Annotated in this window: 46 protein-coding genes, 2 tRNA genes and 1 pseudogene (2 of these 49 running past the window's edge); 25 read left to right on the forward strand and 24 right to left on the reverse strand. The window is 70.9% G+C overall.

From position 1 onward, the window contains the following. Nucleotides 1–248, forward strand: the 3' portion of a protein-coding gene (locus tag K2F47_RS19395) for a DMT family transporter (RefSeq protein WP_242905714.1). 130 nt of this gene lie to the left of the window's left edge; only the last 248 of its 378 coding nucleotides appear in the window; its start codon lies off the left edge, out of view; it ends in the stop codon at nucleotides 246–248. Between the two features lie 32 nt (nucleotides 249–280). Beyond that, on the forward strand, nucleotides 281–1,228 hold the full coding sequence (locus K2F47_RS19400) for an NAD(P)-dependent alcohol dehydrogenase (protein ID WP_242905716.1): 948 nt from the start codon (nucleotides 281–283) through the stop codon (nucleotides 1,226–1,228). A gap of 101 nt (nucleotides 1,229–1,329) precedes the next feature. Here K2F47_RS19400 and K2F47_RS19405 read toward each other — a convergent pair whose 3' ends face one another. Beyond that, a complete protein-coding gene (locus tag K2F47_RS19405) occupies nucleotides 1,330–3,558 on the reverse strand; it encodes an MMPL family transporter (protein WP_242905717.1) in 2,229 nt (742 codons plus the stop codon). A 538-nt stretch (nucleotides 3,559–4,096) separates the two neighbouring features. Here K2F47_RS19405 and K2F47_RS19410 point away from each other — a divergent pair. Genes K2F47_RS19410 through K2F47_RS19440 form a run of 7 tightly spaced genes read left to right on the forward strand, consistent with a single transcriptional unit; the run spans nucleotide 4,097 to nucleotide 15,847 of the window. Then, nucleotides 4,097–4,315, forward strand: a complete 219-nt coding sequence (locus K2F47_RS19410) for a DUF5988 family protein (RefSeq protein ID WP_242905719.1) — start codon at nucleotides 4,097–4,099, stop codon at nucleotides 4,313–4,315. Nucleotides 4,316–4,337: 22 nt separating this feature from the next. After that, nucleotides 4,338–10,715 (forward strand): type I polyketide synthase, encoded by a 6,378-nt coding sequence (locus K2F47_RS19415; protein WP_242905721.1) that lies wholly within the window; start codon nucleotides 4,338–4,340, stop codon nucleotides 10,713–10,715. Nucleotides 10,716–10,718: 3 nt separating this feature from the next. Next, a complete protein-coding gene (locus K2F47_RS19420; RefSeq protein ID WP_242905722.1) occupies nucleotides 10,719–12,209 on the forward strand; it encodes an FAD-dependent oxidoreductase in 1,491 nt (496 codons plus the stop codon). Nucleotides 12,210–12,241: 32 nt separating this feature from the next. Continuing rightward, the gene (locus K2F47_RS19425) at nucleotides 12,242–12,685 is read left to right on the forward strand and encodes a nuclear transport factor 2 family protein (RefSeq protein ID WP_242905723.1); all 444 of its coding nucleotides are present in this window, start codon (nucleotides 12,242–12,244) and stop codon (nucleotides 12,683–12,685) included. Next, nucleotides 12,675–13,601: an NAD(P)-dependent oxidoreductase gene (locus K2F47_RS19430; protein WP_242905724.1), complete on the forward strand. Its 927-nt coding sequence runs from the start codon at nucleotides 12,675–12,677 to the stop codon at nucleotides 13,599–13,601. Before K2F47_RS19425 ends, K2F47_RS19430 begins: the two co-directional genes overlap by 11 nt. Beyond that, complete coding sequence (locus K2F47_RS19435) at nucleotides 13,598–14,575, forward strand: spirocyclase AveC family protein (RefSeq protein ID WP_242905725.1); 978 nt, start codon at nucleotides 13,598–13,600, stop codon at nucleotides 14,573–14,575. The genes K2F47_RS19430 and K2F47_RS19435 overlap by 4 nt, the downstream gene beginning before the upstream one ends. Before the next feature lie 15 nt (nucleotides 14,576–14,590). Next, nucleotides 14,591–15,847, forward strand: coding sequence for a cytochrome P450 (locus K2F47_RS19440; protein ID WP_242906014.1), 1,257 nt, complete (start codon nucleotides 14,591–14,593; stop codon nucleotides 15,845–15,847). Nucleotides 15,848–15,943: 96 nt separating this feature from the next. Here the strand turns inward: K2F47_RS19440 and K2F47_RS19445 are convergent, their stop codons facing one another. The 4 genes from K2F47_RS19445 to K2F47_RS19460 form a co-directional block, all read right to left on the reverse strand. After that, nucleotides 15,944–17,341, reverse strand: a complete 1,398-nt coding sequence (locus K2F47_RS19445) for an NAD(P)/FAD-dependent oxidoreductase (RefSeq protein WP_242905727.1) — start codon at nucleotides 17,339–17,341, stop codon at nucleotides 15,944–15,946. Nucleotides 17,342–17,574: 233 nt separating this feature from the next. Then, nucleotides 17,575–17,913 carry a nuclear transport factor 2 family protein gene (locus K2F47_RS19450; RefSeq protein WP_242905728.1) on the reverse strand — a complete coding sequence of 113 codons (339 nt, stop codon included), beginning with the start codon at nucleotides 17,911–17,913 and terminating at the stop codon, nucleotides 17,575–17,577. Between the two features lie 139 nt (nucleotides 17,914–18,052). Continuing rightward, nucleotides 18,053–19,477 (reverse strand): NsdA family TPR-like regulatory protein, encoded by a 1,425-nt coding sequence (locus K2F47_RS19455; protein WP_242905729.1) that lies wholly within the window; start codon nucleotides 19,475–19,477, stop codon nucleotides 18,053–18,055. 188 nt (nucleotides 19,478–19,665) lie between these two features. Further along, on the reverse strand, nucleotides 19,666–20,526 hold the full coding sequence (locus K2F47_RS19460; protein WP_242905730.1) for an SDR family oxidoreductase: 861 nt from the start codon (nucleotides 20,524–20,526) through the stop codon (nucleotides 19,666–19,668). Between the two features lie 312 nt (nucleotides 20,527–20,838). Here K2F47_RS19460 and K2F47_RS19465 point away from each other — a divergent pair, with 312 nt between their 5' ends. Both K2F47_RS19465 and K2F47_RS19470 read left to right on the forward strand, forming a co-directional pair. Beyond that, entirely contained in the window at nucleotides 20,839–22,023 is a 1,185-nt protein-coding gene (locus K2F47_RS19465; RefSeq protein ID WP_242905732.1) for an MFS transporter, read from the forward strand. Beyond that, entirely contained in the window at nucleotides 21,945–22,400 is a 456-nt protein-coding gene (locus tag K2F47_RS19470) for an acyl-CoA dehydrogenase family protein (protein WP_242905734.1), read from the forward strand. The genes K2F47_RS19465 and K2F47_RS19470 overlap by 79 nt, the downstream gene beginning before the upstream one ends. Before the next feature lie 8 nt (nucleotides 22,401–22,408). Here the strand turns inward: K2F47_RS19470 and K2F47_RS19475 are convergent, their stop codons facing one another. Then, the gene (locus tag K2F47_RS19475) at nucleotides 22,409–23,695 is read right to left on the reverse strand and encodes an alkaline phosphatase (protein WP_242905736.1); all 1,287 of its coding nucleotides are present in this window, start codon (nucleotides 23,693–23,695) and stop codon (nucleotides 22,409–22,411) included. Between the two features lie 207 nt (nucleotides 23,696–23,902). Between K2F47_RS19475 and K2F47_RS19480 the strand changes: the two genes are divergently transcribed. The 4 genes from K2F47_RS19480 to K2F47_RS19495 all read left to right on the forward strand — a co-directional run bounded on the left by K2F47_RS19480 (nucleotide 23,903) and on the right by K2F47_RS19495 (nucleotide 26,587). Continuing rightward, complete coding sequence (locus tag K2F47_RS19480; RefSeq protein ID WP_242905738.1) at nucleotides 23,903–24,937, forward strand: LuxR C-terminal-related transcriptional regulator; 1,035 nt, start codon at nucleotides 23,903–23,905, stop codon at nucleotides 24,935–24,937. Nucleotides 24,938–25,092: 155 nt separating this feature from the next. Then, a complete protein-coding gene (locus K2F47_RS19485; RefSeq protein ID WP_242905742.1) occupies nucleotides 25,093–25,437 on the forward strand; it encodes an ArsR/SmtB family transcription factor in 345 nt (114 codons plus the stop codon). Next, the gene (locus tag K2F47_RS19490; protein ID WP_242905743.1) at nucleotides 25,434–25,898 is read left to right on the forward strand and encodes an SRPBCC family protein; all 465 of its coding nucleotides are present in this window, start codon (nucleotides 25,434–25,436) and stop codon (nucleotides 25,896–25,898) included. The genes K2F47_RS19485 and K2F47_RS19490 overlap by 4 nt, the downstream gene beginning before the upstream one ends. A gap of 95 nt (nucleotides 25,899–25,993) precedes the next feature. Then, nucleotides 25,994–26,587, forward strand: coding sequence for a dihydrofolate reductase family protein (locus K2F47_RS19495; RefSeq protein WP_242905744.1), 594 nt, complete (start codon nucleotides 25,994–25,996; stop codon nucleotides 26,585–26,587). Between the two features lie 74 nt (nucleotides 26,588–26,661). On the opposite strand, the gene K2F47_RS19500 is transcribed toward K2F47_RS19495, so the two are convergent. The 8 genes from K2F47_RS19500 to K2F47_RS19535 all read right to left on the reverse strand — a co-directional run bounded on the left by K2F47_RS19500 (nucleotide 26,662) and on the right by K2F47_RS19535 (nucleotide 36,461). Further along, nucleotides 26,662–27,876, reverse strand: a complete 1,215-nt coding sequence (locus K2F47_RS19500; RefSeq protein WP_242905746.1) for a helix-turn-helix domain-containing protein — start codon at nucleotides 27,874–27,876, stop codon at nucleotides 26,662–26,664. Nucleotides 27,877–28,739: 863 nt separating this feature from the next. After that, complete coding sequence (locus K2F47_RS19505; RefSeq protein WP_242905748.1) at nucleotides 28,740–29,771, reverse strand: MerR family transcriptional regulator; 1,032 nt, start codon at nucleotides 29,769–29,771, stop codon at nucleotides 28,740–28,742. Further along, complete coding sequence (locus K2F47_RS19510) at nucleotides 29,765–30,517, reverse strand: HEAT repeat domain-containing protein (RefSeq protein ID WP_242905751.1); 753 nt, start codon at nucleotides 30,515–30,517, stop codon at nucleotides 29,765–29,767. The genes K2F47_RS19505 and K2F47_RS19510 overlap by 7 nt, the downstream gene beginning before the upstream one ends. 244 nt (nucleotides 30,518–30,761) lie before the next feature. Further along, complete coding sequence (locus K2F47_RS19515; protein WP_242905753.1) at nucleotides 30,762–31,829, reverse strand: serine hydrolase domain-containing protein; 1,068 nt, start codon at nucleotides 31,827–31,829, stop codon at nucleotides 30,762–30,764. Nucleotides 31,830–32,143: 314 nt separating this feature from the next. Beyond that, a complete protein-coding gene (locus tag K2F47_RS19520; RefSeq protein WP_242905755.1) occupies nucleotides 32,144–33,127 on the reverse strand; it encodes a nuclear transport factor 2-like protein in 984 nt (327 codons plus the stop codon). A gap of 323 nt (nucleotides 33,128–33,450) precedes the next feature. Next, the gene (locus K2F47_RS19525) at nucleotides 33,451–34,668 is read right to left on the reverse strand and encodes an RNA polymerase sigma factor (protein ID WP_242905757.1); all 1,218 of its coding nucleotides are present in this window, start codon (nucleotides 34,666–34,668) and stop codon (nucleotides 33,451–33,453) included. Continuing rightward, nucleotides 34,661–35,005 carry a YciI family protein gene (locus tag K2F47_RS19530; RefSeq protein ID WP_242905759.1) on the reverse strand — a complete coding sequence of 115 codons (345 nt, stop codon included), beginning with the start codon at nucleotides 35,003–35,005 and terminating at the stop codon, nucleotides 34,661–34,663. Before K2F47_RS19530 ends, K2F47_RS19525 begins: the two co-directional genes overlap by 8 nt. A gap of 163 nt (nucleotides 35,006–35,168) precedes the next feature. Further along, nucleotides 35,169–36,461, reverse strand: a complete 1,293-nt coding sequence (locus K2F47_RS19535; RefSeq protein ID WP_242905760.1) for an alpha/beta hydrolase family protein — start codon at nucleotides 36,459–36,461, stop codon at nucleotides 35,169–35,171. 381 nt (nucleotides 36,462–36,842) lie between these two features. Here K2F47_RS19535 and K2F47_RS19540 point away from each other — a divergent pair, with 381 nt between their 5' ends. Further along, the gene (locus tag K2F47_RS19540) at nucleotides 36,843–37,757 is read left to right on the forward strand and encodes a zinc-binding dehydrogenase (protein WP_242905761.1); all 915 of its coding nucleotides are present in this window, start codon (nucleotides 36,843–36,845) and stop codon (nucleotides 37,755–37,757) included. Nucleotides 37,758–37,957: 200 nt separating this feature from the next. Continuing rightward, nucleotides 37,958–38,938, forward strand: a complete 981-nt coding sequence (locus K2F47_RS19545; RefSeq protein WP_242905763.1) for a superantigen-like protein SSL4 — start codon at nucleotides 37,958–37,960, stop codon at nucleotides 38,936–38,938. Here K2F47_RS19545 and K2F47_RS19550 read toward each other — a convergent pair whose 3' ends face one another. Together K2F47_RS19550 and K2F47_RS19555 are read right to left on the reverse strand one after the other, a co-directional pair. Continuing rightward, entirely contained in the window at nucleotides 38,939–39,826 is an 888-nt protein-coding gene (locus K2F47_RS19550; RefSeq protein ID WP_242905767.1) for a GNAT family N-acetyltransferase, read from the reverse strand. A gap of 197 nt (nucleotides 39,827–40,023) precedes the next feature. Next, entirely contained in the window at nucleotides 40,024–40,884 is an 861-nt protein-coding gene (locus K2F47_RS19555) for a phosphotransferase (protein WP_242905769.1), read from the reverse strand. Between the two features lie 869 nt (nucleotides 40,885–41,753). Here K2F47_RS19555 and K2F47_RS40770 point away from each other — a divergent pair. Together K2F47_RS40770 and K2F47_RS19560 are read left to right on the forward strand one after the other, a co-directional pair. Further along, on the forward strand, nucleotides 41,754–41,879 hold the full coding sequence (locus tag K2F47_RS40770; protein WP_272496944.1) for a hypothetical protein: 126 nt from the start codon (nucleotides 41,754–41,756) through the stop codon (nucleotides 41,877–41,879). A gap of 317 nt (nucleotides 41,880–42,196) precedes the next feature. Next, on the forward strand, nucleotides 42,197–43,072 hold the full coding sequence (locus tag K2F47_RS19560) for a maleylpyruvate isomerase family mycothiol-dependent enzyme (RefSeq protein ID WP_242905771.1): 876 nt from the start codon (nucleotides 42,197–42,199) through the stop codon (nucleotides 43,070–43,072). A gap of 352 nt (nucleotides 43,073–43,424) precedes the next feature. On the opposite strand, the gene K2F47_RS19565 is transcribed toward K2F47_RS19560, so the two are convergent. Continuing rightward, nucleotides 43,425–43,664: a hypothetical protein gene (locus K2F47_RS19565; protein ID WP_242905773.1), complete on the reverse strand. Its 240-nt coding sequence runs from the start codon at nucleotides 43,662–43,664 to the stop codon at nucleotides 43,425–43,427. 258 nt (nucleotides 43,665–43,922) lie between these two features. On the opposite strand from K2F47_RS19565, the gene K2F47_RS41420 reads away from it, so the two are divergent. Further along, nucleotides 43,923–44,276 (forward strand): NUDIX domain-containing protein, encoded by a 354-nt coding sequence (locus K2F47_RS41420; protein ID WP_242905775.1) that lies wholly within the window; start codon nucleotides 43,923–43,925, stop codon nucleotides 44,274–44,276. A 222-nt stretch (nucleotides 44,277–44,498) separates the two neighbouring features. Here the strand turns inward: K2F47_RS41420 and K2F47_RS19575 are convergent, their stop codons facing one another. Beyond that, nucleotides 44,499–45,182: a LysR family transcriptional regulator substrate-binding protein gene (locus tag K2F47_RS19575; protein WP_242905777.1), complete on the reverse strand. Its 684-nt coding sequence runs from the start codon at nucleotides 45,180–45,182 to the stop codon at nucleotides 44,499–44,501. A gap of 54 nt (nucleotides 45,183–45,236) precedes the next feature. Here K2F47_RS19575 and K2F47_RS19580 point away from each other — a divergent pair, with 54 nt between their 5' ends. Together K2F47_RS19580 and K2F47_RS41425 are read left to right on the forward strand one after the other, a co-directional pair. Then, a complete protein-coding gene (locus K2F47_RS19580; protein WP_242905779.1) occupies nucleotides 45,237–45,620 on the forward strand; it encodes a DUF5997 family protein in 384 nt (127 codons plus the stop codon). Between the two features lie 363 nt (nucleotides 45,621–45,983). Continuing rightward, nucleotides 45,984–46,503 (forward strand): annotated as a pseudogene (locus K2F47_RS41425) (transposase); the annotation flags it as partial. A gap of 72 nt (nucleotides 46,504–46,575) precedes the next feature. Here the strand turns inward: K2F47_RS41425 and K2F47_RS19590 are convergent. Further along, complete coding sequence (locus K2F47_RS19590; protein ID WP_242905782.1) at nucleotides 46,576–46,953, reverse strand: nuclear transport factor 2 family protein; 378 nt, start codon at nucleotides 46,951–46,953, stop codon at nucleotides 46,576–46,578. A 304-nt stretch (nucleotides 46,954–47,257) separates the two neighbouring features. Further along, nucleotides 47,258–47,331, reverse strand: a tRNA-Gly gene (locus K2F47_RS19595). Nucleotides 47,332–47,455: 124 nt separating this feature from the next. Between K2F47_RS19595 and K2F47_RS19600 the strand changes: the two genes are divergently transcribed. Beyond that, nucleotides 47,456–47,529: transfer RNA gene (locus K2F47_RS19600), tRNA-Pro, on the forward strand. Between the two features lie 39 nt (nucleotides 47,530–47,568). Here the strand turns inward: K2F47_RS19600 and alaS are convergent. Beyond that, on the reverse strand, nucleotides 47,569–50,157 hold the full coding sequence (alaS, locus tag K2F47_RS19605) for an alanine--tRNA ligase (protein WP_242905783.1): 2,589 nt from the start codon (nucleotides 50,155–50,157) through the stop codon (nucleotides 47,569–47,571). A 155-nt stretch (nucleotides 50,158–50,312) separates the two neighbouring features. Further along, nucleotides 50,313–50,747, reverse strand: coding sequence for a winged helix-turn-helix transcriptional regulator (locus K2F47_RS19610; RefSeq protein WP_242905784.1), 435 nt, complete (start codon nucleotides 50,745–50,747; stop codon nucleotides 50,313–50,315). 121 nt (nucleotides 50,748–50,868) lie between these two features. On the opposite strand from K2F47_RS19610, the gene K2F47_RS19615 reads away from it, so the two are divergent. Both K2F47_RS19615 and K2F47_RS19620 read left to right on the forward strand, forming a co-directional pair. Continuing rightward, the gene (locus K2F47_RS19615) at nucleotides 50,869–51,444 is read left to right on the forward strand and encodes a YceI family protein (protein WP_242905785.1); all 576 of its coding nucleotides are present in this window, start codon (nucleotides 50,869–50,871) and stop codon (nucleotides 51,442–51,444) included. 176 nt (nucleotides 51,445–51,620) lie between these two features. Next, nucleotides 51,621–54,194 (forward strand): ATP-binding protein, encoded by a 2,574-nt coding sequence (locus K2F47_RS19620; RefSeq protein ID WP_242905786.1) that lies wholly within the window; start codon nucleotides 51,621–51,623, stop codon nucleotides 54,192–54,194. A gap of 94 nt (nucleotides 54,195–54,288) precedes the next feature. Here K2F47_RS19620 and K2F47_RS19625 read toward each other — a convergent pair whose 3' ends face one another. Both K2F47_RS19625 and K2F47_RS19630 read right to left on the reverse strand, forming a co-directional pair. Then, nucleotides 54,289–56,064, reverse strand: coding sequence for a glycosyl hydrolase family 18 protein (locus K2F47_RS19625; RefSeq protein WP_242905787.1), 1,776 nt, complete (start codon nucleotides 56,062–56,064; stop codon nucleotides 54,289–54,291). 255 nt (nucleotides 56,065–56,319) lie between these two features. After that, on the reverse strand, nucleotides 56,320–56,734 hold the 3' portion of the coding sequence (locus K2F47_RS19630) for a MarR family winged helix-turn-helix transcriptional regulator (protein ID WP_242905789.1). It continues 71 nt past the right edge of the window; the window shows 415 of its 486 coding nt (coding positions 72–486); its start codon lies off the right edge, out of view; its stop codon occupies nucleotides 56,320–56,322.

Below are 56,734 nucleotides of genomic sequence, written 5' to 3' on the forward strand. Positions count from 1 at the left end.
CCATCGTCTTCTTCCTTCTGACGCTGTGGGCGTTGAGCGTCGCGCTGCGCACCATCGACGTCGGGATCGGCTATGCCGTCTGGGCGGGAATCGGGGCGGTCGGGGCGGCGGTGCTGGGGCCCGTCTTCTTCGACGAGAGCCTCACCCTCGCCCGGTCCCTGTGGCTCGGCGTCATCATCGCCGGTGTCGTCTGGCTCAAGCTCGCCGACAGGACCGACGGCGCCGCCGCGGTTGACGCAAGGGAGTGATGAACGCGCACCGCCGAGCGTATGGTCGGCGCATGAGGGCTGCGGTGCATGCCAGGTACGGGCCGCCGGACGTGGTCCGGGTCGCCGAGGTGGACGAGCCGGTGTTAGGGGACGGCGACGTCCTGGTCAGGGTGCACGCGACGACCGTCAACCGGACGGACTGCGCCTACCGGGCCGCCCGGCCGTTCGTCATGAGGGCGGCGACGGGGCTTCGGCGACCACGGCGGACGGTGCTCGGCACCGAGTTCGCGGGCGTTGTGGAGGCGGTCGGCGAGCGCGCCGAGCGGTTCGCGGTGGGGGACCGGGTCTTCGGGTACAACGAGGGGCCCTTCGGGACGCACGCCGAGTACGTCGCGGTGCCGGAGCAGCGGATGATGGCGACCATTCCGGACGGCCTCTCGTTCGAGGAGGTCGCTCCGGGGACCGAGGGGTCGCACTACGCGCTGGCGTTCATCCGCTCGGCGAAGGTGGCCGCCGGGCAGCACGTCCTGGTCTACGGGGCCACCGGAGGGATCGGCTCGGCGGCCGTCCAACTGCTCAAGGCGATGGACGTCCAGGTGACGGCGGTGTGCGGGACCGAGCACGTGGAGCTGGTACGGGGGCTCGGGGCGGATCGGGTCGTCGACTATCTGGAGGACGACTTCACCGCCGAGGGGCCGATCCACGACGCGGTGTTCGACGCGGTGGGCCGGAGCACGTTCGGCCGCTGCAAGGGGCTGCTCAAACCGGGCGGGGTCTACCTGTCGTCCGAGCCCGGGCGCGGTTGCCAGAACCTGCTGCTCGCGCTGGTGAGCCGGCGGGTGCGGTTTCCGTTCTCGATCGAACGCGCGGAGGCGATGCGGGAGATCCGCGAGCTGATCGCCTCCGGGAAGTACAAGCCGCTCATCGACCGGCGGTACCCGTTCGACGAGATCGTCGAGGCCTACCGGTACGTCGAGACGGGCCAGAAGGTCGGCAACGTGGTCATCACCCTCCGCTGAGCCCCACCGCCCGGGACGAGCACGGTCGTCGGCGGGTGGGGTAGGGGCCGGTCCACGTCGCGTGGTGCTCGGGTCCCTTGAGGATCTTGTAGGTGGTCGGACTATCTCGGTGTTCGCGTGTGCGGCGGTGCGGACCGGGTGCCGTGCCGCGGGTGTCCGGGGGCGTGGGGCCGGATCGGGCGTAGGAGCCGTGGTGACCACCAGGTGGCCGGACCTCCCAGCCGCATCGCGGCCGGCACCAGCGCTCCGCGCACGAGGGTGGAGTCCACGAGGACCGCCAGTGCGAGCCCGGTCCCGAAGGCCTTCATATAGCTGACCTCGGAGACGTTGAACGCGAGGAACACGACCGTGATCAGGACGGCGGCGGCGGTGATGATCCGCCCGGCCCGGGCCAGCCCGAGCGTCACCGCCTTCGTGGCGTCCCCGGTCGTCTCGTACTCTTCGCGGATCTGCGACAGCAGGAACATCTGGTAGTCCATGGCCAGCCCGAAGCCGATCGCGAACAACGCCACGGGGAGGTTGGCCGCGGTGGTGCCGGTGTCGGTGAAGCCGCCCAGCAGGCCGGCCAGGTGGCCGTCCTGGAAGATCCACACCAGCGCGCCGAGGGTGGCGGTGAGGCTGAGCGCACTGAGCACCAGCGAGATGATCGGCAGCAGGACGCTGCGGGTCAGCAGGAACAGCAGGAACAGCATCGCCGCCACGAGGGTGAGGGCCGCATACGGCAGCCCGTCGACCAGGGCGGTGGTGGCGTCCCGGCTCACGGCGGCCGTCCCGCCGACCAGCGTGGGGAACGGCGCGGGGGTCGCGCGGACGTCCTCGACCAGGCGCGCGGTGGCATCGGTGCCGCCATCGCGGGGGACCACCGACAGGTAGGCCGCCTGCCCGGTCGCGTGCCGCCGGTGCCGCGGCCCCGGCGGCACCAGACGCGCACCGCCGACGTAGGTGCCTCCGGCGGCCTCCACGCGTGCCACGTTGGGCAACCGGGACAGCCGGGCGGTGTAGGTCTCCGCCGCGCGCGGTCCGCCGCCCGCGCGGGGGACGACGACCTGGACCGCGGACTGCTCCCCGGATTCGAACTCGTGGGCCACCACCTCCGAGACCTGCCGGGACGACGCGGACCGCGGCATCACCCGCTCGTCCGGCATCGCCACCTTGATCCCCAGGAACGGAGCGCCGAGCAGGAGCAGCAGCGAGGTCACCAGGGCGGCCACCGCGACCGGTCGGCGCATGACGAACCCGGTGAGCGCGTGCCAGAAACGGTCTTGGGCGCTGCTTCCGTCGGCGTTCGCCGTGCCGGCGCCGCGGCGCCAGAGCCGGCCTCGCTCGATCCGGCGGCCGAGTGCCAGCAGGAGGGCGGGCAGGGCGGTGACCGAGGTGAAGGCGGCCAGCAGGGCGGTGACGGCGCCCGCGGACGCTATCGACCTGGCCGTCATCAGCGGGAACCAGGCCAGCGACCCGAGCGCCACGGCCACGGTCACCGCGGAGAACACCACGGTACGCCCGGCGGTGGCCAACGTCGCGCGCATCGCCGCCGAAGGGGGCCGGCCGCCGCGCAGCTCGTCGCGGTATCGGCTGACGACGAGCAGGCTGTAGTCGATCGCCAGCCCGAGCCCGAGCAGGGTGCCCACGCTCGCCGCCAGGACGGACACGTCGGTGAGGCCGGCCAGGCCCCACAGCACGCCCATCGTCACCAGTATGGTGACCACGGCGACGATCAGCGGCAGCGTTGCCGCCACGACGCTGCCGAAGACGAGGACGAGCAGCACCAGCGTCAGCGGGAAGGCGACCAGCTCACCTCTGACCATGTCCTTCTCGCTCTGCCGCACCATCTCGTGCTGGAGCATCGCGGTCCCGCCGGCCTTGACCTCCAGACCATCGCGGGTGCCGGTGTACCTGGGCGCCAGTTCGGCCAGGCGGTTGTCCACGGCCGTGTCGTCGCCGCGGATGGTCGCCAGGACCAGCGCCTTCCGGCCGTCCTTGCTGCGCAGCTGCGGCGGCTTGCCGCCGGTCCAGTACGAGGCCGAATCGGAGATCCCCGGCTCGGCCGCCAGCCGCCTGCTCAGAGCGGCGCCGGCGGCGGCCGCCGACCGCTCATCCACCCCGTGAGGGGCCGTCACCAGCAGTGTCAGATTGGGCGGGGGCTGCCCGAGATCCTTCTCCAGAACCCGCGCCGCCCGGCCGGACTCGGCTCCCCTGTCGTCGAGCCCGCCGCCCTTCAACCTGTCGAAGAGCGTGGCGCCGGCCGCCGCTCCCGCCACCGCCAGCAGCAGGGCGAGAACCAGGACGGTGGTGCGCCGCCGCAGGACCAGCTCCGCGAGCTTCCCGAACACGTCTCGCCCTCCTCGCGCCTCCGCGCTCTTTCGATGCTCTCGCGTCATCACCACCGTCCGCTTTTCCACACACAAGACGTCAGTTGGCTATGTCGCGCTTCGCGGTATGTCGCGCTTTCCTGCCGACTTCGCGGAGGCCATCCGGATCGATCGGCGCAGGAATGCCTCGAATTTTCGGGGCGCGCTGGATAAACGGCATCGCCCAGGTCACGGCGAGATGCGCGACAGAGACGATAAGCGCGACAAATTACAATTCGCCGGGGCTGGCGGCCGAGGGTGATGTGAGCGTCACTGGAGGCAGCGCTTCCCGGCCGGGGAGGTGCCCGCGGCGCCGCCCGGCCGGAGCCGCGGCGGAGTCTCACCGGGGGAGACCGGCCGGCCGTCGACGCCGCCGGCTAGGGCTTCGCGTTTCACGGCGTGCCGCACGACGCGGCGCGTAATGCCCGTTCGGTGTGGGAGACGGCGGCGCGAGCCGGTCGATATGGCCCGCCGCGCGGCTCCGCCTGCCCGAATCGATCGTAGCGCCAGGAAAGGTGTGATGAGCGAGATTTCAGGACTTGTCATCCTGCGGGATGGCCCCCCGACCCTCGAACAGGTCCGCCACGTGACCGAATGCGTCATCGCCGACTCCGAAAGAGTCGTCGTCACCCATGGCGGACGCAACGAGCATTTCGCGCGAACCGACAACACCGGGGTCATCGAAGGCCGATCGGCATCGGTCTACACGTGGGTTTACAGCACCGCCATCGCCGAATAACCGCACTTCAAGGAGCACCGAGTTGAATCAGCCGAATGAGCAGTACGTGGCGGTGATCGGGGCAGGATGCCGGCTTCCGGGGGGCGTCGACTCTCCGGACGCCCTCTGGCGATTGCTCACCACCAAGCACGACCCCGTCCGCGAGATCCCCGAGGACCGGTGGACGCAGGAGGAGGTCTCCGGGCTTCCCGCCGACGTGGCCGAACGGATGAGGTGGGGCGCGTTCCTCGATGGGGACGTCTACGCCTACGAGCCTGAGTTCTTCGGCATCAGCGCCCGCGAAGGCGCCTGGATCGATCCCCACCACCGGCTTCTCGCCGAGACGTTCTGGCAGGCCGCCGAGCACGCGGGAATTCCACCCCACTCCCTGTCGGGACAGCCGGTCGGCACCTACTTCGGCGTCTACAACAAGGAGTACCTCCTGCGCGCCCAGCGGCCGATCGAGGAGATCGACGCCTACGCGGTGAACGCCAGCCTCCACTCCATGGCCGCCGGCCGCATCGCGTTCCTGCTCAATCTGCAAGGTCCCCAGATGACCCTGGAGGCCGGCTGCTCGTCCGGGCTCGCCGCCGTGCACGCCGCGTGCCAGGGGCTGCGGGACGGAGAGGCCGAGCTCTCCTTCGCCGGCGCCTCCAGCCTCATCCTCGGCCCCGAGGAGTCCGTGCCTCCCGCCCGCTGGTCGTTCTTCTCGCCGACGGGCAGATCCAGGGCCTTCGACGCCGGGGCGGACGGCTACGTGCGCGGCGAGGGCTGCGTCGTCCTCGTCCTCAAACTCCTTGAGGACGCCATGCGCGACCATGACCGCGTCCTCGGTGTGATCCGCGGCTCCGCGGTCAACCAGAACGGCCGCCGCTCCACCCGCCTGACCGCCCCCTCCAGTGACGCGCAGATCGAGGTGTGCCGCAGGGCCCTGCGCGCCGCGGCCGTCACCGCCGACGACGTCGGCCTGGTGGAAGCCCACGGCACCGGGACCGCGGTCGGCGACCCGCTGGAGTTCTACGCCGTCGCCCAGATCTACGGCGGTGGCGGCGGCAGGTGCGCGCTCGGATCGATCAAGACGAACATCGGGCACACCGAGCCCGTGGCCGGCCTCGCCGGGCTCCTCAAGGCGCTGCTCGCGGTCAACCGAGGACAGATCCCCCCGAATCTGCACTTCAGCGAGTGGAACCCCCAGATCGCCCCCGAAGGGACACGGCTGTTCGTCCCCACCGAGACCGCTCCGTGGCCGGAGGGGAAGAGCTCCCGCCTCGCCGTGGTCTCCTCCCTCAGCGTCACCGGCGCCAACATCCATGTGGTCGTCGAGCAGCCCCCGGCCGTCCCTGTCCGGCACCGTCTCGACGCGGGCCCCGACCGGGAGCGGCAGGAGGCCACCGGCGCCGATGGCGCCGAGCCGATGGCGTTCCTGCTCTCGGCCGCGAGCCGTCCGGCGGTCGCCATCGCGGCGCGCCGCCTCGCGGACTGGCTCACCGGGTACGGTGCGGACGTCCCTCTGCTGGACGTCGCTCACACCCTCGCCCTGCGACGGTCCCACCTGCGCGAGCGCCTCGCCGTTGTCGCCTCGACGCGAGAGGAGCTCATCGGCCGGCTCACCGAGGCCGCCGAGGAGCGCGCCGACGGCACCGGAATCGCGATCGGCACCGTCAAGCAGGCCGACGACGCGGTGTTCCTGTTCTCCGGACACGGCTCCCAATGGGCCGGCATGTGCCGGAACCTGCTGGACCAGAACCAGACGTTCACCCGTCTCATCGACCAGCTCGAACCACTCGTCGCCGAGGAGTCCGGGTTCTCCCTCCGGGAGACCCTGGCCGGCACCGAGCTCGTCCAGGGGATGGACCGGGTGCAGCCCACCATCTTCGCCGTCCAGGTCGCGCTGTGCGCCATGTGGGCCGACTACGGCGTGCGGCCGGTCGCGGTGATCGGCCACTCCATGGGGGAGGTGGCCGCGGCGGTCACCTCCGGCGCCCTCACCCTGGAGGAGGGGGCCCGCGTCATCTGCCGCCGCTCGCGGCTGAACATGCGCGCCGCGGGCATCGGCCGCATGGCCTTCGTCGCGCTCTCCCGCGCCGACGCCGAGGCGAAGATCGAACAGAGCGGCGTCGAGGGCGTGAGCGTCGCCGTCGTCGCCTCCCCGCAGGAGACCGTGGTCGGAGGGGACGCGGCCGCCGTCGAACGGCTGGTCCAGTGCTGCGAGGAGGAGGACATCGCGGCGACGTTCATCAACGTCGACATCGCCGCCCACACCGCGCACATGGACCCCATCCTGGAGGAGTTGCGCGACGCCCTCGCCGACCTGGACCCCCGGCCGCCGGCCGTGAGCTTCTACACCAGCGTGTTCGAGGACGCTCGCCGCGACGTGCCGCTCGACGCGGAGTACTGGGCCGCCAACCAGCGCCGGCCCGTCCTCCTCGCCTCCGCGATCGAGGCCGCCGCCGAGGACGGCCACCGCCGCTTCCTGGAGATCAGCCCGCATCCCGTCCTCGCCCATGCCGTGCACGCCACCGTCGGCGCCCTCGGCGGGGAGCCCGCCGACGTCACCGGCTCGCTGTACCGCGACGTCGACGAGCGCGTCGGCTTCCTCACCCAGGTGGCGGCGCTGCACTGCATCGGCTACCGGGTCGACTGGCACGCCCACTACGGGACGGGCGAGCTCGCCGACGCGCCCGGCATGAGCTGGGAGCGCACCCGGCACGCCATCGACCCGCCGCCGCTGCGCGAGGGGACGCCGCTCGCCGCCGGTCGCGACGCCCACCCCCTGACCGGCGCGCACGTGACGGATCCGGACGGCGCCCGCCGCCATCTGTGGCAGACGACGATCACCCGCACCACCCTGCCGTGGCTGGACGAGCACCGCGTCAACGACGTCCCCGTGCTCCCCGGCGCGGCCTACACGGAGATGGCCATCGCCTGCGCCACGGAGGTGTTCGGCGCCGATCCGGTCGAGGTCGAGGTCCGCGACCTCCACCTCGACCGCATGATGCCCCTCGGCGAAGGGCGCGAGGTGACCATCACCGCGACCGCCCTCGACCCCGGGGACGCCACCTGGGCGGTGATCGCGCTCGACCCGGACGGCGCCGCCGAGCCTTACGCGAGCGCGAAGCTGCACCACATCACCCCCGACCCGCCCCAGGTCGTGGACATCGCCTCGCTCCTCGACGCGCCCGCCACCGACGTCGAACCGGACGAGCTCTACCGGCGGATGAGGGAGGACCGCGGCGTCACCCACGGACCGGCGTTCGCGGGCATCCGGCGCCTGCGCCTGCTTCAGGACCAGCACACCCCGTCCGCTCTGGCCGATGTCGAGCTGCCGTCGGACGGACGCGGCGGAGCGCCCGCCCTCCACTTCCATCCGATCCTCCTCGACATCTGCCTCCAGGCCGTCGCGAGCACCTGGTTGGCCTCGCATGACGTTCCACCGGGCGGGATGCTCCCGCGCCGCCTCGGGAGGGTCAGGGTCCAGGGCGACACCGCCGCCGCGGCCCACTGCCACGTGCGGCTCTCCGACGTCGGCGACCGGTCCTGCACCGCCCGCTGCGTCCTGACGGACGGCGCCGGGACCGTCCTCGCCGAGGCCGACGCCATCGAGTGCGTCAACGTGCCCCTCCAGGCCGCCGAGGACCTCTTCGACGAGCGCACCCTCACGGTGACCTGGCAGGAGAGCCCCGCCCCGGGCGAGGTGACCGCCACGGGCCGCTGGAACCTGTGCCACGAGGCCGACCGCACCGACGAGGCGCGGGACCTGAAGGCGGCCCTCGAAGCGCACGGCGCCGAAGCCGTCCTGCATCCCATGGCCACCGTCACCACCCCGGACCTGGGCGAGCCCGTACGCGCCGTCGTCTACCTGCCCTCCCGCAACGACGCACCCGGTGCCGCGGTCCGCGCCCGCACCAACGTCCTGCAACTGACCCGTCTCGCGCAGACCGTCGCCGACCGTGCCGACCGTGCCGACCGTGCCGACCGCGCCGACCGCGGCGACCAGCCGGTGCCGCGCCTGTGGGTCATCACCCGCAACGCCCAGCACGTCCTGCCCGACGACGTCCCGGACCTCGCCGCGGCCGGCCTTCGCGGCGCGCTGCGCGTTCTGGCCCTGGAACAGTCGGCGCTGCGCCCCGTCCACCTCGACACCGACGGCGCGACGACCCCGCAGGAGCTCGCACTGGAGCTGCTGACCTGCCCCGAGACCGACGACGACATCGCCCACCGTGACCACGTCCGCCACCTCGCCCGGCTGAAGCACGACCCGCTCGGTCCCGAGGACCGGGTCCGGCGCCCCGTCGACTGGGCCTCCGAGGGCGCGGCACTGCTGCGCGGCCCGACCAGGACCCTCGACGACCTGGTGTTGACCGCACTGGCCCCCCGGCCGCCCGGACCGGGCGAGATCCAGGTCCAGATGCGCTCCACGAGCCTGAACTTCGTCAACGTCCTCAAGGCCGTCGGCACCTTCGACCGGCTGCACACCGACATCGACTCCGCCCAGCCGGTGGTCTTCGACGGCGCCGGCACCGTCGCCGCCGTCGGCCCCGGCGTCGAGCGCCCCGCCGTCGGGGACCTGGTGGCCGTGCCGGACGCGTGGACGGACGACGACGCCACGCTGATGTGCTCCCGCGTCACGGTCCGCGCCGACTGGGCGATCCCCCTCATCGGGGGAGAGGAGCTCGGTCACGCCGCGGGACTGCCGATCGCCTACCTCACCGCCTGGTACGGGCTGCGCCACCTCGGCCGGCTCGGTGAGGACGACTGCGTGCTGATCCATTCCGCGACCGGCGGCGTCGGGCTCGCCGCGGTCAACGTCGCCCGCCGTCTCGGGGCGGAGGTCCTGGCCACCGCCGGCACGGACGCCAAGCGCCAGTACCTGCACTCGCTCGGGATCTCGCACGTGATGGACTCCCGCAGCCTCGACTTCGCCGAGCAGGTTCGGCAGATCACCGGGGGACGCGGTCTGGACGTCGTCCTCAACTCCCTCACCGGGCCCGCACAGGCCGCCGGCCTGGACCTGCTCGCCCGGCAGGGCCGCTTCATCGAGATCGGCAAGCGCGACATCTACGAGAACACCCGGCTCGGGCTGCTGCCCTTCCGCCGCAACATCACCTTCAGCAGCGTCGACATCGCCCTGCTCATGCGAACGGAACCGGAGCTCATCGGCACGCTCACCCAGGAGATCGCCCACGAGTACGCCACCGGCAGGCTTCCAGCACTGCCCATGGCCCTCGCCCCCGTGTCCGAGGCCTCCGAGGTGTTCCAGACCATGGCCTCCGCACAGCACATCGGCAACCTCGGACTGACCTGGCCCACCGAGGGGAGCGCCGTCCTGCCGGTCGATCCGAAGGACGTGCGGCCGACCAGGCCCGACAGCTCCTACGTCATCACCGGCGGGCTGGGCGGGCTCGGCCTGCTCGTGGCGAACTGGCTCGCCGACCGCGGGGCCCGGGCCATCGTGCTCGGCGGCCGCTCCGAGCCGAACGAGCGCGCCAGGCAGGTCATCGACGAGCTCACCTCCCGCGGTGTGCGGGTCCGCGTCGTCCTGGCCGACATCGCCGATCCGCGTACCGCCGTCCGCCTCACCGAAGCCGCCGCGTCCACCGGCCACCCGCTGCGCGGTGTCGTCCACGCCGCCGCCGTCGTCGAGGACGCCGTCCTCGACAACATCGACGCCTCCCAGCTCCAACGCGTCTGGGACTCCAAGGCCCTCGGGGCGTGGAACCTCCACGAGGCGACGAAGGACCTTCCCGTGGACTGGTGGATCTCCTTCACCTCCGTCGCCGCCGTCATCGGCCAGCCCGGGCAGACCTGCTACGCGGCGGCGAACTCCTGGCTGGACGAGTTCACCTCCTGGAGGCGCTCCCAGGGTCTCCCCGCCGCCAGCATCGTGTGGGGGCCGTGGGGCGAGGTCGGGCGGGCCATCGAGCTCGAAGCCCTCGGCTACACCCTGATCGCCCCCTCCGAGGGCATGGACGCGATGGAGAAGATCTTCAGGCGTTCCTCCCGCGCCCGCACCGTCTACTCGCCTCCCGATCTGGAACTGCGCCTGAACCTGCACCCGGGCGCGGCCCAGCTCACCTACTACGCGGCGATGCCGCACGGCCGCGGTGCCGGCGAGGAGGCCGGCACCTTCCTCGCCGACTGGAACGCCTGCACCGATCCCGCCCGCCGCACCGAGCTCCTCCACGAGCGGATCATCCACCAGACCGCGGCCGTCCTGCGCTCCGCCGAGGACGCCGTGGACGCCCGGACCCCGTTCGTGGCCCTGGGGCTGGACTCGCTCCTCGGGATCCAGCTCCGCAACCGCATCGCCCACGAGCTCGACATCGAACTGCCCACCACGGCCCTGTGGACGCACCCCACCCCGGCCGCTCTCGCCGAGCTGCTGACCGACCGACTGCCCCCGATCAAGGAGGAGGAGTGACCGATGGACAGCGCGCAGGTCCTCATCGTCGGCGCCGGACCCTGCGGGCTGACGGCCGCCTGCGAGCTCCTGCGGCACGGCGCCACCGTGCGCGTCGTGGACGCCCATCCGCAGGCCGCGACCGGATCCCGGTCCATCATGCTCTGGCCGCCGCAGCTCGCCATTCTGCGCGACCACGGGGTTCTCGACGAAGCCCTCGAACTCGGCATCCGGCCCGAGGCGTTCACCTACAGCACCGCGAAGGGACGCCTCGCCAGATTCCGGTTCGCCGGCGACACCACCCCCCTGATCCTTCCCCAGCACCACACCGACCGGCTGCTGGAACAAGCACTCAACGCCCTGGGCGGGACGGTCGAACGCCCGGCCCGGGTCACCGGCCTCGTCCAGGGCCCCGACGAGGTCACGGCGCAGGTCACCGGCGGTGATGGAGAGTCCAGGACGCTGGCCGCGCCGTGGCTGATCGGCGCGGACGGGGCGCACTCCACCGTCCGCGCCCTGCTCGGCGTCGGCACCACCCGGACCCAGGCCAGGTCCCGGTTCCTCCTCGCCGAGGGAAACCTCACCCCCGCGCCCACCGGGAGCGACGTCGAGTACGTCCTCACCGCCAGGGGAGGGCTGGTGGTCGCGCCGCTGCCCGGCGACATCTACCGGGTCTCCGGCAACGTCACCGACACCGGCGACCCGACCGAGGACGCGGTGCAGGCGCTCCTCCAGCAGCGCTACCACCACGATCCGAAGATCAGCGACCTGACGCTGCTGACGCACTTCGTCTCGGAGGAGTTCCTCGTCCACGATATGAGGGTCGACCGGGTCTTCCTCCTCGGAGACGCGGCGCATTCCCATTACCCCGTCGGCGGCCAGGGCGCGAACCTCGGCATGCAGGACGCCCGGAACCTCGGCTGGAAGCTCGCCGGTGTTCTTGGCGGACGGCTCCATCCGGGCATCCTCGACACCTACGGTGTCGAGCGCCGCTCCGCGGCCCGGCAGATCCTGCACATGACGGGCGCGGTGACCCGCGTCGCCCTGCTCCGCCCCCCATGGAACGGCGTCCGCGACATTCTGCTGAAGAGCGTGCAGGGCATTCCGGCCGTTCAGGGTTGGTACACGGCGAAGCTCGCCGGGCAGAAGACCGCCTACCCCAACACGACGCTGGGCAGCCCGGCGCCCGGGCGCGCTCGCCGTCCGGGGCGCCTGTCGCCGGCCGCGACGGTGGGGCGTCCGGCTCCCGCCTGGGCCCGGTCCGAAGTCGTGTCCAGCTCGTACCGGCTGGTCAGCAAGGGGCCCGCGGAGCAGTCCACGCTCGCCGTGCGGGCCGGGCGGCTAGCCCGCTCGCACCCCGTCGCCACCCACGAGCACGTCTCCGGACCCAGGGAGGAGTGCGTTCTCATCCGCCCTGACGGCTATGTCGCCGTCGCCGCGGCCACGCCCGACCTGGCGGACATCGACCGCCTGCTCACCGCCGTGTCCACCACCCGCCCCGCCCTGACCCGGTGAAAGGAAGAGAGCCACCAATGGAGAGGACCTCGATGACTCAGCAGCAGATTCGCGACCAGCACGCGGCCACGTTTCAGAAATGGGCCGATGCCATCTCCAACGGCGATGTGAACAGCTTCGTCGCCTGCTTCGCCGCGGACGCGGTCGTGGAGGACATCGCCATGGGCACGGTGACCCGCGGAGAGCACGATATCCGCGAGGCCGCCTCCCGCTGGTTCCAGGCGATGGGGGATGAGAAGCTCACGCTTCTCGCGCACCTGGAAGGCGACGGGCACGCCGCCGTCATGTGGGAGCTGTCCGGCGTGGCCCAGGGCACCTTCACCGAGCTCAGCACGGACGTGAAGCCGGGCAGCCGGTTCGCCAAGCAGGGCATGAGCGCCTTCCGCTTCACCGCCGACGGCCTGTTCGCCTGGGAGCGGTCCCACTGGGACAGGGCGAGCCTCCGCCGCCAGATCGAGGGCCAGGATGTCCGTTGACGCGCCCACGCCCCGTCCCGCGGAACGCGTCGGATTCATCGGCCTGGGCGTGCTGGGGAGCAGGATCGCCCACCGCGTCCTGGACGCGGGCTTCCCGCTCACCGTGTGGAACCGCACGCCGCGCAGAACCGAAGCGCTGTGCGCCGCCGGCGCCCAGGTCGCGGCCACTCCGGCGGACGTCGCGGGCGCGTGCGACGTCATCGCCATGTGCGTCACCGACCGCGAGGCGGTCTCCGCCGTCGCCCTGGGGCCGAACGGCCTCCTCACCGCCCCCGCGCGCGGGCAACTCGTCGTCGACCACTCCAGTATCGCTCCCGGCGACACCCGCGCCATCGCCGACCGGCTGTTCACCGCCAACGGCATCTCCTGGCTGGACGCCCCGGTCACCGGCGGCACGCCCGCCGCCGAACGCGGCACCCTGACGGTCATGGCCGGCGGCAGCGGAGCGGACCTCGACCGGGCCCGCCCCGTCCTGAAGTCCTACGCCGACCAGATCACCCTCATTGGGCCGGTCGGCGCCGGGCAGGCCACGAAGCTGTGCAACCAGGTCATCGTCGCCACCAGCAGCTGGGGCTACGCCGAGGCCGGCGTCCTCGCCGAGGCGTCCGGCATACCGCCCGAGCGCCTCCTCGAGGGCCTGGCCGGCGGTTTCGCCGACAGCGCCCTCTTCCGGCACTACCTGCCGCTGATGCTCTCCTCGCACGACCAGGCCATCGGGTCCCTCGAAGACCTGGTCAAGGACCTCGACTCCGCGCTGGCCTCTGCCCGCGCCGAAGGAGCTCCGCTCCCGCTCACCGCGCACGTGGCCGAACTGATGCGCATCGCGAACAAGTGGACCGACCCCCGTGCCGCGGGCAGCTTCATCGACCTCTTGCACGGCCGACCGGACGAAGGAGAAAAGGACACCTCTCAATGAAAAGCGAACTCTCCGGCGCGGTGGACGAAACGGTCCGCACCCGCCGCCTCTCCACGACCCCGGCCTTCTGGTGCGCCCTCGTCGGCGTCGCCGCGCTGCTGGTCCAGGCGTGGGTCCTGGTTCGCTGGGCCGCCGCCGGCGTGCGGTCTCCCCGGTACTCCGGCGACAGCATCTCCTCCGCCCGCACCGCCACCATCTGGACTATTCAGGCGGGCCTGGTCGTCATCGCGATCGGCACCGTCGTGTACCTGACCCGCGACTGCCGCCGCCGCAGAAGCCTCACGCTCGACGCGGGCCTGTTCCTCGGCCTCGTTCTCTCGTCCTGGCAGAGCCCGCTGTTCAACTACCGGGAGACCGCCCTCGTGGTGAACCAGCACCTCGTGCACGTCAACTCCTGGGGCCCCTACATCCCCGGCTGGGACCCCCCGCACCGGGAGTTCCAGATCGAGGCCCCCATCGCCGTCACCTGGATCTCCTTCGGTCTCCTCATCCTGTGGGTGTGGCTCCAGGCGTGGATGGGCAACAGGATCGCCGCTCGGTTCCCCAACCTGACCTGGCGCCGCCTGGTGATCGCCGTCTTCGTCGCCGGCCTCGTCACCGACTTCGTCATCGAGAGCGCCTGGCTCAACACCGGCGTCTACTCCCACGCCCACGCATGGCGGCCCGTGACCCTCTTCGCGGGCCACTGGTACAACGTCCCCCTGCCCGCGGTCTTCGTCGCCTCGGCCTTCACCACCCCGTTCGTGCTGATGCGGTACCTGGAGCGGACCCGCGGCGTCACCCCCTGGATCTATCGCGGCGCCGAACTCGCCTCCTCCTCCCGCGCCGGGAACCTGACCCGGGTACTGGCGGCGATCGGGGCGGCGAACGTCGCGGTCTTCGCCTATCTGCTGTGGTTCATCCTCTGGGCTGGAGTCGGCGGACCGATGCCGGCCGACACCCCGTCCTACATGTGGCCCCTGAACGCGAGGTGATTCCAGGTGAGCTCGATGCCCCGGACCGACGACAAGGACATGATCGACAACCCCCTGTACCCGGCGTTCTGGAAACGGCCCGCCGCCGAGCGCGACGCGTTCTTCGCCCGGTTGCGGGCAGCGAAGGAGCCCGCCTACTTCCCCTACCAGCCGCCCCGCGGGGACGACGCCCCCTACGGCTTCTACGCCCTCACCCGGCACGCGGACATCGCCGAGGTCTCCCGGCACGCGGACATCTTCGGCTCCAGCCCCGCCGGCACGCTGCAGGACCTCCCACCCGCCTTCGACAAGGACGCCGAGGGATCCCTGCTCCACATGGACCCGCCCCGCCACACGGACATGCGGCGCCTGACCAGTCGCGCCTTCAACCCGAGCGGCATCCGCCGCTGCGACGAGCTGATCGACGGCACGGTGCAGAGCGTCACCACCGAACTCCTGGAGAAGGCGCCCTGCGACTTCGTCGCCGAAGCCGCCGTGCAGGTGCCGCTCCGCGTCATCTGCGCCATCGTCGGCGTTCCGGCCTCCGCCTACGACGACGTGGTGAAGGCGGTCGACATCGTCACCGAGATCGGGGACAGCACCGACCGGACCGGCCAGGCCGCCGTGCAGGAGGCGATGGCCTACTTCAACACCCTCATGGGCGACCTCGCCCGCCTGCGCCGGGAGAACCCGACCGACGACGTGGCGACCACCCTCGCCCAGGCCAGTATCAACGGAAAACCCCTGACCACCAACGAACTCGGGGCGTACCTGCGCATCCTCATGGTGGGAGGGAACGACACCGTCCGCAGCACGCTCGCCCACATGCTCACGCTCCTGACCGACAACCCCGACCAGAGGCACCTTCTGCTCGCCAACCTGGACGAACGGATGCCCGGAGCCGTCGAGGAGGCCGTCCGCCACGCCACTCCCGGTACCTGGATGCGCCGCAACGTCCTCCAGGAGGCCACCGTGAGCGGTCACACCTTCCACGTCGGAGACCGGATCATCCTCTTCTACGTCTCCGGCAACCGCGACGAGGAGGCCTTCGACCGGCCCGAGGCGTTCGACATCACCCGCGACCCCAACCCCCACCTCAGCTTCGGCGCCCCCAGCCCGCACCATTGCCTCGGCGCCCACCTCGCCAGGCGCGAGGTCAGGGCCTTCTACCGGGAACTGCTCACCCGGGCGCCCGATATCCACGCGACGGAGGCGCCGGTGCACTACTACTCGGGCATCATTCACGGAATAGAACGACTTCCCTGCGACCGCGGCGAACCGTCTCCTGGATGAGCCGCATGGCGGCCTGCGAACAGCGGGCTCTTCCAACTTCCAGCGGTGGCAGGGCCGATTTCTCAACGGCGGATACTCGACCGGTCCACCACGCGCCTACCGCGCGGTGACGGGAGGGGGCGCGTCGGCGGGCCGCCGTCCGGGCGCGCGGCCGCCGAGCACACGCCGGGCGACGGCGGGTGAGAGAAGACTCGACACCGGCGCGAGCATGTTGAACACCCGCAGGAAGGCCAACTGGACCAAGGGGTCCCGGACCCCTGCCTCCAGGACCCGGTCGAAGTAGCGCATCGCGGCGCGGTGGTGCAGGCGGCGCCCGGGCCCGGTGGTCGACTCGTACCGCAGGTCCGCCGCACTGCCGATCAGCCAGGGGTCACGCGTGAGGGATCGCACCCCCCGGTGGAACCGGTGGGCGAAGCCGGTGCTGAGCGGCGTCCTGTCGAGGCATTCGCCCAGATAGCGTGCGGTGAATATCGCCACCGACATGCCTTGCCCGTAGATCGGGTTGAAGCACACGCTCGTGTCTCCGACACAGACGAGATTATCGGGCTGGCCGCGTAAGGCGTGCAGGTGCCGGCGCCAGGTCGTCGTGGAATGGCTGACCGCGACGGGGGTGAGGGGCTCGGCGTGCGACAGGTTCTCGGCGAGGACGGGGCTGGCCAGGCTTCGGGCGAACGGCAACCAGTCCGCCTCCTCCTTGGAGGGCGACCGGGCGCCGAGGCCGACGAGGGTGGCCATCCAACGGCCGCCCTCGATGGGCAGGAGCATGCCTCCCCGCGGCTGCCCGGGGCCGACCTGGAGATAGCAGCCCTGCCAGCTGTAGGGCGGGACGTCCGGGCGGCGGTAGACGCGGGTGGCGTACGTGGTGTGGGGGTCGATGTGCTCTTCGGTCGGCGACGGGAATCCCGCCTGCTCCAGCCAGCGCGCGCACCGGGAGCCGCGCCCCATGGCGTCCACCACGAGCCCGACCGGCAAGGCGCTGGTCCGGCCGCCGTGCGCGGGGCGTACGGTGACGCCGTTCACGCGGGGGCCCTCACGGGTCAGCCCGGTCACCTGAACCCCGGTCAGCATCGTCACCCGTGGATGCTGGGCGATCCTGCGCCGCAGGACATGCTCGGTGAGCGGTCTGCTCGCACACACGAACCACAGGTCTGAGGGGAACCGGATTCCCCATCCGAGGTGTGACCGGATGGGAAGGTCGACCGCGAAGTCGAAGGACTGGGCGCCCGCCCGGACGAGCTCCTCGCCGAAGCCGGGCAGCATCTCCTCCAGCGCCCCGCGCCCGCCGACGGTGAAGCCGTGTAAGTGCGCCCCCTGGGGAACACCGCGCCGGACCGAGGGTTCATCGGAAAGCGAGTCGCGTTCCACCACCAGCACCGCGGGGAAGTGATCGGCGAGCACCGCCGCCGCTGCCAGCCCGGCGATCCCGGCTCCCAGCACGACGGCGGGCTCCTCGTACTGGCGGGTCTCCGTCGAGGCGGATCCCGATCGCGGCATGATCTCTCCCTCCCCGGCCCCGCGCGACGCGCGGAGACAGAGATGCGCCAACGTCGCCGGATGGGGGCGTCGTCTCCTGCCGTCGGTCTCCTGCCGTCAGCCTTGGGGCGAGCCCGGCTTTACCTGCGGTACCCGCACATGAGCCGAGTATGGGATCAGCGGGCGTCGACATCGCGGCGTCCTCGCGAGGGCGGTTCGGCGGGGTGGAGTCCGCTCCGCCTCATCGCCGCCGGTCAGGCTTGGCCGGTCTCGAAACGGCTGACATGGCCGTCGGTGACGGTGAAGGCCCACCGGGTTCGCATGCTGCCATAGGTCGAGTTGGTGTACGTGGCCGTCAGGACGCGACCGTCGGGCGAGACGTCTTCCACGTCCATGTGCCCGTCGGAGGAAAAGATCTCGCGGTCCGCCCAGCTCCGCAGGTCGCGCTCGGTCCCGTCGTCGGACATTGTGGCGTCCGGCGTCAGCGCGGCGAAGAAGGCTTCCTGGTCGCCGGCGTTGACCGCGCTGACGAAGGTGGCCACTGCGGGATCGGCCGGTTGTGCGGCCTCGCCCTTCAACGTGTCGTCGGCCATGCTCGTCCCACCTCTCTGTCTTGGCCGGTGATCGGCTTGATCACGGCCACCCGGGGGACAGGGCCGCCATGCCCGGTGCTGACCACCACAAACGCCACGCGGCCCCTTCACAGCCGCGAGGCAGCCCGCCGCCGGGGCCCTAGAGGGCGGCGGCGCGTGCCAGCAGGTTCTTGGCGGCCGCATGCGTCGCGTGGGGCTGGAGTCTGGAACGCAGGGTGTTGAGGGCGACGGTCACGCGTCCGCAGTTCAGGTGGGGGACGTCGTCGAGGAAAGCGTGCCAGGTGCGGGTGGCCTGTTCCAGGTGGCCGCGCTGAAGCTGGAGTTCGGCGAGGTGGGCGGTGGTGATGGCGCGGGAGCGCCGTTCGACGACCGGGCGCAGGCGCAGCGAGGCCGCCAGCGCCGCGCCGGCGCCGGCGCAGTCGCCGAGCAGTGCGCGCACCGCCGCCTCCTGGCAGGCCAGTGCTGCCGGGTGGTAGTGCCCCATCGGGGCCGCGTGATAGGGCCCCGGCGGGGCAGCGTCATCGGTGCTGGGCGCGGCACGGGAGGTGGCCTTTTCGAGGTGGCGCTCGGCTGTGCGGAGGGCCGATAACGCGTCGGTCCGGGCTCCGGTGGCGGCGCTGGCGACCGCGACCTGCCCGTAGAGGAACGCCTGACGTACGGGGGGAAGGGCACGGCTGGTGGTGGCGGCGGCCTCGGCGAGCGTGAGCGCGTGCTGGTGGTGGCTCAGGTCGTAGGCCTGGACCGACATCGCCCGCAGAGTGCTGGCGTAGGCGCCCGGGTCGTTGTTCTCGGTCGCCATGTCCAGCGCTATCCGGTAGTAGCGCTGTGCCAGCGCGTGCTGCTGGTTGTCGAAGCACATGAAGCCGCACAGGTAGACCATCTGCGTCGTGGTCGCCAGCAGGCGGCGGCGCAGCGCCGGGCCGAAGCGGGCGCGCAGGTGCGGCATCACCTGGTGGGCCAGGTAGTGGGCCAGGGCCGTGCGGGAGTGCCCGCCGCCGAACGTGATGTCGAGGTCGGAGAACACCCAGGCCATGTGCTCGGCGGCGACGACCGGGCCCGGCCCCCACGGCGGCGACGACCGCGCGTCCGGCAGTGGACGCGGTCGCCGGGCGATGGCCTGGTTCCAGCTGGGAACGGTCAGGGCGGCCAGGCTGTAGACGGCGCCGGGCCCGGTCTGCCGGCGGTGGTCCTCCACCTGCGCCAGGCGCGCCAGCGTGGTCGCCGCGTCGCGCGGGGGGACGGAACCGGCCCTCGGACCGGTGGGTCCGCGCCCGCCGGACGCGCCCAGGTCCCTCGGCGCCCGAGCACGCGGACCGAGGCCGACGTCGTCCAGGGTGAGCGCGTGTCCCAGGCCGCGGGTGAAGGCCTCGACGATCAGACCGGGCACCGGCGGACGGGGGCGGCGCCCGGCCAGCCAGTGCGCGACCGAGCGGCGGTCCAGGCGCAGGATCAGCCCGGTCTCGGCGGCCAGGGTGTTGATGTGGCGGGCCAGCTGGTCCTCGGTCCAGCCCGTCCGGCTCAGGAGTCCCCGCAGGGCTCGGTTCGGTGTACGTGAGGTGCCCATTGATGATCCCGTCTGGGCGGGAGGCGATGCGCTCAGGCGTCATGAATTGAAAGTTGCCCGCCCTGTACCCCATTTCCAGACAGGTAACCACTTTTCAGTCTCGAACAGTTTCCTGTGACGAGAGAAAAGGGCTGGGGCGATCGGGGCCGGAGGAGGGCCTGACATATCCAGGGGCCATCAGAATTGGATCAGTGGATGGGGTGGTCCACAGGGGGATGCGGTCGGTCATGGGTGACGGGGGCGACGCTCTTGCCGCCGTCGACGGGGAGCACGGCCCCCGTGATCCACGACGCTTGGGGAGACAGCAGGAACGCCGCCGCGTGGGCGACGTCGGAAGCCTCGCCGACCCGCCTCATGGGGTAGCTGGCGGCGATCGTGGAGGACGGCTGTTCGGTCACCGAGTCCATGAACGAGGTCTGGACGAAGGCCGGGGCGAGGGCGTTGACGCGTACCTTGGGCGCCAGCTGGTCGGCCAGGTCGAGGGTGAGCCGTTGGAGCGCGGCCTTGGTGGCGCTGTAGCCCGCCAGGCGAACCGAGCCCGCGGCCCCCACAGTGGTGATCATGAGGATGGACCCGCCGTGCTCCGCCATCCATGCCTGCCAGGCGAGCTGGGCGTAACCGAGGGCTCCTAGTACGTTGGTGTCGAACATCCGGCGGAAGGAATTGAGATCGAGTTCGATGGCCGGGGTGGTGCCGGGAGGGTTGATTCCGGTGTTGTACACCAGCATGTCGAGTCGCCCGAACGCGCCGATGGTCACGTCCACGGCGGCGCGCCGTTCCTCTTCCTTGCGGCTGTGGGCCGTCGCCGCCAGCACCGGGTTGCCGGTCTGCTCCTCGATCTCCTTCGCGGCCTGTTCAAGGGCCGGGGCCTTGCGGCCGGTGATCGCTACTCGGGCACCGCGGCGAGAGAGCTCCTCGGCTATGGCCCGTCCAATCCCGCGGCTGGCCGATGCGACCAAGGCGACCTTTCCCTCAAGCGACCATTCAGGGTCGCCCCGTTTCAGGCGGCCTTCGGATTCCTGGCTCTCCGGATGCGGCAGGTCCGACACTGTTCTCTCCTTTCAGAAGGAGTCGTCACGAATTCGATGGGACACCGCCCGGACGGGTCGTCCGGACGCGTCGCCATCATCACCGTCACCGCCGGCGACTAACGCCGGATCAAATCGTGACCTGTCGCGCTTTGCAGCCGTGTCGCGCTTTTCCCGGGATGTCGCTCAGGAGCGAGACGCCGACGCGGCCCCGGGCGAGGGTGTCCCGGCCCGGGACCGCACGGGGTCAGCGCGTCTGCTCCATCCCGAACTGCTCGACCGCGCGGCGGCCGCGTGCACCGCCGCCGTCCGGGGCGGCAAGGCGCGGCCCGCGTGACGCCGGGCGGGGTCCGCTCGTTCAGCGGCGTCCAGTTCGCCCTGCTCGGGAGCGCGCTGCTCGTCAACGTCATCAGCTTCTCCGTGTACCCCTACCTCGCGGTCCTGCTCCGCGAGCGGATGGGCCTCGGCATGGAGCAGGTCGGCGTCGTCCTCGGGCTGGCCACGCTCACGCAGCTGGCCGGGGGACTGCCCGGCGCGGCGCTCGCGGAACGCCTCGGGCTCCAGCGGTCCCTGCTGCTGGCCATGGCGTTGCAGACGTTCGGATCGCTGGGGTTCCTCGCTGGCGGGGCCTGGCCCGCGGTGACGGTCGCGGCGCTCTTCCTGCGGTCGGCGGCGACCGCGCTGTACACGCCGAGCGTCCGCGGCTACCTGGTGCACGGCACGGGCCCGGACGAGCGGCCGCGGGTGGTGTCGGCGACCTACGCCGCCGGCAACACCGGGGTCGCGGTCGGGCCGGTGCTGGGGGCCCCGTTCATCCACGACCCGAGCGTGATGTTCGCCGTCGCCGTCGCGCTGCACGCGACGCTCACGGTCGGGCACGCCCTCCTGCCCCGGGAGACCCGCGACGACCGCGAGGTGGTCGAGCCGCTGCGCCGGGCCCTGGGCGGCCTCGCGGTCCTGCCGTTCGCGGTCACCGCCCTGACCCTCTACCTGCACATGAACTTCTACCAGTTCCTCTCCTCCTACGCGGAGGGCCGGGTGCCCACCGTGTTCTTCGGATCGGCCATGATGGGCTATTCGCTGCTGCTCGTCGTGTTGCAGCCCCTGGTCACGCGCCGGGTCGAGCGGATGCGGTACGAGCACGCGATGGCGCTCGGCTTCGGCGGCCTGGCCGCCGGCGCGCTCGCCTTCACCGGCGGGAACGAGATCTCGATCGCCGCCGGGATCGCCGTCATCGGTGCGGGCAATTCGGTGCTCTTCCTCAAGAACGTCCTGGAGGCGCTCGCGCGCACACCCCGCTCCCCGGCGGTCGTCTTCGGCCAGCAGCGGCTGGCCGAGGGCACCGGCGCGTCGCTGAGCGGGCTCGTCGGCGGGGGGACGTACCAGGTGTTCGAGTCCGCCGGGCTGCTCCCCGGATTCTGGGTGGCGATCGCCGCCCAGTGCCTGCTGCTGCCCGCGATCGTGCTCGTCCTGCACCGCCGGCTCCAGCGTCCCGCGATCACACCGGAAGGCTCCTGACGAACCCGTCGGAGGCACCGGCGACCGCTCGCACTGCGCACGCCGTCACGCGGATCGTCGCGGCGGGCGACGCCTCGATCGGCCACCTCCTCGGCTACCACTACCTGCACCTGTGGCGGGCCGCGCTGTACGACAACGCCGACCTGGCCCGCTCCCTGCGGCGGGAGGCCGCCGCCGGCGGGCGCTTCGTGGCCGCGGTCGGCAACCCGCGCGCCACCCTGACGGCCACCGCGACCGGCGACGCCCTGTCGCTCTCCGGCCGGGGCGCGTTCGCCACCGGCTGCGCGGTCGCGGACCTGCTGCTGGTCAGCGCGGTCCGCGACGACCGCGAGGCCCGCCTCGTCGCGGTGGTCCGCGGCGACGCGGCGTACAGCTGAGTACGGGGTCAGCGGCGCGGGGCGAGGATCTGCTGGAGCACCGTGTGCACGAAGGTGTTGGGGTGCTTGCCGGAGAACTGGGCGGCCAGCGGGCCGCTGGCGGTCACCGGGACGTCGACGCCGGTGTGGCCGGAGGTCGTCCAGTCCAGGGTGAAGGTCTTGTTGCTGCCCTTGATGGTGAAGGGGCCGTCCTCGGCGGAGATTCCGGTGCCGGACTCGTCGTTGGCGTCGTTCTCCTCGACGGTCAGCCCTCCGCACTCGTGGTCGCCGGTGACGACCAGGAGGGTGTCCGGGTGGGTCGCGACGTAGGCGCGGGCGACGGCGACGGCCCTCTCCAGCTGCCCGAGTGCCTGGAGCATGCGGGTGCCGTTGTTCTCGTGGGCGAACTCGTCGACGCCCTCTTCCTCGACGAGAAGGAAGAAGCCCTTGCGGTTGTGGCTGAGGTTGCCCAGGGCCTTGCTCGTCATGGTCGCGAGGTCGACGACGGGGTCGTAGACATCCCCCTGTCCCTCGGGCCGCTGCTGGAACATCTCCTCGTTGCTGAACAGGCCGAGCAGTTTCCCGTTGCGGGCCTTGGCCAGCTGCCCGCGGCTGGAGACGTACTGGTACCCGGCGCTCTTCGCCTTGGTGATCAGGTCGCCCTTGGTGCCCTGGCTTCCCTCGGACGGGTCCTCGGCGGGCTGGTCGGGGAACGCGCCGGGGGTGCCCTTGGGCAGCCACCAGTCCTCGCCGCCGCCCAGGATGACGTCGGGCCTGCTGACCTCGATGTACTGGCGGGCGATCTCGTCCTGCGCCTTGCGGTTGGCGGTGTTGGAGAAGAACGCCGCCGGTGAGGCGTCGGTGACCTGCGCGGTGGTCACCAGGCCGGTGGACTTGCCGGCCGCCTTGGCCTGCTGCCCCAGCGTCGCCAGCGGCTTGCCGTCGACGTCCACGCTGATCGCGCCGTTGTAGGTCTTCCGGCCCGTCGCCCACGCGGTCGCGGCGGCGGCCGAGTCGGTCACCACCGCCTTGGGGTCGTGCGGGCTGGTGGTGAGCTGTCCCGAAGCGGCCAGCCGGTCCATGCCGAGCTGACCGTCCAGTCCGGCGAGGTGGAGCCGGGCCGCCTCCCGCTGCGCGGCGGCCATCCCGTCCCCGTTGATGAAGATCACGTTCTTGGCGGCCCTCGGCCGCGGGTGGCCCTGCGGCGAGGCCGACGCGCCCAGCACCGGATTGACCGCCATCGTCACCACGGCCGCGGCGACCGCCGCCCCCAGCGGCGTGCCCCACCGGCGTGCGAGCTGCTTGCGCTGGTTCACGAAAACCTCCCAAAGATATCGACCTATTTGTCGCAAACGGGACCGTAGGGAGCGCGGGGGACTCCACCGTGAACAACAGATGGCCGCAGCACGAACGACGCAGCTCAGCCGACATCGCCGTGATGCTGCTCGTTGTCGATCTGCTGAATGATCGCCGGTCGACTTTCTTTGGATAAGCTGGTTGACAATGAGTGCGACCATTGTCAAGTGGCTGAGAAATGGGATGCGCTCCGTCGCGGTTTGATCGGTGCGGCGGAAGCGGGCACGGTCGCTGATCTCGGTTCGGCGCTGTCGGCGCAGCTGGGGCGGGTCGTTCCCCACCAGGGATACATACTCACCGGCGTGGACCCGGCCAGCGGAACCGCGTGCTTTCACACCCGGGAGTACGGTTACGGCGCCGCCGCGGCCCGTCGGCTGATCGACGGCGGCCAGGTGGAGCCCGATCCGTTCTCGTCCGGGCAGCCGCTCAAGGGACCCGATCGCGTCGCGGTTCTCAGCGCCGAGGACCCCCGGTACCGACACAGCTTCTGGGCGCACGAGGTGATGGCCTATGAGGGTGTCGGCAGCGAGTTGCGCATCGCGCTCGCCGATGGCCGATCGGTATGGGGTCAGCTGTGGCTGCTGCGCGGCCTGGACAGCCGGCCGTTCTCACCGGCCGAGGCGGGGCATGCCCGCCGCCTCGCCGATGCCCTGGCCACCGCCACCAGGCGCTATGTGACCGGCAGGCCGCTGCGCATCCACGGCCTGGACCGGACGCCGGGTGTCCTCGTCGTCGACGCCGGCGGACGGATCACCTCGTCCACCCCGTCCGTCGGGCAGTGGCGCGACCAGTTCACCGGCGCGCCGCGCTCGAGTTGTGAGGGCGAGTTCGAGAGCCTGATCTGGAGCATCACCCAGACCGCGGCCCTTCAGCCCGGCGGGGCCGCACTGGCCCGGGTCCCCACCCTGCAGGGCTGGGCCACGCTGACCTCCCAGCCCCTCCAGGGCACCGGCCCGGGGGCGGCGGCCGTCACGATCCGGCCCGCCTCGGGCCTGGAGTTGCTTCCGGCGGTGACCGCCTGGCACGGCCTCACCTTCCGCGAAGGCACGGTCGTCGAACACGCGCTGGAAGGTCTGTCCGCCAAGCAGATCGCCCGCCGCCTCAGCCTCTCCCCGCACACCGTCAACGACCACTTCAAGGCGATCTATCGCAAGATCGGCGTGCACGGCCGCGACGAGCTCATCGCCCGCCTGGCCCACTGAACCGGCACCACGACGACGAACGGGCCGCCCTCCAGGGCGGCCCGCCATGAGATCTGCCGCCATGCGCGCGGGCCCGGACAAGCTCGGGGTTGACCGCCGATCGGCCTGGCCTCTATATTCAACACACCGATTGATAAAGAGGTTGGTTGTACAACATGGATGTTGACGAGCGGGACGAGCGGCTCGACCGGGGGTTCGCCGCGCTGGGTGATCCCGTACGGCGGGCACTGATCGCGCGACTGTCCCGGGGAGACGCGACCGTCAACGAGCTGGCCGAGCCGTTCGCCATCACCAAGCAGGCCGTCTCGCGGCACGTCCAGGTGCTGGAGGCGGCCGGTCTGATCACTCGCAGCCGGGACGCGCAGCGGCGGCCGTGCCATCTGAACGCGGCCGCCCTGGAGGAGCTGACCGGCTGGATCGACGCCTACCGGCTGGCCGCCGAACAACGCCATCGCCGCCTGGACGCGGTGCTGGAGGACATGAAGGAGCAGGACAAGTGAACGAGACGACGATCACCGCCCCTCCCGGGACGCCGTTCATCGACACCGTCCGGGAGTTCGACGCTCCCGCCGGGCTGGTGTTCCGCGCCTGGACCGATCCCGAGCTCATCCCGCGGTGGCTCGGGCCGCCCACGATGACGACGGTCGTCGTCGAGTACGAGGCGAGACCGGGAGGCCGCTACGCCTACCTCCACCGCGGCGGGGGCGGAGAGCACCGCTTCCACGGCGTGTTCCACACCGTGGAGGCCGGCGAGCGGATCGTGCAGACCTTCCAGTACGACGGCCGTCCCGACGAGGTCAGCCTGGAGACGCTCACCTTCGAGAACCTGGGCGAGCGCACCCGCGTGCGCGCCCACGCGGTCTACGGCTCCGTGGAAGCCCGCGACGCCATGATCGAGAGCGGTATGGAGCACGGCGTCCGCGAGTCGATGGCGCGCCTGGATCGGCTGCTGCCCCGATGAGTGCTCCGCCTTGACCGAGCGCCGGCTCCAGGGCGCCCGCCGACGACGGGCGTCTCCCACCGTCCCCACCGGGTCTTCAGAAAGCAGCGATCACCATGACGAAGGTTCTGGGCAACATGGCCGTCTCCGTCGACGGCTTCATCACCGGCCACGACCCCGCTCCGGGGCGCGGGCTCGGTGACGGCGACGTCCTGCACGACTGGTACTGGAACGGCGACACGCCCAGCCGCGTCGTCCCCCAGTTCCGGCTGTCGGAGGCCACCCGCGACTTCCTCGACCCGTTCGCCGAGCGCATCGGCGCGGTGGTCGTGGGCCGCAACAGCTACGACGACGCCAACGGGTGGGGTGGCGGCAGCCCCCATCCCAAGGCGCCCCTGGTGGTCGTCAGCCGCCGCCCCGCGCCGCCCGAGGCGACGCCGGCGCAGCGGTTCACGTCCTCGATCGAGGAAGCGGTCGCCGCCGCCCGCGAAGCCGCGGGCGGCCTCGACGTCGGCCTGATGGGGGGCGGTGTGCTCACCAGCGCCCTGGCCGCGGGACTGGTCGACGAGATCGTCGTCCATCAGGTGCCGGTGCTGCTGGGCGCGGGCCGGCGCCTCTTCCAGGAGCTGCCCGGCCACATCCGCCTCACGCTCGTCCAGGATGTGCCCGCCCCCGGCGTGACCCACCTGCATTACCGCGTGGAGCGCTGACCCCCCGCCCTGGGTGGCGGTGAGGCTCGCGCAACGCGGGGCCCGACGTCGATCCGACCGCAGGTCATCTGCTTCTAGCTCAGGTGGCGGGTGATAAAGGCGCTCTCGACGATGTGGGACTTGGCGTCGGTGAGAGTGACGGAGACGGTCGCCAGATCCGCGGGCTGGAAGCCGTTGCGGTCCATGCTGTCGATGGCGATGACGTTAACGGATCGCTCCTTTTCATCGCAAATTGGGACGATCTTTCCGCGAGCGCCGGCGGCGGCGGTGACCGTGGCATTGAGCGCGATGATGGTGCTTTGCGGGGCGCAACGGTATTCGACCGCGATGACGACGCCATCGCGGGTGCTGTTCGCCGCCGCTCCGGTGATGGTGATCGTGGCGCTCGAGTCCTGGGACAACAGGTTCGCTATCGCCCCGCCCAGCGCTGCTGTCACCGCCGCTGTCACGGCTGCCGCCGTCAGGGTCAGTGCGGTCAGCAGGCGCCTGCGGCGCCGGGGAGCCGGTCGCGGGATTGCGGGAGCCGCCGTCTGCCGAGGGTGGACCATCGCTTCCCGCTCGGTCACCAGATCGCGTTCGGTGAGCGTGGCGGTCCTGAGGTTGTCGAGCATGGACGGCGGGGGATCGGCCGGCGGCAGAGGTCCGTGCAGGCGTTGCCAGCATGTCCTCCAATGCTCCAGGACGCCGGGTGAGGCATCGCATAGCGCGAGGATCTGCAACACGTCGTCCAGGGTGGGTTGGCGGCCTCGTCCGCTGAAGAGATTGGAGAGCGTTGTGCGCGACAGATTCGCCGGATAGTCAGGGGCGTTATGGGACCGGGCTGAGAGTTCCCGGAGGCTGACGCCGGCGCGCTGGCGAAACTGGTTCAAGACGCCCATGAGTTGGGCCGCCGTCTGGGCCGCTACGGGGTCGGGCTCGCTGCTCTCGGCAGGCTCCGGCGGCTGAGCGGGGAGGGCTGATGGGTGTCCCTGCTGATCGGCGGGGACGGATTCGGTGGCGGCGTTCGTGACGTCGGCGGCGTTCGCGACGCTGGCGGCGAGCTGCCAGCGGGCCAACCACTCGGCGGGGTCCGCGCCGCACGCGACGACGAATGCCTTCGTCACCTCCCAGGTCGGGAGCTTGCGGCCGGCGGCGGCCTGGGACAGTGCGGTGAAGGAGTAATGGACGCGTTCGGCCATCTCCCGGTAGGTGGGCGTCGGGTCGACTGAGTCGCGCAGGTCCCGCAGCGTGCTTGCGAACGCCGCGACCGGGCCTGTCTGCGGATCGAGGTGGTTCGGGGGGCGTGGCACTGATGGCTCCCAGCGGCGAGGTACCGGTCTGGCCGACCCGGCCGGGGGCTTGCGCCGGCAAGACCCCCGGCCGAGCCGTCTCAGTCCTCGCCGCGGCGGGCCGGGCGGCAGGTGATCTCGACCGCGCCCACGATGGTGATCGCGACCGACAGCGTGAGATCCGCGGCCAGCGGGACAACGATGATCAACAACAGGGCGATGAGGATGACGCCTTGCAAGCCGGGTGCGGGGACACACGCCCCGTCGTCGCGAGATGAGGGGACAGACATCGAACGGGCCTCTCGGGTGGGGCACCGGGCGGGGCTGAGATCGCGGTGGCGACCCTTCTCGGTGCCGGGCTCGGGTGGACTGGTGAAGCGAGACCCCTTCGGATATGCGGAGGACGATTGCCGTCGTCCCAGCGCGAAGGGGAACCCACACCCAATGGTTCCCAGCCCCAGGCGGAGTCGGGAAGGGCCTTTGCCATGAGCTGTTGTTTCGAATCTCGTCCCTCCGGAGCGATGAACAACACCGCGATAAATGATCAGTTTGTTTCCATCCCGGCCGCGTACTCGAGGTTCGTTGAACCATCGGTGCAGGCAGGGGCGTTGTTCGCGGTGGCGTGGTGTCCTCGTCCCGGTGACGTCCCTTGCCGGACAGCGGTCGAATCGGCGTTACTGAACATGCATTCGCCCGGCGCCTGTCCGAACCAGGTGATCTGCGGCGTGAGCAGCGGATTCCTCTCGTGGCTCGGGTGGCATCCGCCTTATTGGGGTCTCCTGTTGCCGCAGGAGGCCCCACGGTATTTCGGTTGGGATCTGGAACGGTGAGGTAACTGTCCGTTTCCAGCGCCCTGACCTGCTGCGGCCCGGGGAGGGGTGGCTTCAGGAGTTCGCTTGGTCTGCGGCGGTGCGCTGTTGGAGGGCTCCGGCGAGGGCCGAGGCGACGAGGGCGACGGCGCGGTCGTTGTCGTGGGCCAGTTGGCGCAGGGCTTCCTGCGCGATGGTCCCCGGGAGCTCGACCAGTGCCTGGACGAGGCGGATGCGCGTCGCGGAGTCCGCGGTGGGCGCGGAGAGCTCGTCGACGAGTGCGGTCATGATCTTGTCCGCATGCTCGGGGTCCTGGGACAGCGTGCCGAGGACCTCCGCCGCGGTGACGTCCTCGATGCCTTCGACGACCATGCTGAGGAGCGTGGGAACGGCCGCGGTCGCGCCGTGCCTGCCCAAGGCCAGAGCGGCGTGCCTGCGCACTGTCATGTCCGGGTCCGCGAGGGCGTCCGCGAGCACTGCGGTGGCACCGGCGACGTCGAGTATCTCGGCGATCGCCTGCACCGCGCGCCGCCGGACGTCGACGTCCTGCGAGCGCAGCCCGGCCTCCAGCGCCGCCAGCCCTTCGCCGCCCGACCGCGCGAGCGCCCAGCGCAGGGCGCCCGCGACGTGCGGATCGGATTCGGCCAGGACCGCCTCGGCCAGCAGCTCGGCGGGAACCGACACGTCCTCCGAGGGGGCCAGGACGGCCTGCTGCCTGCGCGCGGCGCTGGGGGAGTCGAGCTCCCGCATGAGTTCGACGATGCGCAGCACGTCCTGCCAGTCGGTGGGCGCCGACGCGTCGATCGCGCGGAGCCGCGCGAGCAGCTCCCGCTCGCGCGCCAGGCGGTCCTGCGTCCACCGGATGAGGTCGCCGACCAGGGCGGACGGCGTGAAGTCCGGGTCCGCCAGCGCCCGCCCGATCTGCTTGAGCGAGAGCCCGAGGGAGCGCAGGCTCTCCACCTGGAAGATCCTGCGGACGTCCTCGTCGGAGTACTCGCGGTAGCCGCCGCTGGTGCGCCCCGTCGGCCGCACCAGCCCCAGCGCGTCGTAGTGCCGGAGCATGCGGGTGCTCACCCCGGAGCGGCGGGCCACATCACCGATCAGCAATCCGCGGCCTCCCGAGCCCCCGTGGCCTCGACGGCCTCCGTAGCCGCGGCGCCTCCCGACCCGTCCGCGGCGGTCGCCGGATTCGCGCCGACGATGGCCACGCGCCTGGCCTCTTCGACGGCCGCGTCGAAACCGGTCTCCGGGTTCTGCCGGAGCAGCTCCGTGGCAAGGGCGTGCGCGGCCACCGCCGGGTCGGGGTCGTTCGCGGCCTTCTCCAGGGCGGGCTTGATCACCTCGCCGAGGTCGAGGAGGGCGCGGCTCAGGCTCAGCCGCACGTCGCGGTCACCGCGGCCGAGCTGGAGGACGAGCTCGTCGACCAGGTTCTCCTTCTTCTCCTCGGGCACGAAGGCGACCGCGACGCGCCATGCGGTCCGTGCGACCTCGTCGTCGGCGTCGCGCAGCATGCCGCGGGTGAGCCAGTCCCACGCGCTCCTGTCGCCGATCTTGGAGAGCGTGTGCAGCGCCTGGCTGCGAGCCTGGGGACGCTCGGAGCCGAGCTCCTGGCGGATGCGGGGCAGGGTGATCTCCGGTGCGAGACGGGTCAGCGCCCAGGACAGCATGTCGCGCACGAAGAAGTCCGGCTCGACCGCGCACCGCTCAACGAGCGTCTCCAGGAACACCGGGTCCGGGTTCGAGCCGACCGCCAGGGCCGCTCGAAGCCGGACCGAGGAGTCCTCGGCGCGCAGGGCGTTGGCCACGCGGGTGTGCTGCGGGGTCGTTCCGTCGGTCGTGTTGATCTGGACCACCTCCCGCCCCCAGTGGAGACCTTGTCACCGTGTAAAGGTCAAGCCCAGGACCAGTGAATCGGTACATCCACTGGTCGACAAAGAACCCTTACCCGCAGACTCGTGCAGGCCCTGGTGTTCAGGGCGGAGCCTGGAGGCGCGGGCGTCCGCGAAGCCGAACACCCGCTGAACGGCCGGGGGGTCTGGCCGTTCAGCGGGCGGTGAAGGGGACCGGGTTGATCCGTTCAGCGATCCGGTCGGGCTCTCACGGGCACAATGCGGCGTTGAGCGCGGTGCCCATTGTGGAGACGAGTCCCTGGATGGCTTGTGGCCCGTTGAGCGTCGCCGAGGCGGCGAACCAGCGGCGCCCGTCCTTGGAGGCGGCGGTCAGCGTGAAGTATCCGGGGACGCCGCCCGCGTGGCCGTAGAAGGTGCCGCACTTCAGCGGAATGTTCTCCACTCCGGCGCCGTAGCTGCCGCCGGGTGTCGGGGTGCGCATTTCGTTGATCTGCGCGGGGGCCAGTATCCGGGGCAGGCCGCGCTGGAAGGCCGCCAGATCGCGGGTGTCGGAGACGATCCGCCCGGCCGCGTCCATGATCGAGGGGTTCAGGGCGGTGACGTCGACGTACCGGCCGCCGTCCAGGACGTAGCCCCGGTTGTGCCTTCCCCTCAGGACGGTCTCGGTGCCCGGCACATAGGTGTGGGTCAGGTTCAGGGGCCGCAGGACGCGTTGCTCGACCGCCGTCGCGTAGCGCATCCCCGTGACCTTCTCGATGATCATGCCGAGCAGCACGTAGTTGGTCTGCGCGTAGTGGAAGGTGCCGAGCGGCTCGCGCGGCCGGCCCTTGATCGCGGACAGGAGCGCGCGCGGCGTCCAGGTGCGGAACGGGTCCTTCAGCGCCCCGCTGTCCTCGAACGCCGACTCGTCGGGATACTCCGGCAGCCCCGAGGTGTGCCGCAGCAGATGCCGCACGGTGATCCCCGACGCGCCGTCCGGGACGGCCCCCGGCAACAGCCGTTCCACGTCATCGGCCAGCGAGAGCCGGCCCTCTCCCACCAGCTGGAGGACCACCGTGGCCGTGAAGGTCTTGGTGACGCTGCCGATGCGGAACACCCCCTGCACAGCCGGGGCGTGCTCACCCGCCCTGCGGGCCCCGTACCGGAACTCGTAGGACCTGCCGTCCACGCCCCACCGGGCGATGACCGAAGGCGCCTTCGCCTCGGTCACCACCTTGGTAAGCGCGTCGTTTGCCGGGGGCGTCTGCGCCACAGCCGTCGCGGGCACGGCGGCGACCATCACGACGGCCAGCGCCATGGCTCTCATCACTGTCATGCGGGCCAGCCTCTCCAACGATCACCCCCGCCCGGCATCAGGGAAGACCCCCCAGATCCCCCCTACGCCGCCAGGAGGAGGCGAACCGCCCATACGGCCGATTGCGCTGGTCGCCGTCCAACGACCAGACTTTCGCTCCAGGACCGTGATCGGCGCGGAACTCCCGGAGGACGCCGGCATCGAGGTCGCCTTGAGCTGGTCGAGCACAGCGTTCAGGTGCACTGCCGCCCTACGTGTCGCCCCGCTGAAGGTCGCGAGGCGACATGGGACATCCCGAACGTCGGCATCACCCGGCGGAGCGGTTCGGCTCCGGCTCAGTGTTGGGACTGGATCAGGCCGTAGAGCCTGCGGATCTCCTGGTCGTCGGCGATCAGTGGCAGCGTGTCGAAGGTCAGCGTCCAGTCGGTCAGCCGGCCGTCGCGATAACCGAACCGTTCGATGATGCCGAAGGACGTGGTGCGGCCCTGGCTGTTCACCGTCCCGTACCACTCCTGGTAGGTGGCTGCTGGGGTGCGCACCCTCTGGCCGGGGTCGAGCTTGGCGTTGGGGTCGGTGCCGAAGGTGCCGAACAGAAGTTGCAGGTAGGCGAGCTTGGCGGCTCGGGTGTGCAACTGGCGGTCGTTGAGTCCGGTGCCCGACAGCGCGGCGTTCCCCATGGAGTCCACCAGGGCGGCGGCGTCCCGCCGGTTCCATGCCGCCGCCCGGCCGGGGATGTCGTCGGGACGCGCGGTCCTCTTGGCGGGAGGCGCCGTGCCGCCGCGCTGGTCGGTCACATCGCCGAACAGGTCCTTCAGGTTGCCGTCGAACGGTTTGAACCAGCGGAACCGGTCGTAGTAGCGCCGCCCCTGCACGACGTCGCCCTTCTTGTTCAGGACGACCCGGTAGATCGCCGGATACTCGACCGTCGTCTTGTTGAGCACGGCCTGGTTGTGCGCGCCGTACATGACGACATTGCGGTCGGCTGCGACACGGGTGGGCCCGAAGTTGAGCGAGGGGACGAGCCGCAACGAGGTGCGGACCGAGTTCTCGATGTTCGTCCGCCCCTGGACGGGAACGGTGGCGGCCTCCCACAGGGTCGCGTTCTGGTCCCACATCTCCCCGTAGACGGCGACCCGCTTGTCCAGGTCCCTCTCATCAGGCGCGTCCGGGGTGGTGTAGGTCGGCATCGCCCCGAACCGTGTCTGCCGGTCGATGAACTTCTGGGCAGCGGGTGTGACCCTCCCCTCGATCACCGGCGGGACATCCGCCTGTGCCGGAACGGCAAGCACCACCGGGACGGCGGCCACGGCCGCGGCCACGAAAACCCCTACTGAACGCCTGGTCACTGACACTCCTCGCGGATGAGAACGGGCATGCGAACAATGATCATCAGCCTGCCGAACGGTCATCTGAAGATCGATTACCTGAGGGGTAATCCAGCACGCCGCGTCCACGGGCAAGGACCAACGGTCTACGGCGACCTCCTCCGCCCAGTTCAGGCGGCCCGCGCCAAAGGCAGGTGGCCGCTCGCCCGGCTGCTGGTCGGAGGTGTCCGGGCTATCTGCCTGAGCGCGGTTTGCCGACTCTCGTGAGTCCCGCGACGGGCGTCTGGGATATGTCCGGACGAGGTCGTCGCGGCGGCTCAGGTGAGTTCGGCCGCGCGGTCGAGGAGGGCTTGGCGTTGTGGTTCGTGGTGGGTGTGGGACGCGGCCTGGCGGAACAGGTCGGCGGCGCGGGTGTGGTCGCCGGCCCGCTCGGTGAGTTCGGCTTGTGCGGCGACGGCCAGCGGGTGATCTTCCAGCCTGCCGTCGGCTCTGGCCTCGGTCAGCAGGCGCAAACCGGCGTTGGGGCCGTGTGCGTAGCCGTGGGCGACGGCCCGGTTGAGCGCGACGATCGGGGACGGCTGGATGCGAGCCAGGACGTCGTACCAGCGCGCTATCGCGATCCAGTCGAGGGTGTCGGGGCTGGTAGCGGTGGCGTGGCAGGCCGCGATCCGCGCCTGGACGCCGTAGGGCTCGTCGGCCCGCGATTGCGGGAGCGCTCGCAGGCCCTCGTCGATCAGGGCGTGGTCCCATCGGCTGCGGTCTTGTCGATCCAGGCGGATGGGTTTGCCGTCGGTGTCGCGGCGCGCGGCGCGTCGTGAGTGCTGGAGCAGGAGTAGTGCGAGGAGGCCGGAGACTGCGGGTTGGTCGGGGAGCAGGGTTGCCAGGAGCCGGGTGAGGCGGATCGCCTCCTGGGCGAAGGCGGGTTCGCCGTCGGCGTCATAACCCCGCGTGAACAGCAGATACAGCACGCCCAGGACGCCGGGGAGCCGTTCGGTGAGCGCGTCGCCGTCGGGGACCTGGAACGGGATGCCCGCATCGGCGATCTTCCGGCGGGCGCGGGTCAGCCGCCGGGTCATCGCCGACTCGGTGACCAGGAAGGCGCGGGCGATGTCGGCGGTGGGGACCCCGCAGACCGTCCGCAGCGTCAACGCGACCCGTGCTTCCAGGGCCAGGGCCGGGTGGCAGCAGGTGAAGACGAGACGCAGCCGGTCGTCGGGCAGGTTCTCCTCGGCCACCGGGAGGGCCGCTTCGGTGGGGCGCAGGGCGGCCAGTTCCTGGAGTTTGCGGCGTTCGACGGAGGCGCGTCGGAGGAGGTCGGTGGCGCGGTTGCGGGCCACCGTCATGAGCCAGCCGCCGGGGTTGGCGGGGACGCCGTCGCGGGGCCATCGTTCCAGCGCCAGGGCGAGTGCCTCCTGCGCGCAGTCCTCGGCCAGTGTCCAGTCGCCGGTGATGCGGATCAGGGTGGCGACGATCCGTTCGTGCGCGCCGGCCGCGGCGGCCTCCACGGACGCCGCGGCCGACTGCGGTTCACTCATCCGTCGTGTGGTCCGGGTCGCGGAAGGGACGCAGTTCCAGCTGGCCGAGCCGGGCCATGGGGTGGGCCCGGGCGATCTCGATCGCCTCGTCCAGGTGCGCGCACTCCAGCACGTCGAAGCCCACGATCACCTCTTTGGTCTCGGTGAACGGGCCGTCCGACAGCAGCAGCTCGCCCTTGCGGACGCGGACGGTCGTCGCCGACTCCGGGGCCGCCAGGGCGCTGCCCAGCACGCGCTGGCCACGGCTGTCGACGTCGGCCACCCATTGTTCGATGTTGTCGGAGCGGTCCTCGTCCGGCTCGCTGTCACTGCACACCAGCATCATGAACTTCATCATCACTCCTGTCGGCCTGGTTCGTCTTCTGTCTAGATGACGAACGAGGACCGCCGATCCGGACACCTCGTGCACAGAGATTGCCCGTCCGGACGACCTGGTCAAGGACCAGCGCCCCGGGGCCCTCCGGGTGTTCGGGACCGTGGCGTCGCCGCCGAGCTGACGGTCATCGGCCTGGGTTGAGGCTGGTGAACCAGCGGACCGCCAGCGCCGTTCCGGACAGGTTGGAACCGAGGTGCCGCGAACCACCATAGGTCTGGTCCCCGACGTCGATCACCGGCGCCTCCACGCCTCGCGCTTTGAACGCGGCCGCGCAGTGGGCGGTGTTGGCGTTCGCCGCCTGCTCGTCCTTGCTGATCTCGTAGAGCCGGACGGGGACGCGGGGCGTCCACGCCGTGCAGACCTCCCCGTCCACCCGCAGTGCCTGCGCGAACGTTCCGGACGGGTGGCGCAGCACGTCGAAGCCGCGTGGGGTGAGCAGTTCGCCGAGGGTGTCGGGGAGTCCTGCCAGCATGACCTCGCCGGGGGTGGTGCTGTCGAAGTACCTCTCGACGCGCCCCGCGTAGGGCTGCTGGAAGAGCTCCGCGGGCATCCGGTAGATCCCGCCGTGGATGCGGTTCCAGGAGGTGAGCAGATAGGAGGCGTACGCGACGGACATCTTGGGGTGCAGCCTCCCCTTCAGCAGCGCGGGCAACTCGGCGCCCCGGAAGTCGTAGCCGCCACTGATCGGCGCCACCGCCTGCAAGCGCAACCGCGGCTCGGCTCCGTCCTGCAACGCCCTCGCCAACCCCAGGGCCGATGAGGCGCCCTGCGAGAAGCCGGTGACCAAGATCCGGCCGTCCAGCGTGCGGCCCTTGCGCGGCACGAACTCGCGGGCCGCGCGCAGCATGTCCAGGGACGCCGACGTCTCCGACGGCACGTCCTTCCACGGGTGCACGCCGGGGCCCCGGCCCAGGCCCAGGTAGTCGGGCGCCACGGTGGCGAACCCGGCGGAACCGTAGGTGATGGCGGCTCCGGGCCCCCACACGTCTGGGGTCGTGGAAGGGGCGTCGGGCTTGTAGCTCATCGTGCCGTGGGTGTAGGAGACGGTGCGGAGCATGCGCTTCCCGTTGCGGGGAAGGACCAGCAGGCCGCTGGCGGTGGTCGCCCGCCGGTGCGTGTCCACCGTCCGGTAGACCAGCCGGTAGGTGTCCACCCCGTACCGGGCCGACGTGGCGTCGAAGTGATCGCTCGCCAGCCAGGCCCGCACCTTCCCGGCCGACATGGTGCCCAGATGCTCGGCGGACACCAACTTCCCCCTGGCCGCATGAGCGCCGTACGGGTGCTCACGCGACGCGGCGGGTGCGGCCGTCGCCCTGCCGTCCGCGAGGGCGGGCACGGTCGCCGCGGCGACCATCGCGGCACCGGCTGCGGCTGCCAGCAGTCCGGCCGTCAGATGGGGGGTGGTGGGGCGGGCCATAGAAGACCTCTCTTCCTGCCTGGATCGGTTGCCACCTACCTTCGACCCCGCCGTACCGAGCCCACATCGCACCGGACGGGGATCCCCCATCCGCTACCTCAGCGGGCGCCGCACTACCCCACCGCCCCCATAAGGGGGACTTCTCCTATGAACCTGCGCCCCCTGGCCAGGCGGGGGAGGACGCGGCCCACCCGGCACCGTCGCGTGCTCGGGTGGTAGGCGCGGCCATCACAAGCATCTCGAGATCGATCGATCTGGAGTGGCGATCGCCGGGTCGGCCGCGCTATGGCGGCGTCGCGGATCTGCTGCCACAGGTCAACCGTGGAGGCGGCGATCATGAGATCGTGGCATGTCCCCGGTAAACGATCATGGAGGTTCCCGATGCGTGCATTGGTCCACGACCCGGACGCACCCCAGGGCCTTCGGATCGGCGAGGTCGCCGATCCGCGGCCGGAGCGAGGGCAGGCGGTGGTCGAGGTCCGCGCGGTGTCGTTGAACTTCGGTGAGGTCGCCGACCTGGCCCTGCGCACCGAACCGGGTGGCGTCTCAGGCTGGGACGCGGCGGGCGTCGTCGTCGAGGCGGCGGCGGACGGCTCGGGTCCGGAGGTCGGAAGCCGCGTCGTCACCTGGGGTCCGGCCGGCGCCTGGGCGCAGCTGCGCGCGGTGGACACCGCCAAGCTCGTGACGGTGCCGGATACCGTCGACCTCGGCGTCGCCAGTGCGCTGCCGGTGGCCGGGGTCTCCGCCCTCCAGGCGTTGCGGGGCCTCGGCCCGGTCATCGGCCGGCGGATCTTGGTCACCGGCGCGTCCGGCGGTGTCGGCCGGTACGCGGTCCAGCTCGGCGCCCTGGCGGGGGCTCATGTGATCGCCGCCGTGGGCAGCCCGGAACGCGGAACCGGGTTGGCCGAGTTGGGCGCCGCCGAGGTCGTCGTCGGGCTCGACAACGTGACCGAGCCGGTCTTCGGCGTCTTGGAGAACGTCGGCGGCGCCCTTCTGGCGCAGGCGTACGGGTTGCTGGCCGACGGCGGCATCGTCCAGTCCATCGGGCACGCGTCCGGCGGGTCGACGATGATCGACTTCGAGGCCGCCAGGCATAGGGGCAGCAGGTTGCGCATCGAGGCGTACCGGCTCGACTGGGCGTTCGGCCCGGACCTCACCTATCTCCTCCAGCTGCTGGACCAAGGACGGCTCGACCCGCAGATCGGCTGGCGCGGCTCCTGGGACCGGGTGGCCGAGGCGGCGGCGGCACTTCTGGAGCGCCGGATCCGCGGCAAGGCCGTCCTCGACGTCACCTGACCGGCCAGCCGTCAGGTGTTGCTGGGGGCCGGTGTATCCGCGTCACGGCGCTCCGGAGGGGGCTCTGTAGGAGCTCGGCACCGGGGCACCCAATTCGACGCTGCGGTCGTGGCCGACTTGGGACGCGTGGTGATGACCGACCGGCCCGTTCGGGCAGGGTGCTAGGCATGGCGGCCGAAGGTGGTGACGGTGCGGACCGGATGCGTGAGGGTGTACGTGATTCGGTGGCGCGCGGCCGGGTGTCGACGGCCACCGGGTGGTCGATGCTCACTCTCATCGCCGCGGGCGCATTCACCCCTTTCTTGCAGGGGTTGTCGGCGCAGGGGGTCACCGACCTGCTGGGCGGGCTCGGCGTCAACTACCTGAGCGCCTGGTGGGTGGCGCGGGCGGAACGGCTGCGGCGGGACGGCTCGGACGCAGGAGCGTTCGAGGCGTTGGCCGAGGAGCTGGAGCGCGACCTCGCCAAGTCGGCCGAGTTGCGTGCCGAGGTGACCGCCCTGCTCAGCCGGATCGGCGGTCTTGAGGTCGCGCTCACGACGGCCTACGAGACGGGACGGTTGGAGCTGCTGGGCGGTCTGGCGGCGACGACCGAGGAGGTCCGCGGCCTGCTGGTCGGCGCCTCGGGAACGCTGGCCGAGATCGGGACCGCGTTACGCGAGCAGGTCGCCGGTGAACGGCAGGTGACCGCGCCCGTCCCCGCGGCCAGGAGCGCCGCACCGCCCATCCCCGTCGTCACCAAGGGGGCGAACGCGCCCCCGCACAACACGCCCAGCAGCACCGGCGGCGACCACTCGCGCACCCGCCCCCCGGCGTCCCCCGTCAGCCGGGCCACCCGGTCCCGCACACCGGCGCGCATCAACTCCGGCCCGCGCCCCAGCCCATCGCTGTGCATCCCCCAATACCACCGTGCATCGCCGCCCCCCGCACCCGACACCCCCGAAGGCAACACACACCTAACCCCGCTCCCAGACCCCAACGGCCGCGCCTTCAGCTGTCGCGTGCCCTACTTGGGGGACCGGTACGGGGGCGATCCTCTCGGCGCTCAGGCTGCTGCGCGGTCGTCACGATTGGACGCATCTCTTCGACTGCCACTTTGCGGGCGACGTCTCGGCTGTAGCTCGCGTCCGACTGTGAACGCGATGTCGAGCCCCCCGCCTCAGCGTGCGTCTGGGAGGAGCTGACTAGAGGTGGTGTCTGCTCGCGAGGTAGGGGACGGGTTCGGAAATCCCGCGCACGGCGAGGTAGCCTTCCCGGCCGAGATCGAGGCGGGCGGTCAGACCGATATCGATGGCCCACGGGTTTCCGGCCGAGATGTGCCCGATGACGGCCTTGTTACGGGTGTGTGCGAGGGCCTCCCACAGGAGGCGCTCGGCGGTCTCGACGTGCGCGGCGGCCAGCAGGATCGGATTCCCTTCGTCCTTGTCCAGGTAGACGTAGCCGGGCCGTTCGCCGGGCGAGGACGAGACGATCAGCTGCCTGCGCTCCAGCATGTGCGGATGGTCGGCGCCGTGGGGGCCGCCGCGCAGGGTCACGTCCAGCGCGTCCATCCATTCGAAATCGTCGGGACGTCCCTCGCGCAGGCCGTCGATCGCGGGCAGGGCGCTGCGGTCGAGGCGTCCGGACATGTTCATCAGCGGGTGCAGGGTGAAGCCCGCGAGCCGGTAGCGGCGGGTCGCGGCCGGATGCGGGGACGAGGAGATCAGGCCGGGACGGTCGCCCGCGTGGGCCAGCGAAGCGTCGAAAAGCCTGCGGCCGACGCCTTTGCCCTGGAATCCCGGTAGGACGCCGAAGACGGCCAGGTACCATACGCCGCCCCGGTTCTGCGCGACCGAGAGGCCGACGATCTCGCCGCCGTCCGCCTCGGCGACCCAGCAGCCCCCGGGGTCGGTCGCGACATGGTGGCCGATGCCCTCGATCCAGTTCCGGCTGGACGCCCCGTCCGGTGGCTGGGGCTCCGGCTCGTCCCAGAGCCGGGCCGCCCGGTCGGCCTCCAGGAAGGCCGCGGCGGAGGCGCGCTCGGCGGCGGGCAGGTCGTCCGGTGTCATGAGCCTGATCCGTACGAGGTCCATGGGAGGCATGATCCGGCAGAGGCAGGCCGGACGTCACGCGAATTTCAGCCCGCGAGGGCAGGCCCGAGTTGCTTGTCCGCACCACCCTCCTTCAATTGCTGTCAACGCACATGTTCTATTACTCGGCCGCGGCTTCGAGCTGGCAGCGCTCGCCGATACGAGGGGCAACCGCAACTGTGCCGGACCTTTGGCGGTTCCTACCGACCGTCCAGTCGCCTGGTGACCGTGTCGAGTGTCGGCCAAGGAGGACCCTCGCGCAGCGAGCGCAGGAGTTCCTCTCCGAATCGCCTGCCATTCGGAAGCTGGTCGCCGAGTTCCCAACGCCAGGCCGCGACCATCGCGAGAACGAGCTGCCGGCACTCGTCCAGCAGTCCTTGGTCAACGTTCGGATAGTGCTCGCAGACCGCCTCGGGGACGTGGGCGAGATCGAACTCGACGGGACCACGGCAGCACGTCTCAAGGTCGATGAACAACGGGCCGAACTTCGTGCCGAGCACATTGCCCGGATGCGGCTCGCCGTGGAGTAGTTGCTCCACGGCGCCGCGGTCCTCGATCGCCCGTTGCAGGCTTGCGAGTCTGCTGCTGAGGAACACGCGGTCGGTGTCGGCGAGCTCTGGCGAAAGGTTCGGATTGGCAACGACGACTTTCGCCTGCGCAATGCGATCGGTGAACCGCGGGCTCGGCACGTCGACCTTGCGCATGCCGACGTGCAACTGCTCCAGCGCCTTGGCGTAGTCGCCTGGTGAGGTATGAGTTGTTGCGGGTCCGTAGTAGGTCCACAGGGTCACCGTGAAGCCATCGCGCGAGTACACAAGCGGGTCCACCCGAGGTTCCAAGCGCCCCGTGGGACATCCGACCTGGGCAAGCCGTTGTGCGAGCTCGACTTCGAACTGTGCGTCCTCATGCCCCAGAGAGGCGACCCGGGCGAGGACGTCGCACGGAGTAAGCCGCAGCGTCAGCCTGTTCGAGTTGTGGAGAACGAGCGCGCCGCTGGCCGGCAGACCAAGCGATGCGGCGACCGAAGTAGCAGCCGCGATCGCGCGCGTGACGTCGGTCATCTCCACCATCGGATCTTGGCACAGACGACGCGCCGGGCGGTTCGCAGCCTACGAGCCCACCACGACCACTGCGGGGCGCCGAGGTCCCCCGGCTCAACAATGGATCCATGCCGTGGCCAGCGCCTTGACTCCCGTCAGTGCAGCGGCGAGTGGGTAGTTGCTGTCGCCGGTACCGCACGAGAACGAGGGTGTCGGCGGTGCTGGAGACCTCGTTCGCGACAGCCCCCAACGCACGGCGAGGGCGGGTCGGCCGGTGAAGTAAGGGTTACGCGGGGGGAGGCTCCATACGGGCCAGATCGGTCCCACCTGATGCCGAGATGGCTCGGATGGTTGCGGCGACGGTGCAGGGGCGCGGGCTGGTCGGCCACCTTTCCCGGGGCCCTCGCGGCGCTCGGTCACCGCCCTCCTCCGGGTGCCCTCCCACCACAGCGGGTCCGGCGCGACGTGATCAGGTTCTCTTGGTGGGCCCGCCCACGCAGATACACCAGCAGGAAATCCGATACGGCCCGGCTGGTAGGAACGTTCTAGCCGTTACGCCAGTCACTCCACGACGACCTGGCCACCTTCAAGGATGGTTTTTGCGCTTGTGCCTGCCAGGCAATGCTGTCCCAGGTCGAAGAACCAGCCGCCTCATGCAGCGTGCGCAAGGCGGCCGTGTAGGCGGCGCATGTGGCTGGTCCATCGTGCTCCCAGTGCCTGTGCGGTTCCGGATCTGAGCCATCCGGAGAACCCACCCCCGTGAGCTGCTACCAGCATCGTCCCCATGCCATCCAGGCGTGGCCGGAACCGGAGAACCGTCCGGAGCAGGTCAATCGGTGGCCACGCCCCGCGATGCCAACCAACCGGGGCCCAACCGAAGGGCCATTCACATGCTTGACCGGATCTTTCTGCGGAGCCTGGCCCGACTGGCGCTCATCGGAGCGATCAGGGGTGCCGCCACCGCCGCAGGCGGCGGCACGATCACCCTGGCCATCTGGTGGATCACCCATCGCTGACCAAGACATCCAGATCATGGACCTACCTGCGCCGGAGCCACCGCCCCCCACTCAATAAGGAGCGCCACCCCTGACCCGACGGCAGCTCGGCGGGACGCGGCCGGCACAGGCCACACGCCCGCCGCCGAGTACAGCGTGGATGATGGTGGGCCGACGGTAATAGGCCAGCCCAGAGTCGAGTGCCTCGTGGAGCGGTCCCAACAGTGTCTCGCCGCTCTCGGCAAGCCCGCGCCAACGCGCCGGCGCCGGGCGACTGGACCAGCTACGCCGCCACCGTCGCCCGGCGCACCAGCAGCGCACAACACTGAGAGGACACGATGACCGACACCTCCTGGTTGGGACCGCCCATCGATGTCCGGCCCGTGCTCGCCGAGCAACAGGCCGCGTTCATCGACCTGCTGCGCCACCTGGACGCCGACGAGTGGGCCAAGCCGACGATCTGCCCCGGATGGAGCGTCAAGGATGTCGCCGCACACGTGCTCGGCGACCACATCGGACGCCTGGCCATCCACCGCGACGGCTACCAAGTGCTACACCCGTGCGACGGCGAGGCGTTCCCCACCTTCCTCGACCGCATCAACGACGAGTGGGTGACCGCCGCCCGCCGCATCAGCCCACCGATGCTCATCGAACTCCTGTCGGCCATAGGGAAGCAGATCGTAGAGTTCTGGCAGACCGTCGACCTGGACGTCCTCGGCGGCTCGGTGCGCTGGGCCGGGCCCGGCCCGCATCCCTCCTGGCTGGACGTCGCTCGCGAGTACACCGAGTACTGGACCCACCAGCAGCAGATCTGCGACGCCACCGGCCGGAGCGGGCTCACCGACCCGCGCTACCTCGGCCCCGTCCTCGACACCTTCCTGCGGGGCCTGCCGCACACGCTGCGCGACGTGACCGCCCCACAGGGCGCCACCCTCCAGGTGAATGTGACCGGACCCGGCGGCGGAGACTGGACCTGCACCCGCGGCCCCGACCACTGGCGGCTGCACCCTCAACCGCACCCCCAGCCCACCGCGCGACTCGAACTCGACACCGACACCACCTGGCGTCTGTGCACCCGCGGCATCACCCCCGGGCAGGCGGCCGAGCGCGCTCGCATCGACGGCGACCAGCAGCTCGCGACAGCGGCTCTCCAGATCGTGTCGATCATCTGGTCGCCACCACCCCCGAGGCATTCGAAGAGTTCTGACACCTGAGTCCGCCAGAGCCCCGGCGTCGCCGTGGCGATCGCGTGCTTCATCCTGCGGCTTCGTCGTGTAGGTCCTGAGCGACAAGCCCGCGCTGCTCAAAATGACCCTGGCCATCACGGCACGGGTGGCGTGGCTGCCGCCGATCATCTACGCGCTGTTCTCGGTCTTCACCCCCGGGGGATCTGATAGGCCGGTATGTCTCCCCGCTCCCGTGCGCGGAGGCGGCTGCCCTCTCCCGCTTCCCCCTCGTTCATGCACGCGCTACTGCACACCAAGCCCGCCACCCTGGACGAACTGCGGGCCAGCGCACGCACGGTGACCACGTCATCATCCCGCAGGGCACGAGCACCACGCCGGTCTACCTGATCAACTCAAGATGGCCCGTCACGGCGCCGAGCGTCAGGACGGTGACCTCGCTGAAATTCCTGGCCGGGACGAGTTCGTCGACCGCACGCAGCAGCTCCCGAGCATGCGGGCCAACCTGCACGGCCAGGAGCACCGCCTGACGCATGCCGACCAGCTCGCCCGAACCCTGATCGAACCGCACGGCGCGATTCGGCTGCTGTGGTCGGCCGCACGGCACGGCCTTGCCGTCCATCCCGACCAGGGCGACGGAATCCTCATCGCCCCGCCGCCGCGGCAGCCCGGCCCGCCTCCGCAGCGGGCCCCGGCCGGTTACGTCTGGAGATTGTCCGCCACGCCGGGCCAGCGCCGACGACATAGCACTACCGCGCTCGGACGAACCCCGATAGATCGGCCCCTTCGCCGACGCCCTGGACGAGGTGCGCTGGTGTCTGGCCGGAGGGGCGTCGGATGAGCGACTGGTCGGCGGCGGGGGAGGCACTACGGTCGGGGTGTGACTCGCCCCTCTCCTGAGCGCACGAAGTGGACGATTCACGGCGAACGCGTTGTCGATGAGAACCGCCACATCCGACTGTCGGTGGCCAGTGTCGAGCTGCCCACCAGGGTCCGCTTCGATCAGTACGTCATCCGGTTTCCCCGCTGCATCATGACCGCCGTGCTGGACGAGGCCGGCGAGAACATCCTGTTGATCTACCGGCATCGGTTCATCATCGACCGTTGGGACTGGCAGGTGCCCGGCGGATACGTCGACCCGCGCGAGGATCCCGCCGCCGCTGTGCGAGAGGCTGAGGAGGAGACCGGCTGGCGACCTCGCAGCGTGAAGTTCCTGCACAGCTCCAGTCGATGATCGGGTGCGCCGACGCATGGCAGGATCTGTATCTGGCCTACGGCGCCGACCTGGTCGGGGAGCCGTGACCAGGGGCGGCGCCGGTTCCGGACTTGAGAGCTCGGGCCACATGCCGTGAAGGACGATGCATCCTAGGCGGCGAAGCGAATGCAACGGCCAGACAGCTGACGACATCGGATGCGGATGAGGTGCTCGCGCGTCTGTCGCCAGCCATGGACCGCCTTACGTCCGGCGGCGCGTTTGGCGGCGACGTTTGGGGGTGGAGCGCTTCGGTGGTGGCTTCTTACCGGTGGGCTGCTGTTGCGGTTTGCGGCCACGGGAGCTGTTGGGAGTGCGGCCGCGGACGATGCCGATCAGTTCCTCCATGAGGTCGGTCGTCACAGCCTCGAGCCAGGCCAGACCGATCTGGGACTGAGGAGCGTCGGTCACGGTGCGGTAGGTGAGGTCTTTGCGGTGGTGGAGACGGGCCAAGGACTGCGGCAGCAGTAGGATGCCGGCCCCCGAGGCCACCAACTCGATCGCGCGAGCGGTGTTCTCAGGACGGGTAAAGGCGGGCTGCCCGGGATGTTCGCCCCAGGTCAGGACGTCATCGAGCGGTTCGAACACGTCCTCGTCGGCGAGATCGGCAAGCTCCACCTCCTCCGCCGCGGCCACGTCGTGATCCTTCGGCACCACCACCACGGTCGTCTCCAGGTACAGCGGGATCACATGAAGGGCCGCGCGGTCGACGGGCAGGCGCACGAACGCCGCGTCCGCACCACCGTCCCGCAACAGGGGGACGACCTCGGCGGCAGGCATCTGCACCAGCCGAAGCGGCACCTCCCGCACCCGCTCGGCCCACACCCTCGCCCATTTTCCGGGCGCCACCCCCGGCACGTAGGCCAGCCGGAATTCACCATCGGTCACTGCTTCAGCCTAGCCGCGCCCGGCGGCTCCCTCCTGCTGGCTACCCTGGTGGTCATGAGCACGTCCAAGGCGAAGACGCCGCAGACCATGAAACCCGCGACGGCGGCCAAGAAGCTGGGAATCCTGCTGTCAGCAGCGCCCGCCGAGTTTCAGGAAGGCCCCGTCTCCCGAGACGAATTGAACGGGCTCCAAGCCGACCCGCCCTCGTGGCTCGCCGACCTGCGCCGCGAGGGTCCTCACCCCCGCCAGGTTGTCGCCGCCAAACTCCGCGTCTCCGCCTCCGGTCTGGCCCGCGCCGGCATCACAGGCCCCCTCACCACAGCTGAGATCGAGAATCTGAAGGCCGAGAACCCTGACTGGTTGGAACGCGAGCGAGCCATCCACGCCGAAGTCCGCAAAGAGAACCTGCGCCTCAAGCAGCAGCGCGCCAAGGCCTGACGCACGCGATGCCTCGACCACCGGCTGGTAGGAGCGCGTCGGTTTCGCGAGCCGAGGGTGACGGTGCCCTGCTCGGTGACATAGCCGATGGCCGGTTCTCCGGTCGCGCCGTGAACGGGCTCGTTGGTGGATGGCGAGCCCAGAACGTTCTCGGCGAACTGGTTCGCCGCAGGCCCACAGCCCGCCCACTTCTGTCTCGGCGGTGATGGCCTCGCGTGCCGTCTGGGCTCTGTGTTGCGCTTCCTGTGCTCGTCCCAGGTCGCCGAGCGTCTGGTGAGCGTCGCCTTCTTGGCAGGCGAGCAGGACCTTGGCCTCGGTGGCGGGTGCGTACTGCTGGCCCTGGCGCGCCAGTTCGGCGGCCTGGTTCTGGACCGCTTCCCGGACCGGGGCTTCGCCTTCGACGAGTTCGGGCCGTTGGGGATCCGGCCCACCGCAGGCTCCTGCTGGACGAAGCAGGGCAAGCCAAACCGGCTGCCAGCGACCTACCACCGCACCCACGGCGTCACTCACTTCCACGGCTGCTACTTCGTGGGCGACGACCGCCTGTGGCGCGTCAACCGCCGCCGCAAGGGCACCACCAACACCTGGTCGCGCTGAAGTCGGTCCGCGTACATCGTCCTGGACAACCTCTCCGCACACACCGGCGCCGACATCGGTCGCTGGGCGAAGAGGAACAAGGTCGAACTGTGCTTCACCCCGACCTAGGCATCCTGCGCCAACCCCGATCGAGGCCCACTTCGGCCCGCTGCGGCAATTCACCCTGGCCAACTCCCACCACCGCAGCCACCCCGACATACTTGGCGCCCAACGCAAGGAACGCGCCCGCCTCCGCAGCGAGAAGGTCATCCGCTGGGGCGGACGCCCCCTCAACGCCGCAGCCTGACCGACCGCGAACCGCAGCCCCGTAGTGCCGAAAAGGACAAGTTCACCAAAAGGACAGCGACAGCAGGACGACTCAGGAGGCGGACGGCTCGATCTCCCCCGCGAAGACGATGATCTGGTCGATGAGGCTCCGCCGCAGATGGACGACATCGGTTCCCGCCAGGCGGGGGCCTCCATCCGGCGTGGTGAAGACCCACTGGTACCGGGCCCACTCGTCAGGCATGTCCACCGCTGAGCAGCGCGCCATCGTGCCGGTCCCCGCCGGGTGGTGCCGAAGGTCCAGCACGAACCGTTCAACCGCCGCGATTCCTTCGCTGCGACCCAACGGCCCCCAGAAGACCACGTCTGAGGTCAGGGCCTGGGAGAGCAGGGCAGTCACATAGCCGTCGGCCGAGGCGTTGAACGCGGAGATGAACGTGTCGATCGCGGAGCGTGCCGTCTCTTCCTGCATGCCCCAGTAGTACCAGCCGTTGCGCGCGCGCTCGTCCCGCGAGCCGCCTACCGATCACGGTGAACCCTTCCGGTCACAGCACTAGCGGGATGCTCCGAACAAGGCCCGGTGCTCCGTCGGTGTTAGGGACGCCGGATCCTTCGCCGTGCCACCCGTCGCCGGGGAGTGTCAGACCATGGTCATGCAGGTTTTCAGATGAACCAGGATGCCGCTCGGGGGCGCCCGATCCCAGCGACAAAGGGGTGACAAATGATCTTGAGAGGGGCTTTCGAGACCGGGTCGTGGGGGCTGACCTGGGGGGTGGTGGAGCGGGCGACGGGAATCGAACCCGCGTAGCCAGTTTGGAAGACTGGGGCTCTACCATTGAGCTACGCCCGCCGGCGGGGCGAGGGGGTGGGCCCTCGGCGCCATCCCGTAGCGTACAGGGTTCCGGGAGTGGACGGGTTATCCGGGCGCGCGCGGGGTCTGGTCGGCATTAGACTTCACGGGTCGCGTGGTGCGGCGGGCTGTAGCGCAGTTTGGTAGCGCACCGGCTTTGGGTGCCGGGGGTCGTGGGTTCAAATCCCGCCAGCCCGACCCTGGACGGGGCGGCCTGGGGCCGCCCCGTCGTTTTTGTTACGGGGTCAGGTGGCGGCGGGCCTCGGTTGCCGCGAGGGTCAGGGCTGTTTCCAGGCGGTCCGGGCGGCGGCCGCCCGCGCTGGCCATGGGGCCCTTTCCGCCCGCGCCGCCGCCCAGTTCGGACGCCGCGGCGGTCAGCAGGTCGCGGGCCTGGATCTCGTTGGACGTGACCGCCGCTACCAGGGTCGCCTTGTCGTCGGTGCGGGTGCCGAGCACCACTGCGCCGGGGCGGTGGGTGAGGACGCGGGACGCCAGCGGGCGCAGGTCCGGGGTGTCCACGATTTGTGCGACCAGCCACCCGCCGGGGAGGCGGTGCGCGGATTCTGCTAGGTGTTTTGCTTCGGTGTCCAGGTTCGATTCGCGGAGGGTGTCCAGGGCGCTTTGGGTTTCCGCGAAGGTTTTTAGGTGTTGGCGGAGGCGGGTTGGTGCTTCGTTCGGGGGGGCGTTCAGGAGGCTCGCGAGTTCGGTCAGCAGGGCGCGCTGGTGGTCGTGGTGGCGTAGGGCGTCCGGGCCGGTGAGGGCCTCGATGCGGCGGAGGCCGGTGCCGATGGACGATTCGCCGACGATGTGCACCGGGCCCGCCTGGGAGCCGTGGCCGACGTGGGTGCCGCCGCAGAGTTCGCGGGACGCGTCGCCGATGTCGACGATTCGCACGTGATTTCCGTACTTCTCGCCGAACAGGGCGGTCGCGCCTGCTTTCTCCGCTTCGGCGCGGCTCGTCTCCCAGACGTGGACGTCGGGGTCGTCCAGGAGGTAGTCGTTCACCAGGGTCTGAATCGTTTCGAGGTCGATCGGGGTGAAGTGCGCGAAGTCGAAGCGGAGGCGGCCGGGTTCGACGCGGGAGCCTCGTTGGGTCGCGTGGTCGCCGAGGACGCGCCGGAGCATCGCGTGCAGGACGTGGGTGGCGCTGTGGGAGCGTGCCGTCGCCGCGCGGCGGGACGCGTCCACGAGTGCTTCCGCCTCTTGGCCCGGGTGCACTTCGCCCTGCACGACCTCGGCCGTGTGGATGTGGAGTCCGTCCAGGCCTGGGCGTGTGTCCAGGACGCGTAGGACGCCGTCGGTTGTGCGGATGGTGCCCGTGTCGCCGACCTGGCCGCCTGCCTCCGCGTAGAAGGGGCTTCGGGAGAGGACTACTTTGACGGTGTCGCCCTCGCGCGCGACTGGCACGTAGTCCGTTTTTGACAGGAGTGCCAGCAGGGTCGTCTCGGACGCGGTCGTTTCGTATCCGACGAAGTCGGTGAGGCCGTGTTCGGCGACGATTCGCCGGTACAGGTCCTGGCGCGCCACCGCTTCGCCCTTGCGTCCTTTGCCTGCTTTCTGGGCGTGGCGGCGTTGGTCTTCCAGGAGTTCGCCGAACGCGTCCAGGTCCACGGTGAGGCCCGCCGAGCGCGCCGCGTCCAGGGTGAGGTCGATGGGGAAGCCGTAGGTGTCGTGCAACTCGAACGCGGTTCGTCCGGAGAGGGTGGATTTCGTGGTTCCGATCGCGGTGTCGAGGAGGCGTGAGCCCTGGCGGAGGGTGCGCTCGAAGCCCTCCTCCTCGGCGGTGACCACGTTGTGGATCAACTCCCGGTGGGGGTCCAGCTCGGGACGGGTCACGCTCGCGGTCAGCGGTGCCAGCGCCGGTTCGTCGATGCCGAGGCGGCGGGCGTGGCGGATCGCGCGGCGCATGAGGCGGCGCAGGACGTAGCCGCGGCCGTCGCGGGACGGCAGGACGCCGTCCGCGATGAGGAAGGCGATCGAGCGCGCGTGTTCGGTGACGACGCGGAACGAGGTCGAGTCCTCGCTTCCGTCGCGGCCCGGATATTCGCGGCCCGCCATTTCCTGGACGCGTCGCAGAGTGGGGGAGAGGAGGTCGGTCTCGCAGGCGGTGTCGACGCCCTGGAGGATCGCCGCGAGGCGGTCGAGGCCGAGGCCGGTGTCGATGTTCTTGGACGGCAGTTCGCCCAGGATCGGATATCCCTCTTTCGCCGGGCCCTCGCCCCGGAGGCTTTGCATGAAGACGAGGTTCCACAGTTCCTGGTAGCGCTCGCCGTCTACGGCGGGGCCGCCCTCGCGGCCGAATGAGGGGCCGCGGTCGTAGTGCAGTTCGGACGAGGGGCCGCACGGGCCGGGCGTGCCCATCGACCAGAAGTTGTCCGCCATGCCGAGGCGCTGGATCCGCTCAGGGGGGACGCCCATCCGGCGCCAGAGTTGCTCGGCCTCGTCGTCGTCCTGGTAGACGGTGACCCAGATGCGTTCGGGGTCGAGGTCGTAGTGGCGCGTGAACAGCTCCCACGCCCAGGAGATCGCCTCCTGCTTGAAGTAGTCGCCGAAGGAGAAGTTGCCGAGCATCTCGAAGAACGTCGAGTGCCGGGTCGTCCGGCCGACGTTCTCGATGTCGCCCATGCGCGCGCATTTCTGCACCGACATCAGGCGGGGATGGTCCGGGACGTCCTCGCCGAGGAAGTAGGGCTTGAACTGGTTCATGCCCGCGTTGGTCAGCAGCAGCGTCGGGTCGGACTGGACGAGCGGGCTCGACGGGACCGCATGGTGGTCGCGTTCCCGGAAGAAGTCGAGAAAGGTCGAACGGATGTCAGAGGAATGCATGGGACGGCCTCACGAGGTCGATGGGATGACGGCGCACACCGCCGAGCCGGGCCGGGCACGACTGCTCGTTCCCCAGCTCGGCGCGGCTAGCTCGCCGCCCCACCTCGTGAAAGACCATCGGATTTCCCGCTCGATTACGTAACGACCCGTGCACGCTACCTCGCGGCGCCGGCCCGTCGCACGCCATTATCCGCCGGGGCGGACTTGAGGGCGTCGAGTTCGGCGGTGCGGGAGTCGTAGTCGGCGCGGGCGGCGTCGATCTCGTCCAGGTGGGCCTCGGCCCAGCCGACGAGGGCGCTGGCGGCGTCCAGGAGCGTCGCGCCGAGCGGGGTGAGCGCGTAGTCGACGCGGGGCGGCATGACCGGGTAGACGGTGCGGCTGACGATGCCGTCGCGCTCCAGGCCGCGCAGCGTGACCGTGAGCATCCGCTGGCTGATGCCGTCGATCTCCCGCTTGAGCTCGGTGAACCGCTTGGTGCGCTCGCCGAGCATCGCGATCACCTGGAGCGACCACTTGTCGCCGACGCGTTCGAGGATCTCGCGGGCGCGGCACATCGAGGGGCGGTGCTCGCGGAACGCGTTCGGCTCCATGGTTCTCTCCAGGTGACCGGGGCAGGTGAAAGTGCCTTCTTGTGCGGATTCCGGGGCGCCCGCACGATGGAGGCGGTTCCCATCCGGAACCGCCTTACCCTTCATAACCTTAGGAGACACGATGACCGCCGAGATTGTCGAGATCCCCGGCTACGTCGCGGGCACCTGGACGATCGACCCCGTGCACTCCAGCGTCGGCTTCGCGATCCGGCACATGATGGTCAGCAAGGTCAGGGGACGGTTCGCGGAGTTCGAGGGCACGATCGTGACCGGGCAGGACGTCCTGGACTCCTCGGTGACCGCGACGATCGCCCTCGCCTCCGTCGACACCGGCAACGCCCAGCGCGACGAGCACGTGCGGGCGGCCGACTTCCTGGACGTCGAGAAGTACCCGTCGATGACCTACCGCTCGACCGGCCTGCGCCCGGAGCGCGACGGGTTCGTGCTGGACGGGGAGCTGACCCTGCGCGAGATCACCCGCCAAGTGCCGCTGCGGCTGGAGGTCGGCGGCTTCGGCCCCGACCCGTTCCTCCAGGACGACCCCTTCAAGGGCGCCCGCGCCGGGTTCACCGCGACCGGTGAGATCAACCGGCTGGAGTTCGGCGTGGGGGACAACGGCACGATCCCCGGCGGCGGGCTCGCGCTGGGGGAGAAGGTGCAGCTCGTCCTGGAAATCGAGGCGTCCCTCCAGATCTGATCGCCGAGCCCTCCGAAACCCCGGCGTTCAGCCTTCGTTTCCCTGCCGTTCCGACATCCCCCTGAATCAGGCGAGATCATCTGAGAAGGGGGGAATCGGCCCCTTGCTACCGCGATCGTGGGGGCCCAGGATGGCGCGCGGGGGCGTCACGAGGCGGAGGACGCGGAGGGACGCGGATGCCGAACGGAACGTCCGGCACCAGGACGGGAACGTCCGGCACGGGGACGGCCGGCGCGCCCGGGGACGGCGGTCGCCGCGCGCGGCTGGCGGCGCCGGGGATCGTGGGGCTCCTCGCCGCGGTGATCACGGGGGTCACGACCTCGCTGGACGCGCTGGAGCTGCCCGGGGCCGCGCAGCTCATCGTGACCGGCGGCGTCGCCGCGCTCGCCGGGGTGGCGGCCTGGGCGGCGCAGCCGCCGCACCCGGGGGACGGGGGCGACCAGCAGGAGATAGCCGGGGTGCCGCCCGCGCAGATCCCGCCGGTCATCGCGCACTTCACCGGACGCGACGAGCCGCTGGAGGCACTGCGCCGCGCCCTCGCCGATCCCAGCGGGTCGCCCGCGTCGCCGCTGGTGGTGTCGTTGCACGGGCCGGCGGGGGTCGGCAAGTCGGCGCTGGCGGCCCGGTTCGCGCACGAGATCGCCGACGACTATCCCGACGGGCGCCTGTACTTCGACCTGCGCGGCGCGGGGGACGCGCGGGCCCGCCCGGAGGAGGTGCTGATCGGCTTCCTCCAGGCGCTGGGCGTCCGGCTGGCGACCGACCCCGGCGGGCTGCCGGAGCTCCAGAAGCTGTGGTGGACGTGGACGCGCGGCCTGCGCCTGCTCGTCCTGCTGGACAACGCCCGCGACGGCGACCAGGTCAAGGCGCTGCTGCCGCCGGGCGGCGGAAGCGTGGTGCTGGTGACCTCCCGGCAGCCGCTGCACCTGCGCGGCACCTTCGACCGGAGGCTTCCGGAGTTCAGCGCCGCCTCCGCCGTCGAACTGCTCGGCCTCCTGGCGGGCCGGGAGCGCATCCAGGCCGACCCGGACGCGGCGGCCGAGATCGCCGAGCTGTGCGGGTACCTGCCGCTGGCCGTCGGGATCTGCGGTGGGCGCCTCGCGGCCCGCGAGTCGTGGACGCCGCGCGCGATGGCCGACCGGCTCCAGGACGAGCGCCGCCGCCGGCTGGACGAGCTGGAGACCGCGCGGGAGATCGACAAGAGCGTCCGCGCGAGCCTCGCGCTCAGCTACGACGACTGCACCCGCACGCAGCGCCGCCTGCTGCGGACGCTCGGGCTGCTGGCGGTGCCCGACGTCCAGGCGTGGGCGGCGGGCGCGCTGCTCGGCGTGTCGGACCTGGAGGGCGACGACCAGCTGGAGGCGCTGGTGGACGCCCAGCTCGTCGAGTGCTCGGGGACGGACGCGACGGGCGCCATGCGCTACCGGCTGCACGACCTCGTCCGCCTCTACGCCCAGGAGCGCGCCGAGCGGGAGGACTCCGCGGGTGATCGGGACGCGGCGGTCGAGCGCGTTCTGGACGGCTACCGCGAGCGCGCCGAGCGGGTCGCGGCGAGCCGCTGGCCGCAGGACTGGCAGCGCGCGGCCGGGCAGGTGCCCGCGCTGGAGTACACGGCGGTGGACTGGCTGAGCAGCGAGCGGCTGGCCGTCCTCGCGCTGCTGGCCCAGGGCGCCGACCGCGGGATGTGGGGGCTGGTCTGGCGGCTCGGCAGGGCGTCCTGCTCGATCTTCCACTCGCTGCGCGTGTTCTGGCCGGAGTGGCGCGCGGCGGCCGAGCTGACCCACACGGTCGCCACGCGCCTGGACGACGAGCGCTCGCTGGGCATCGCCCTGCTGGAGCGCTCGACGGTGGAGGGCAACCAGGGGCGCATGGAGAACGCGCTGTCCGACGCGTCCGCCGCCCTCGCGCTGTTCACCTCCAGCCGGGAGACGTGGTGGCGGGCCCGCGCGCTGCGCTCGATGGGGATGTGCCTGCACGCCGAGGGGAACCTCGACGAGGGCCAGCGCTACCTCCTCGACGCCGTCGAGGAGTTCAGGCGGGAGGACGACGCGTGGTGGCAGGCCCGCACCCAGCGGAACCTGGCCGAGCTGCGGCTGGCGCAGCGCCGCTACGAGGAGGCGCGCGGCCTGCTCGAAAGCTCCCTGGAGGTCTTCCAGCGCAACGGCAACCGCTATTCGGAGGCGCAGACGCTGCGCGTGCTCGGCGAGGTGCTGGCCTCCGAGGCGCGCCGGCTGCGCGCGGCGGGTGACGACGCGGCGGCCGACATCAAGTACAGCCTCGCAGCGCCCGCGCTGGAGCGGGCCGCCGAGGCGTTCCGGCTGCGCGGCGAGCAGTGGGAGGAGGCGCGCTGCCTGCGCGCGGCGGGCGAGGTCGGCGACCTGCGCAACGGGCTGCGCGAGCTGGCGTTCGTCCGGCACGCCGAGCGGATGCTGGACGCGCTGGGCGACACCTGGGGCGTCGCCCGCACCCGCATCTCCGAGGGCCGCGCGCTCGGCCGCCTCGGCCGCCACGCCGAGGCCGCCGCCGCGCTGCGCCGGGCCGTGGCCGACTTCGACGAGGTGGGCAACCGCTGGTGGCAGGCCCGCAGCAGGCGGACGCTCGCCGAGATCCTGCTGGACGGGGGCCGCCCCGCCGAGGCCGTCCCGCCCGCCCGCGAGGCGCTGGAGCTGTACGAGAGCCTCGGCAACGCGGCGGGCGTGGCGCGGGCGCGGTCGGTCCTGGACCGCGCCTCGGGATTCGGGGAGCAATAAGAAGAGGGGCGGGCCCCTGACCGGCGTCCGGTGTTGGTCAGGGGCCCGAAGTCTCGGCTGTCTGAGGGGCTGGGAGGTGCCCCCTGCGAACAGCTCAGCCGAGACCGCTCTTGATCGCGGTGATCAGCTCACCGCCCGTCGTGTCTCCGCTCAGCTCCCAGAAGAAGGAGCCGCCGAGGCCCTCGCTCTTGGCCCAGGCCATCTTTCCGCGGATGGTGGACGGGGTGTCGTAGCTCCACCAGTCGCTGCCGCACTTCCCGTAGGCGGTGCCGGCGATGGTCTTGTTGGCGGGGCACTTGTTCTTGAGGACCTTGTAGTCCTCGATGCCGGCCTCGTAGGTGCCGGGCGCGGGACCGGTGGCGGTGCCGCCGGGGGCCTCCTGCGTGACGCCCGTCCAGCCGCGGCCGTAGAAGCCGATGCCGATCAGCAGCTTGCTCGCCGGCACGCCGAGGCGCTTCAGCTTCGTGATCGTGTCGGTCGTGTTGAAGCCCTCGTGCGGGATGCCCTCGTAGGACGTCAGCGGCGAGTGCGGCGCCGTCGGGCCCTTGGCGTCCCAGCCGCCGAAGTAGTCGTAGGTCATCGGGTTGTACCAGTCGACGTACTGCGCGGCGCCTCCGTAGTCGGTGGCGTCCATCTTGCCGCCGTTGCTGGCGTCGGCGGTGATCGCCGCGGTCACGAGGTTGCCCGAGCCGAACTTCGCCCGGACGGCCGCCAGGAGGTTCTTGAACGCGTCCTTGCCGCTGGTGTCGCAGCTCAGGCCGCAGGCGTTCGGGTACTCCCAGTCGATGTCGATGCCGTCGAACACGTCCGCCCAGCGCGGGTCCTCGACCAGCTTGTAGCAGGAGTCGGCGAACGCGGCCGGGTTCTTGGCGGCCTCGGTGAAGCCGCCGGACCACGTCCAGCCGCCGAAGGAGAACAGCACCTTGAGGTTCGGGTGCTTCTTCTTCAGCTTGCGCAGCTGGTTGAAGTTGCCGCGCAGCGGCTGGTCCCAGGTGTCGGCGACGCCGTCGACGCTCTCGTTCGCCTGGTAGGCCTTGTCGTAGTCGGCGTAGCTGTCGCCGATCGTGCAGCGGCCGCCCTGGACGTTGCCGAAGGCGTAGTTGATGTGGGTCATCTTCGCGGCCGAGCCACTCGTGTCAATGTTCTTGACGTGGTAGCCGCGCTGGTAGATGCCCCACTGGGCGAAGTAGCCGATGACCTTGTCACCGGTGCCCGGCTCGTTGGTGCCGCCCTCGTCGGTGGTGACCGATACCGAGGTGGACGCGGGCGAGACGTTGCCGGCCTTGTCGCGCGCCTTCACCGTGAAGTCGTAGGCCGTCTTCGGGGTGAGGCCGGTGATCGTGACACCGGTCCCCGTGACGGTGGTGGCCTTGGTGCTGCCGTTGTAGACGTCGTAGCCGGTCACGCCGACGTTGTCGGTTGACGCGTTCCAGCTCAGCGCCACGGTGGTGGCGGACTTGCCGGTCGAGTGCAGGTTCCCGGGAGCGGTGGGAGCCTGCGTGTCGATCTCGGGCTCACCGGAGCCGTCGCAGGGGGAGCCGTTGATCTTGCAGCCGGTGAACCAGCCCGATCCGGTGCCGCCGAAGCCGAAGCTCACGGTCTTGCCGGCGGCGAGGGAGCCGTTCCACCCCACGTTCGTGAACGTGTAGTGGTCGCCGGAGACCGCCTTGTTCGCGTCCCACACCGAGCCGATGGACGTGCCGGACGGAAGGTCGCCCTCGACCTTCCAGGAGCTGATCCCGGCGCCCGTCCCGTTCGTGATCGTGCAGTTGCCTTGGAAGCCGGAGCCCCAGTCGGAGGTCTTGGTGCAGGTCGCGGTCACGGCCTCCGCCGACGACGCGGGTGGCGCCGAGAGCAGGGTCGAGGCCACCGCTAGGGTCGCTACGCCGACGAGCGCTGTCGCTCGCCGGCCGCCCGGTCTGGACATGAGTCTCCGTTCAGTTCGTTCCCCCGAACCAACAGGAAATCTCGGCCTTCTCTTAGGAAACTTTCCTAAGAAATTGCGCTGATGGTAACCGGGCGCGCAGGGGCGTTCAAGAGGCCCGTGCTCCCCGCGAACCGAGGTGCGGCGGGTGGTCTGCGTGACTGCCTGGGGACATACGGTCGCCCCGCCGGGACGAAAAAATCAGGCCGTACCGAACCAGCCGGGGACGTCCAGGCGCCACAGACCGGTGGGCGCGACCTCCCGCAGAGCGGCCTCCAGGGCCCGTACGCGGTCCGCGCCGAGCCGCTCGGTCCAGTCGTCGCGGATGCGCTCGAAGATCTCCGCCGACCGGACGAGCGAGTCCGTCCCGCGCGCCGTCAGCCGGACGATCTTGCGCCGCGCGTCCGCCGGGTCGGCCGCGCGCTCCACGTACCCCGCGCGCTCCAGCGACTCGACCATCTTGCCCGCGGCCTGCTTGGACACGCCGAGCCGGCGGCCGAGCTCGACCGCCGTGGTGCCGTCCGGGCCGATCGCCTGGAAGACGAAGCCGTGCATGGGACGCAGGTCCGGATGGCCCTGTCTCGCCAGCTCGGCGTGCGCCTCGTCGATGATCACG

It is taken from the genome of Actinomadura terrae, assembly GCF_022751215.1.
Lineage (GTDB): Bacteria > Actinomycetota > Actinomycetes > Streptosporangiales > Streptosporangiaceae > Spirillospora > Spirillospora terrae.

What these genes read in the sequence shown, in the direction of transcription:
- K2F47_RS19400 (WP_242905716.1), top strand. Translation starts at nt 281, where the DNA reads ATGAGGGCTGCGGTGCATGCCAGGTACGGGCCGCCGGACGTGGTCCGG.
- K2F47_RS19410 (WP_242905719.1), top strand. Translation starts at nt 4,097, where the DNA reads ATGAGCGAGATTTCAGGACTTGTCATCCTGCGGGATGGCCCCCCGACC.
- K2F47_RS19420 (WP_242905722.1), top strand. Translation starts at nt 10,719, where the DNA reads ATGGACAGCGCGCAGGTCCTCATCGTCGGCGCCGGACCCTGCGGGCTG.
- K2F47_RS19425 (WP_242905723.1), top strand. Translation starts at nt 12,242, where the DNA reads ATGACTCAGCAGCAGATTCGCGACCAGCACGCGGCCACGTTTCAGAAA.
- K2F47_RS19430 (WP_242905724.1), top strand. Translation starts at nt 12,675, where the DNA reads ATGTCCGTTGACGCGCCCACGCCCCGTCCCGCGGAACGCGTCGGATTC.
- K2F47_RS19435 (WP_242905725.1), top strand. Translation starts at nt 13,598, where the DNA reads ATGAAAAGCGAACTCTCCGGCGCGGTGGACGAAACGGTCCGCACCCGC.
- K2F47_RS19440 (WP_242906014.1), top strand. Translation starts at nt 14,591, where the DNA reads ATGCCCCGGACCGACGACAAGGACATGATCGACAACCCCCTGTACCCG.
- K2F47_RS19445 (WP_242905727.1), bottom strand. Translation starts at nt 17,341, where the DNA reads ATGCCGCGATCGGGATCCGCCTCGACGGAGACCCGCCAGTACGAGGAG.
- K2F47_RS19450 (WP_242905728.1), bottom strand. Translation starts at nt 17,913, where the DNA reads ATGGCCGACGACACGTTGAAGGGCGAGGCCGCACAACCGGCCGATCCC.
- K2F47_RS19455 (WP_242905729.1), bottom strand. Translation starts at nt 19,477, where the DNA reads ATGGGCACCTCACGTACACCGAACCGAGCCCTGCGGGGACTCCTGAGC.
- K2F47_RS19485 (WP_242905742.1), top strand. Translation starts at nt 25,093, where the DNA reads ATGGATGTTGACGAGCGGGACGAGCGGCTCGACCGGGGGTTCGCCGCG.
- K2F47_RS19495 (WP_242905744.1), top strand. Translation starts at nt 25,994, where the DNA reads ATGACGAAGGTTCTGGGCAACATGGCCGTCTCCGTCGACGGCTTCATC.
- K2F47_RS19515 (WP_242905753.1), bottom strand. Translation starts at nt 31,829, where the DNA reads ATGACAGTGATGAGAGCCATGGCGCTGGCCGTCGTGATGGTCGCCGCC.
- K2F47_RS19525 (WP_242905757.1), bottom strand. Translation starts at nt 34,668, where the DNA reads ATGAGTGAACCGCAGTCGGCCGCGGCGTCCGTGGAGGCCGCCGCGGCC.
- K2F47_RS19530 (WP_242905759.1), bottom strand. Translation starts at nt 35,005, where the DNA reads ATGATGAAGTTCATGATGCTGGTGTGCAGTGACAGCGAGCCGGACGAG.
- K2F47_RS19535 (WP_242905760.1), bottom strand. Translation starts at nt 36,461, where the DNA reads ATGGCCCGCCCCACCACCCCCCATCTGACGGCCGGACTGCTGGCAGCC.
- K2F47_RS19540 (WP_242905761.1), top strand. Translation starts at nt 36,843, where the DNA reads ATGCGTGCATTGGTCCACGACCCGGACGCACCCCAGGGCCTTCGGATC.
- K2F47_RS19545 (WP_242905763.1), top strand. Translation starts at nt 37,958, where the DNA reads ATGCGTGAGGGTGTACGTGATTCGGTGGCGCGCGGCCGGGTGTCGACG.
- K2F47_RS19550 (WP_242905767.1), bottom strand. Translation starts at nt 39,826, where the DNA reads ATGGACCTCGTACGGATCAGGCTCATGACACCGGACGACCTGCCCGCC.
- K2F47_RS19555 (WP_242905769.1), bottom strand. Translation starts at nt 40,884, where the DNA reads ATGACCGACGTCACGCGCGCGATCGCGGCTGCTACTTCGGTCGCCGCA.
- K2F47_RS40770 (WP_272496944.1), top strand. Translation starts at nt 41,754, where the DNA reads ATGCTTGACCGGATCTTTCTGCGGAGCCTGGCCCGACTGGCGCTCATC.
- K2F47_RS19560 (WP_242905771.1), top strand. Translation starts at nt 42,197, where the DNA reads ATGACCGACACCTCCTGGTTGGGACCGCCCATCGATGTCCGGCCCGTG.
- K2F47_RS19565 (WP_242905773.1), bottom strand. Translation starts at nt 43,664, where the DNA reads ATGGACGGCAAGGCCGTGCCGTGCGGCCGACCACAGCAGCCGAATCGC.
- K2F47_RS19580 (WP_242905779.1), top strand. Translation starts at nt 45,237, where the DNA reads ATGAGCACGTCCAAGGCGAAGACGCCGCAGACCATGAAACCCGCGACG.
- K2F47_RS19590 (WP_242905782.1), bottom strand. Translation starts at nt 46,953, where the DNA reads ATGCAGGAAGAGACGGCACGCTCCGCGATCGACACGTTCATCTCCGCG.
- alaS (WP_242905783.1), bottom strand. Translation starts at nt 50,157, where the DNA reads ATGCATTCCTCTGACATCCGTTCGACCTTTCTCGACTTCTTCCGGGAA.
- K2F47_RS19610 (WP_242905784.1), bottom strand. Translation starts at nt 50,747, where the DNA reads ATGGAGCCGAACGCGTTCCGCGAGCACCGCCCCTCGATGTGCCGCGCC.
- K2F47_RS19615 (WP_242905785.1), top strand. Translation starts at nt 50,869, where the DNA reads ATGACCGCCGAGATTGTCGAGATCCCCGGCTACGTCGCGGGCACCTGG.
- K2F47_RS19620 (WP_242905786.1), top strand. Translation starts at nt 51,621, where the DNA reads ATGCCGAACGGAACGTCCGGCACCAGGACGGGAACGTCCGGCACGGGG.